The sequence below is a fragment of the Streptomyces sp. NPDC048473 genome (genome assembly GCF_043200155.1).
In the GTDB taxonomy this organism is placed as follows: Bacteria; Actinomycetota; Actinomycetes; order Streptomycetales; family Streptomycetaceae; genus Streptomyces.
In genome coordinates, this window is the sequence record NZ_JBICXE010000041.1 from 1 (window position 1) to 56,718 (window position 56,718).

General features: G+C 68.3%; 54 protein-coding genes and 4 pseudogenes. 39 read left to right on the forward strand and 19 right to left on the reverse strand.

Annotation, left to right across the window (positions count from 1 at the left end; all coding sequences use genetic code 11):
• The first annotated feature begins 107 nt into the window (after positions 1–107).
• The 4 genes from ACGFU7_RS38445 (at position 108) to ACGFU7_RS38460 (ending at position 3,496) form a co-directional block, all read left to right on the forward strand.
• Positions 108–458, forward strand: coding sequence for a hypothetical protein (locus tag ACGFU7_RS38445; protein ID WP_393702402.1), 351 nt, complete (start codon positions 108–110; stop codon positions 456–458).
• Positions 459–460: 2 nt separating this feature from the next.
• Entirely contained in the window at positions 461–793 is a 333-nt protein-coding gene (locus ACGFU7_RS38450; protein ID WP_393702404.1) for a DUF6233 domain-containing protein, read from the forward strand.
• 55 nt (positions 794–848) lie between these two features.
• On the forward strand, positions 849–1,727 hold the full coding sequence (locus tag ACGFU7_RS38455; protein ID WP_393702406.1) for a DNA ligase: 879 nt from the start codon (positions 849–851) through the stop codon (positions 1,725–1,727).
• 365 nt (positions 1,728–2,092) lie between these two features.
• Complete coding sequence (locus tag ACGFU7_RS38460) at positions 2,093–3,496, forward strand: hypothetical protein (protein WP_393702408.1); 1,404 nt, start codon at positions 2,093–2,095, stop codon at positions 3,494–3,496.
• Positions 3,497–4,072: 576 nt separating this feature from the next.
• Here the strand turns inward: ACGFU7_RS38460 and ACGFU7_RS38465 are convergent.
• Complete coding sequence (locus ACGFU7_RS38465; protein WP_393702410.1) at positions 4,073–4,501, reverse strand: hypothetical protein; 429 nt, start codon at positions 4,499–4,501, stop codon at positions 4,073–4,075.
• Positions 4,502–4,848: 347 nt separating this feature from the next.
• On the opposite strand from ACGFU7_RS38465, the gene ACGFU7_RS38470 reads away from it, so the two are divergent.
• Genes ACGFU7_RS38470 through ACGFU7_RS38485 form a run of 4 tightly spaced genes read left to right on the forward strand, consistent with a single transcriptional unit; the run spans position 4,849 to position 7,497 of the window.
• Positions 4,849–5,952 (forward strand): hypothetical protein, encoded by a 1,104-nt coding sequence (locus ACGFU7_RS38470; protein WP_393702412.1) that lies wholly within the window; start codon positions 4,849–4,851, stop codon positions 5,950–5,952.
• Between the two features lie 3 nt (positions 5,953–5,955).
• Complete coding sequence (locus ACGFU7_RS38475; protein ID WP_393702414.1) at positions 5,956–6,819, forward strand: DUF3592 domain-containing protein; 864 nt, start codon at positions 5,956–5,958, stop codon at positions 6,817–6,819.
• Positions 6,816–7,166: a hypothetical protein gene (locus ACGFU7_RS38480; protein ID WP_133243286.1), complete on the forward strand. Its 351-nt coding sequence runs from the start codon at positions 6,816–6,818 to the stop codon at positions 7,164–7,166. Before ACGFU7_RS38475 ends, ACGFU7_RS38480 begins: the two co-directional genes overlap by 4 nt.
• Before the next feature lies 1 nt (position 7,167).
• Positions 7,168–7,497 (forward strand): hypothetical protein, encoded by a 330-nt coding sequence (locus ACGFU7_RS38485; protein ID WP_393702416.1) that lies wholly within the window; start codon positions 7,168–7,170, stop codon positions 7,495–7,497.
• Positions 7,498–7,723: 226 nt separating this feature from the next.
• On the opposite strand, the gene ACGFU7_RS38490 is transcribed toward ACGFU7_RS38485, so the two are convergent.
• On the reverse strand, positions 7,724–9,127 hold the full coding sequence (locus ACGFU7_RS38490) for a hypothetical protein (RefSeq protein WP_393702418.1): 1,404 nt from the start codon (positions 9,125–9,127) through the stop codon (positions 7,724–7,726).
• A 309-nt stretch (positions 9,128–9,436) separates the two neighbouring features.
• Between ACGFU7_RS38490 and ACGFU7_RS38495 the strand changes: the two genes are divergently transcribed.
• On the forward strand, positions 9,437–10,033 hold the full coding sequence (locus ACGFU7_RS38495) for a hypothetical protein (RefSeq protein ID WP_393702420.1): 597 nt from the start codon (positions 9,437–9,439) through the stop codon (positions 10,031–10,033).
• On the forward strand, positions 10,030–10,491 hold the full coding sequence (locus tag ACGFU7_RS38500) for a hypothetical protein (protein WP_393702422.1): 462 nt from the start codon (positions 10,030–10,032) through the stop codon (positions 10,489–10,491). Before ACGFU7_RS38495 ends, ACGFU7_RS38500 begins: the two co-directional genes overlap by 4 nt.
• Positions 10,492–10,528: 37 nt before the next feature.
• Here the strand turns inward: ACGFU7_RS38500 and ACGFU7_RS38505 are convergent, their stop codons facing one another.
• Positions 10,529–11,050 carry an NUDIX hydrolase gene (locus ACGFU7_RS38505; RefSeq protein WP_393702424.1) on the reverse strand — a complete coding sequence of 174 codons (522 nt, stop codon included), beginning with the start codon at positions 11,048–11,050 and terminating at the stop codon, positions 10,529–10,531.
• 231 nt (positions 11,051–11,281) lie between these two features.
• Here ACGFU7_RS38505 and ACGFU7_RS38510 point away from each other — a divergent pair, with 231 nt between their 5' ends.
• From ACGFU7_RS38510 to ACGFU7_RS38535, 6 genes and pseudogenes are all read left to right on the forward strand, one after another.
• A complete protein-coding gene (locus ACGFU7_RS38510; protein ID WP_393702426.1) occupies positions 11,282–11,404 on the forward strand; it encodes a hypothetical protein in 123 nt (40 codons plus the stop codon).
• 246 nt (positions 11,405–11,650) lie between these two features.
• The gene (locus tag ACGFU7_RS38515) at positions 11,651–13,453 is read left to right on the forward strand and encodes a tyrosine-type recombinase/integrase (RefSeq protein WP_393702428.1); all 1,803 of its coding nucleotides are present in this window, start codon (positions 11,651–11,653) and stop codon (positions 13,451–13,453) included.
• A gap of 128 nt (positions 13,454–13,581) precedes the next feature.
• The gene (locus tag ACGFU7_RS38520; RefSeq protein ID WP_393702430.1) at positions 13,582–14,004 is read left to right on the forward strand and encodes a hypothetical protein; all 423 of its coding nucleotides are present in this window, start codon (positions 13,582–13,584) and stop codon (positions 14,002–14,004) included.
• Positions 14,001–14,612: a DUF6262 family protein gene (locus ACGFU7_RS38525; RefSeq protein ID WP_393702432.1), complete on the forward strand. Its 612-nt coding sequence runs from the start codon at positions 14,001–14,003 to the stop codon at positions 14,610–14,612. Before ACGFU7_RS38520 ends, ACGFU7_RS38525 begins: the two co-directional genes overlap by 4 nt.
• A gap of 124 nt (positions 14,613–14,736) precedes the next feature.
• Positions 14,737–15,267 (forward strand): annotated as a pseudogene (locus ACGFU7_RS38530) (aminoglycoside phosphotransferase family protein); the annotation flags it as partial.
• 131 nt (positions 15,268–15,398) lie between these two features.
• Positions 15,399–18,608, forward strand: coding sequence for a Tn3 family transposase (locus ACGFU7_RS38535; protein ID WP_393702434.1), 3,210 nt, complete (start codon positions 15,399–15,401; stop codon positions 18,606–18,608).
• Between the two features lie 142 nt (positions 18,609–18,750).
• Here the strand turns inward: ACGFU7_RS38535 and ACGFU7_RS38540 are convergent, their stop codons facing one another.
• Entirely contained in the window at positions 18,751–19,947 is a 1,197-nt protein-coding gene (locus ACGFU7_RS38540; protein ID WP_393702435.1) for an MFS transporter, read from the reverse strand.
• Between the two features lie 124 nt (positions 19,948–20,071).
• Here ACGFU7_RS38540 and ACGFU7_RS38545 point away from each other — a divergent pair, with 124 nt between their 5' ends.
• Positions 20,072–20,404, forward strand: coding sequence for an ArsR/SmtB family transcription factor (locus tag ACGFU7_RS38545; protein WP_393702437.1), 333 nt, complete (start codon positions 20,072–20,074; stop codon positions 20,402–20,404).
• A 510-nt stretch (positions 20,405–20,914) separates the two neighbouring features.
• On the opposite strand, the gene ACGFU7_RS38550 is transcribed toward ACGFU7_RS38545, so the two are convergent.
• Complete coding sequence (locus tag ACGFU7_RS38550) at positions 20,915–21,802, reverse strand: recombinase family protein (RefSeq protein WP_393702439.1); 888 nt, start codon at positions 21,800–21,802, stop codon at positions 20,915–20,917.
• 139 nt (positions 21,803–21,941) lie between these two features.
• Between ACGFU7_RS38550 and ACGFU7_RS38555 the strand changes: the two genes are divergently transcribed.
• Together ACGFU7_RS38555 and ACGFU7_RS38560 are read left to right on the forward strand one after the other, a co-directional pair.
• Complete coding sequence (locus tag ACGFU7_RS38555) at positions 21,942–23,204, forward strand: transposase (RefSeq protein ID WP_393702441.1); 1,263 nt, start codon at positions 21,942–21,944, stop codon at positions 23,202–23,204.
• 205 nt (positions 23,205–23,409) lie between these two features.
• Positions 23,410–24,291 (forward strand): tyrosine-type recombinase/integrase, encoded by an 882-nt coding sequence (locus ACGFU7_RS38560; protein ID WP_393702443.1) that lies wholly within the window; start codon positions 23,410–23,412, stop codon positions 24,289–24,291.
• Between the two features lie 11 nt (positions 24,292–24,302).
• On the opposite strand, the gene ACGFU7_RS38565 is transcribed toward ACGFU7_RS38560, so the two are convergent.
• Complete coding sequence (locus ACGFU7_RS38565; RefSeq protein ID WP_393702520.1) at positions 24,303–25,058, reverse strand: polyphosphate polymerase domain-containing protein; 756 nt, start codon at positions 25,056–25,058, stop codon at positions 24,303–24,305.
• Positions 25,059–26,030: 972 nt separating this feature from the next.
• Between ACGFU7_RS38565 and ACGFU7_RS38570 the strand changes: the two genes are divergently transcribed.
• The 7 genes from ACGFU7_RS38570 to ACGFU7_RS38600 all read left to right on the forward strand — a co-directional run bounded on the left by ACGFU7_RS38570 (position 26,031) and on the right by ACGFU7_RS38600 (position 31,025).
• Complete coding sequence (locus ACGFU7_RS38570) at positions 26,031–26,954, forward strand: NADP-dependent oxidoreductase (protein WP_393702444.1); 924 nt, start codon at positions 26,031–26,033, stop codon at positions 26,952–26,954.
• Positions 26,955–26,987: 33 nt separating this feature from the next.
• Positions 26,988–27,926 (forward strand): AraC family transcriptional regulator, encoded by a 939-nt coding sequence (locus ACGFU7_RS38575; RefSeq protein WP_393702446.1) that lies wholly within the window; start codon positions 26,988–26,990, stop codon positions 27,924–27,926.
• A gap of 501 nt (positions 27,927–28,427) precedes the next feature.
• On the forward strand, positions 28,428–28,634 hold the full coding sequence (locus tag ACGFU7_RS38580) for a hypothetical protein (RefSeq protein ID WP_393702448.1): 207 nt from the start codon (positions 28,428–28,430) through the stop codon (positions 28,632–28,634).
• A 10-nt stretch (positions 28,635–28,644) separates the two neighbouring features.
• Positions 28,645–29,262 (forward strand): TetR family transcriptional regulator, encoded by a 618-nt coding sequence (locus ACGFU7_RS38585; RefSeq protein WP_393702450.1) that lies wholly within the window; start codon positions 28,645–28,647, stop codon positions 29,260–29,262.
• Positions 29,263–29,350: 88 nt separating this feature from the next.
• The gene (locus ACGFU7_RS38590; RefSeq protein WP_393702452.1) at positions 29,351–30,145 is read left to right on the forward strand and encodes an SDR family NAD(P)-dependent oxidoreductase; all 795 of its coding nucleotides are present in this window, start codon (positions 29,351–29,353) and stop codon (positions 30,143–30,145) included.
• Positions 30,146–30,163: 18 nt separating this feature from the next.
• Entirely contained in the window at positions 30,164–30,805 is a 642-nt protein-coding gene (locus ACGFU7_RS38595; RefSeq protein ID WP_393702454.1) for an IS3 family transposase, read from the forward strand.
• Positions 30,792–31,025, forward strand: a complete 234-nt coding sequence (locus ACGFU7_RS38600; RefSeq protein WP_393702455.1) for an integrase core domain-containing protein — start codon at positions 30,792–30,794, stop codon at positions 31,023–31,025. The genes ACGFU7_RS38595 and ACGFU7_RS38600 overlap by 14 nt, the downstream gene beginning before the upstream one ends.
• Before the next feature lie 27 nt (positions 31,026–31,052).
• On the opposite strand, the gene ACGFU7_RS38605 is transcribed toward ACGFU7_RS38600, so the two are convergent.
• Positions 31,053–31,721, reverse strand: coding sequence for a FadR/GntR family transcriptional regulator (locus ACGFU7_RS38605; protein WP_393702457.1), 669 nt, complete (start codon positions 31,719–31,721; stop codon positions 31,053–31,055).
• Positions 31,722–31,813: 92 nt separating this feature from the next.
• Between ACGFU7_RS38605 and ACGFU7_RS38610 the strand changes: the two genes are divergently transcribed.
• A complete protein-coding gene (locus tag ACGFU7_RS38610; protein ID WP_393702458.1) occupies positions 31,814–32,251 on the forward strand; it encodes a RidA family protein in 438 nt (145 codons plus the stop codon).
• 145 nt (positions 32,252–32,396) lie between these two features.
• Positions 32,397–32,921: a cupin domain-containing protein gene (locus ACGFU7_RS38615; protein ID WP_393702459.1), complete on the forward strand. Its 525-nt coding sequence runs from the start codon at positions 32,397–32,399 to the stop codon at positions 32,919–32,921.
• A gap of 340 nt (positions 32,922–33,261) precedes the next feature.
• Here the strand turns inward: ACGFU7_RS38615 and ACGFU7_RS38620 are convergent, their stop codons facing one another.
• Positions 33,262–34,599: a PLP-dependent aminotransferase family protein gene (locus ACGFU7_RS38620; protein WP_389609657.1), complete on the reverse strand. Its 1,338-nt coding sequence runs from the start codon at positions 34,597–34,599 to the stop codon at positions 33,262–33,264.
• A gap of 200 nt (positions 34,600–34,799) precedes the next feature.
• On the opposite strand from ACGFU7_RS38620, the gene ACGFU7_RS38625 reads away from it, so the two are divergent.
• Positions 34,800–35,405, forward strand: a complete 606-nt coding sequence (locus ACGFU7_RS38625) for a DinB family protein (protein ID WP_393702461.1) — start codon at positions 34,800–34,802, stop codon at positions 35,403–35,405.
• 9 nt (positions 35,406–35,414) lie between these two features.
• Positions 35,415–36,062 carry a LysE family translocator gene (locus tag ACGFU7_RS38630; RefSeq protein WP_393702463.1) on the forward strand — a complete coding sequence of 216 codons (648 nt, stop codon included), beginning with the start codon at positions 35,415–35,417 and terminating at the stop codon, positions 36,060–36,062.
• Between the two features lie 156 nt (positions 36,063–36,218).
• Here the strand turns inward: ACGFU7_RS38630 and ACGFU7_RS38635 are convergent, their stop codons facing one another.
• Positions 36,219–36,350, reverse strand: a complete 132-nt coding sequence (locus ACGFU7_RS38635) for a hypothetical protein (protein ID WP_393702464.1) — start codon at positions 36,348–36,350, stop codon at positions 36,219–36,221.
• Positions 36,351–36,601: 251 nt separating this feature from the next.
• Between ACGFU7_RS38635 and ACGFU7_RS38640 the strand changes: the two are divergent.
• The 4 genes and pseudogenes from ACGFU7_RS38640 to ACGFU7_RS38655 all read left to right on the forward strand — a co-directional run.
• Positions 36,602–37,066 (forward strand): annotated as a pseudogene (locus tag ACGFU7_RS38640) (transposase); the annotation flags it as partial.
• 28 nt (positions 37,067–37,094) lie between these two features.
• A complete protein-coding gene (locus ACGFU7_RS38645) occupies positions 37,095–37,280 on the forward strand; it encodes a hypothetical protein (protein WP_393702466.1) in 186 nt (61 codons plus the stop codon).
• A gap of 198 nt (positions 37,281–37,478) precedes the next feature.
• Positions 37,479–38,324: a sugar phosphate nucleotidyltransferase gene (locus ACGFU7_RS38650; RefSeq protein ID WP_393702468.1), complete on the forward strand. Its 846-nt coding sequence runs from the start codon at positions 37,479–37,481 to the stop codon at positions 38,322–38,324.
• On the forward strand, positions 38,321–38,836 hold the full coding sequence (locus ACGFU7_RS38655; protein WP_393702470.1) for an NUDIX domain-containing protein: 516 nt from the start codon (positions 38,321–38,323) through the stop codon (positions 38,834–38,836). Before ACGFU7_RS38650 ends, ACGFU7_RS38655 begins: the two co-directional genes overlap by 4 nt.
• A 193-nt stretch (positions 38,837–39,029) precedes the next feature.
• Here ACGFU7_RS38655 and ACGFU7_RS38660 read toward each other — a convergent pair.
• The 8 genes and pseudogenes from ACGFU7_RS38660 to ACGFU7_RS38695 all read right to left on the reverse strand — a co-directional run.
• Positions 39,030–39,704: pseudogene (locus ACGFU7_RS38660) on the reverse strand (DUF5655 domain-containing protein); the annotation flags it as partial.
• A 192-nt stretch (positions 39,705–39,896) separates the two neighbouring features.
• Positions 39,897–40,922 (reverse strand): aldo/keto reductase, encoded by a 1,026-nt coding sequence (locus ACGFU7_RS38665; protein WP_393702472.1) that lies wholly within the window; start codon positions 40,920–40,922, stop codon positions 39,897–39,899.
• A gap of 8 nt (positions 40,923–40,930) precedes the next feature.
• Positions 40,931–41,395, reverse strand: a complete 465-nt coding sequence (locus tag ACGFU7_RS38670) for a MerR family transcriptional regulator (RefSeq protein ID WP_393702474.1) — start codon at positions 41,393–41,395, stop codon at positions 40,931–40,933.
• Positions 41,396–41,491: 96 nt separating this feature from the next.
• Positions 41,492–42,076, reverse strand: coding sequence for a DUF6262 family protein (locus ACGFU7_RS38675; RefSeq protein ID WP_393702476.1), 585 nt, complete (start codon positions 42,074–42,076; stop codon positions 41,492–41,494).
• The gene (locus ACGFU7_RS38680) at positions 41,997–42,722 is read right to left on the reverse strand and encodes a hypothetical protein (protein ID WP_393702478.1); all 726 of its coding nucleotides are present in this window, start codon (positions 42,720–42,722) and stop codon (positions 41,997–41,999) included. The genes ACGFU7_RS38675 and ACGFU7_RS38680 overlap by 80 nt, the downstream gene beginning before the upstream one ends.
• 2 nt (positions 42,723–42,724) lie before the next feature.
• Positions 42,725–43,516: a carbon-nitrogen hydrolase family protein gene (locus ACGFU7_RS38685; protein WP_393702480.1), complete on the reverse strand. Its 792-nt coding sequence runs from the start codon at positions 43,514–43,516 to the stop codon at positions 42,725–42,727.
• Between the two features lie 788 nt (positions 43,517–44,304).
• Positions 44,305–45,474, reverse strand: a complete 1,170-nt coding sequence (locus ACGFU7_RS38690) for a caspase family protein (RefSeq protein WP_393702481.1) — start codon at positions 45,472–45,474, stop codon at positions 44,305–44,307.
• On the reverse strand, positions 45,471–46,706 hold the full coding sequence (locus ACGFU7_RS38695; protein WP_393702483.1) for a hypothetical protein: 1,236 nt from the start codon (positions 46,704–46,706) through the stop codon (positions 45,471–45,473). Before ACGFU7_RS38695 ends, ACGFU7_RS38690 begins: the two co-directional genes overlap by 4 nt.
• 211 nt (positions 46,707–46,917) lie before the next feature.
• On the opposite strand from ACGFU7_RS38695, the pseudogene ACGFU7_RS38700 reads away from it, so the two are divergent.
• Positions 46,918–47,292, forward strand: a pseudogene (locus ACGFU7_RS38700) (transposase); the annotation flags it as partial.
• A 160-nt stretch (positions 47,293–47,452) separates the two neighbouring features.
• Here ACGFU7_RS38700 and ACGFU7_RS38705 read toward each other — a convergent pair.
• Together ACGFU7_RS38705 and ACGFU7_RS38710 are read right to left on the reverse strand one after the other, a co-directional pair.
• Complete coding sequence (locus tag ACGFU7_RS38705) at positions 47,453–49,606, reverse strand: alpha-galactosidase (protein ID WP_393702485.1); 2,154 nt, start codon at positions 49,604–49,606, stop codon at positions 47,453–47,455.
• A 34-nt stretch (positions 49,607–49,640) separates the two neighbouring features.
• Positions 49,641–50,861 (reverse strand): ROK family protein, encoded by a 1,221-nt coding sequence (locus ACGFU7_RS38710; protein ID WP_329833518.1) that lies wholly within the window; start codon positions 50,859–50,861, stop codon positions 49,641–49,643.
• Positions 50,862–50,974: 113 nt separating this feature from the next.
• Between ACGFU7_RS38710 and ACGFU7_RS38715 the strand changes: the two genes are divergently transcribed.
• From ACGFU7_RS38715 to ACGFU7_RS38730, 4 genes are all read left to right on the forward strand, one after another.
• Positions 50,975–52,258, forward strand: a complete 1,284-nt coding sequence (locus ACGFU7_RS38715) for an ABC transporter substrate-binding protein (RefSeq protein ID WP_393702487.1) — start codon at positions 50,975–50,977, stop codon at positions 52,256–52,258.
• Between the two features lie 185 nt (positions 52,259–52,443).
• The gene (locus ACGFU7_RS38720) at positions 52,444–53,253 is read left to right on the forward strand and encodes a carbohydrate ABC transporter permease (RefSeq protein ID WP_393702522.1); all 810 of its coding nucleotides are present in this window, start codon (positions 52,444–52,446) and stop codon (positions 53,251–53,253) included.
• Positions 53,250–54,077, forward strand: coding sequence for a carbohydrate ABC transporter permease (locus tag ACGFU7_RS38725; RefSeq protein ID WP_123465598.1), 828 nt, complete (start codon positions 53,250–53,252; stop codon positions 54,075–54,077). The genes ACGFU7_RS38720 and ACGFU7_RS38725 overlap by 4 nt, the downstream gene beginning before the upstream one ends.
• 55 nt (positions 54,078–54,132) lie before the next feature.
• Entirely contained in the window at positions 54,133–56,592 is a 2,460-nt protein-coding gene (locus tag ACGFU7_RS38730; protein ID WP_393702488.1) for an Ig domain-containing protein, read from the forward strand.
• The last annotated feature ends 126 nt before the right edge of the window (positions 56,593–56,718 follow it).

A 56,718-nucleotide genomic window follows, 5' to 3' on the forward strand; every position in this document is an offset into this window, starting at 1 on the left:
TTCTGGTGATCAAGATGGCAAGAGCCGTGTAACGGGAGACTGTTACGCACGGTTCTGTGGGAGCCCGGGGGTGAAATTCCCCCGGGCGACCCAACTAGCATTGACGCGTGCCTAAGACCCCCGCCTTCAATTTCCCTCAGGACCTGCTCGACGCTCAGGCCGCTCTCCATGAGACCCGCGCCGCGTACGAGGAGTACGCCAGGACCCTGCCGTGGTCGGCCGAGCCCATGCCCGGCTGGAAGAGCGACAAGCAGCTCCACTCCGACTACCGGTCCGCGAAGGACGACAGCCCCGGCTACACCGAGGACCAGCACGCCGAGGTCGCCCGCTTCCGGGCGCGGCTGCTGGAGCTCAGCACCACCGTGTCCACGCACCCCTTCTGGGACTCCGTGGACCACGGCAACCGTGTCGAAGCCCGCATGGCGCTCAAGCACGCCCACGAGCCGACCGAGGCGTAGCCATGCCCGGCGGCGACATATCCGACCTGGACAAGAACCGGGCCTTGGTCGACTGGCTGCGCTACCAGCTGCGGCAGGCCGAGAACCGGGTCCGTGAACTCGAGGTCCAGGAGGAGCAGGAGCGGCGGCGCAAGGAGCGGGCGCGGGCGGAGCAGGCGTGGAAGATCCAGCCGAAGCGGTCAGGTGAGACGGCGATGCTGCACCGCGGGGGCTGCACCCTGTTCAAGAACGAGCTCGGGTTCATCAACCGCGAGGAAGCGCTGATCGCGTTGGCGGAGCCGGACATTGAGGCGTGCAAGATCTGTGCCCCTGAGACGGGACTGGTGGACGGGTAGGCCGTACGGACCGTCCGGCGCGCTGCTGGGGTGCGGGACTCGCAGGATCGGTTCTGTGGAGTTCCCGATCAAGGTGGCGCTGGCCCAGGCGGTCCCGACCCTGCCCGACGGGCCCGGCTGGTGGTACGAGCCGAAGTTCGACGGGCATCGGACTGTGCTGCGCCGCACTGACGACACTGTGATCCTGTACGCCCGGTCCGGGCGGATCGTCACCCAGCACTGGATGGACCTTGCGGTCGCCGGCATGGAACTGCGGCCGGGCACGGTACTTGATGGGGAAGCGGTGATCTGGCGGGACGGCCGGCTGGACTTCGCGGCCGCGCAGTCACGGGCCGCGTCGTCCGTGACCCGGGCCCGTGTCCTGGCGGCCCGGTATCCGGCGTCCTACGTCTGCTGGGATGTTCTGCAGCACCCTGACCCGACGATCGGAGACCTCCGCGGCCGCCCGTACATGGAGCGCCGCGCCTACCTGTTGGAACTGCTCGCCGACTTGGGACCGCCGATCCAGCCCGTACAGGCCACGGACGACCGAGAGGTGGCCTTGCACTGGTACGAGGCGCTCCAGGCGCAGGGGATTGAGGGGATCGTCGCGAAGCGGGCCGGGGCCGGCTACCGGGCGGGGCGCCGCGGGTGGGTCAAGGTCAGGCACTCGGACACGGCCGACGCCCTGGTGGTCGGGTTCACGGGGCCGCGGCTGCGTCCGCACCACCTGGCCCTCGCGGTGGGGGACGAGGGCGGTCCGGTCCGGTTGTCTGCCCGGCTGGAGCCCGTTCTCGCGGCACGTATCGGCTCTGCCCTGACCAGTTCGACCGTGGTGGGAGACCGCCGGGCACAGGGGGAGACGTACACGCGGGTGGAGACCGACATGGTCGTCGAGGTGTTGGCCGGGAGCGGCCGGCACGGCACCCTCACCGTGACTCGCATGCGGCGCTGACCCGGCTCCGGCCGGGCTTGGGACAGTCCGGGACCGTCCGGCCCTGTCCGGGCCTGTCGATGTCCCGGCCACAAAGCGTCCCAGGGTCCCCCGGCCCCGGCGCGTCCCACCCATGGGACTGGTCCTGACCAGGCCGGACAGATCCGGACTGTCCCGGCCGCCCTCATGCATTGCCCGGCAGAGCGATGCCACGCAACGCTTCTCTCACCGCACCGCGCCGACCCGGCAATTCCCTGCGCATGCATCACCTCGCGTCCGCCGGTACCAGTTCGCTGTCCCCGGCGGTGCGAACGAACACAGTTGCCCGCCGCGGCTTTCCGGCCGCATCCACACCCCCTGACGACCAGACCATGAGGAGAAGATTCGTGAACACCGCGCCACACACAACCTCCATCAGCCAGAGAGCACCCGCCGCCTGGCCCATGGCCTTACGGATGGCCCTGGTGGCCTTCGTAGCGGCGGTCGGGTTCGTCCTGGCCGGCCCGGCAGCCGATGCTTCGGCGGCCCCGCCCCCGCCCGACCCGGCAGCCGGCTCCCCCGCGAACGAGCCCGGCCGGTGGGACAAGCTGTCGTGGAGCATGTACGGCTGGGCCCACCACTCGCTGGACCCCAATGACCCGTACTACCAGGTGAAGCTGCCCGTGCAGCACGTCATCAAGTGGCAGTTCAAGCGGGCAACGACCGGCGGCACGACCTTCTCGCCACGGACTGACGGGCCGGACATCGCAGAGACCCTCGTCAACTATTTCCGTGAGTCGCGCCAGACCGTGAAGGGCCTCACGAAGCAGGTCACCAAGGCCGAGAAGAAGGTCCGGCAGGGCGAGAAGCGGGTCGCCGCGGCCAAGACCCCGGCCGAACGCGAACAGGCGCAGCAGAAGCTGCGGAAGTCGGTCAGGCAGTACAAGTACGTGTCGGGCAAGCTCCGCGACGTGAAGAAGGCGCAGCCGGAAACCACTGGTACGCAGGTCAAGCGCCTCGACAAGCAGGTCCGCAAAAAGGCGGTCGAGGAAGAGGCGCTGCGCAAGGCCATCATCGATGACTACCACCAGATCGAGGATGACACTCCGCTCGACTCCCTCGGTCGTGGCTTCGACACGTCCAAGGGGTTCACCCAGGGCGCCACGCGGGACATCGGGCCCAAGCTGATCGAGCATCAGGAGATGCTCGATACCACGAAGGCCGTAGCGGACAGGTCCAACGCCGACCCGCTCTACCAGCAGGCACGTATCGAGTGCGGCGGGTACGACACCTGCGTCACCGAGCGCACCGCCAAGCTGCGCAAGCAGAACGCGAAGGCCATCGCGGACTCGACGAAGAAGGCGAAGAAGTCCAACACGGACCCGCTCTACCAGCAGGCACGCACCGAGTGCGGCGGGTACGACACCTGCGTCACCGAGCGCACCGCCAAGCTCCGGGCCCAGGAGAAGGCAACCACCACCAAGAGCACGACGCGTACCACGGACGTCCACAAGACCACGACCGCCAAGACCAGTCAGACGAACCAGCACAAAACCCAGAACGCGAAGGCGATCACGGAGTCGACGAAGAAGGCGGCCAGGTCCAACGCGGACCCGTTGTACCAGCAGGCCCGCACCGAGTGCGGCGGATACGACACCTGCGTCACCGAGCGCACCGCCAAGCTCCGGGCCCAGGAGAAGGCAACCACCACCAAGAGCACGACGCGTACCGGGCAGCACAACCAGTCTCAGAAGAAGACGAAGACCCCGGACTACCGGGGCAAGGGGGGCGTCAGGGCCTCGGCCGCCTGAGCCTGCGGATCGACGCTGAGCGCGGACATCCAGGTCCCGGGGCCGGGTTCGTTGCCGGTGACCAAGCGATGGCGGGCTGGGCAGGCCCCAAAGTCCCAGCCCGGACACCAGCCGCGAAGCAGGGCTCTCGTGGTCACGCGCTCGCATCCTGCGGCTGACTTCAGGTACCACCAGGTCGGCGGGTACTACGGAGCGGACAAGGCGATCAACGAGACGCGCAGCCACGAGGTCCGGATCCCCTGCGCCCGGGACTGGGCACCACGTGGATGGCGGCGGGTCGACCCGGCTACCCGCCGCCAGCGTCGCCGTCCACGGCAGCCGGGTCGCGCAGCGGCCGCAGGCGGCCCCCGGGCCGGGAAGGGGTGAAGGCGTGGGCCGCGATCCCCGAACTCGAGGCGGCGACCGCATCGTCCTGGGCAACGGCGTTCGCTGGGAAGCGATGAGCGATCCGGAGCAGCACCCCGGCGGTCAGCGGCCAACGCGCGCCAGCCTCAGCGACTCAACCACACCACCCCGGGGGCTGCCTCCCTCCCTTCGGCGCAACCGTCTATGCGCGGCCGTCGCCAGCTGCGTGGGTCAGCCGTTGGAAGGCTGTACGCCTTCCCCGAACGCCGGCGCGTCGGCCACGGTGACGTCCAGACGCAGCCGTACGAAGCGCAGCGGGTGACGCCACGCCCTGCGGTCGATGGCGGTGTCGGCGCTGACTTCCGCTACCAGCTCGGGCACGACGAGGGTCAGGTCGAGGGCCTCACGGCTGCCCCAGGTGGCGGTGAACCGTACGCCGGTCCATGGGTGGTCGGGGCCGGCCTCGGTGAGGTGGTCGGCAAGCCGGCGGGCGGCATCCGGTTTCAGAGGCGTGGTCCGGCCGACCGCGCGCAGCCGGCCGTCTGTGTCGTAACGGCCGAGGACAAGCAGCTGCGGACGGCGCAGAGTTCCGGTGAGTCCGCCGATGATCGCTTCGGTGGTCTCGCGGCGGCACTGGCGAAGAGAAGGTATTCGATCCATGCACTATTCGCGACGATCTGCAGCAGATGGTTCCCACAGCCCGCTGGCTGTGTAGGTGACTGTGGGAGTCGCCTTCTGACCGAGTTCGCGATGTCAGTTTGTTTTGACGTCACGTGAGGGCTTGTGGTGGGAGCGTGAGGTGTGCTTCTGCCGCTGCGAGCCGGGGGTTGAGGAACAGCGGACGCGTTCGCCACCGGTCCGTATCGACCGCGAGTGCTCCGGCTGACACTGGCCACTCCGACACCGGGCGAACTCAGCGCCGTGCAGCACCAGCTCAGCGTCGGTACCTGCCGGAAGATCAGGCTGAGGTCTACCGGACGTCACCTGAGCCCTGCACAATCGCCCGTATGACGATCACCACGAGCGCCGCGCCGCCGCCCGCGCACAACAGGCCCGTCGCGCTCGCCCGGGGGTTCCTCACGGGTGGCGTGACGGGGGCGTCCCTGGCGGCCGTCGTCGTCGGGATCGCCATTTCGAACGAGCCGCTGATCGTCGGGGGCGCGTGCCTGCTCGCGGTCTACGTCCTGATCCGCTACCTCGCCGGCCTGCCGAGGCGCGCCCGGGAAGCGGAGATCCCGCCGCACCTGGCCCTCGCGATGATCGAGAGCCTGGAGGCCGTCGGGGGTGAAACGAGCGACATTCCGGTGAAGTTCGACCTCACCGTCGCACCGGACGACGCACCGGCGTACCGCGTCGAGTTCACGCAGGACATCAACCTCGCCGACCTGCCCGACTACAGGCCGCGCGGCATCCTGGTCGTCCAGTACCCGCCGGACCGGCCGCTGAAGGTGAGGATCGTCAAACGACCGACACCGGACTGGGAGGAACGGGCCGCCTCGGCCCGCCTCGACTCGGCACCCGGACCGGCCCGGGCGAGCGACCCTGTGGAAGGCTGCGGTGCCACCCTGGTCGGGTTCCTCGGTTTGCTGCTCGGCGCGGCCCTGGTCGTCCTGTTGTTCCGCGCGAACCTGTTCGACCAGGACGACTCCGACACCGCGCGGCCCTCGGTCTCCTCCTCCAGCACCTCCTCGTCGTCCACGACCACCGTGTCGTCGGCGTCCGGCACGGTGGCCCTCGGCCCCGGTCAATCCTTCCTGGACGAGGGCAGGTTGGGCCGTTCCGTCGCCGCGCTCGCCAAGGGCGAGGACAAGCAGCGGGCGCTCACCGTCGTCGTACAGGAACGCCTGCTGACGGTCGTCTTCGCCCCCACTGGCACCCAGGCGGCCCCCCGACTCGACCTGGATTCCCTGCCGTACGACCGTGTTCCGGCCCTGGTGAAGGAGGCCACGACCACGCTCGGCGTCGGCTCCCCGCGCACCTGGCAGCTCACCGTCGACCGCCTCACCGGCAGGGTGGCCCTCAGGGTCTCCGTGACCGGCTCCGAAGGCACCGCCTATCTGGAGGCGGACGGGCAGGGCAAGGTCGTACGGCGCGTCTCGGCAGGAGGTTGATCCATGGACTGGCATGTGTATCTGGTGCTGTGGTGCGGGGTGTTCGGCGCGTGGGCGCTGGTCGGATACGGGAGGTCGCTGGCCGGGATGACCCGGGCGCAGCGGACGGTCCGGGCGACGGGACGGATCGAGCGGGTGGACGAGCCCCGGCATGGAAGCTCCCCGAGCGACGGGATAGCCGTGGTCGTCTCCTTCCAGGACCCGTCCACCGGGCAGGAGTTCACCGTCACCAACGAGGGTGAGCGCGGCGAGAGGATCAGCGTGGCCTGGAAGGGCCGGGAGATCGGGGTCCACTATCCGCGCGGCAGACCCCACGCCTTCCGGTTCGCCAACCACCTCTCCGAAGGCGGGCGCGGCCTCGGCTGGGCGAACTTCGCGCTCTTCCTCGTCTACGCCGGTCTGGTCGCCGTCGCCGCGATCGACTGGGGCTGGCCGTGGGCGCTGCTCGGCTTCTGCGGGCCCTGGGCCCTCTCTGGCCTGTACCACCTGCCCGGGAACATCCGCGACAGGAACCGCCGTATCGACCAACTGGCCGCCATGGCCGCCGTATCCGGCCGTGTCGTCGCCGTCCTCAAGAGCGTCACCGTCGACTCCAACGACGGCCACACCCTGACCAACCTGATGCCGGTCGTCACCTTCACCACCCTCGACGGCAGGGAGGTCACGGCCCACTGCGAGTCCGGAATCCCGGACCCCGCCGGATCACGGGGCCTGAACCTCACGATCCACTACGCCCCCGACGACCCGGCCCTCTTCGTCCTGGACGTCGAGGCCGAACGCCGCTCCTGGAAGCGGGACATGGTCGTCAACGTGGTGGGTGTGCTGGTCGTGGCGGCGGCGGCCGTGGTGGGGGTGGTCGCGCTGTGACCAGGGAGCCGGGCTATCTTCCCGCCATGGAGCCGCTGACGTTCGACTACGAGAACCTGCATCTGCGCGTGGACCGAGGGGTGTTCGAACTGTTCACCATGGGCAGATCCGAGCTCCGGGTGCCGCTGCGGTGGCTCGGGGCACTGGTGCACTACAAGAAGCCCGCCCGGCCCGGCCAGTTGTTCATCGGCACCGTACGCGATCCGAGCGCCGTGCTCTACGGCACCGACCAGGCCGCCTTCTGGTACAGCACCTCGCCCGCGTTCCGGGTACCGCCCGGCGACGAGCCGTTGTTCCGCGCGTACTTCACCGAGGTGGCCGCGCTCGCCGACCGGAGGGTGGTCTGAGATGGAAGCGGCGGAGCCGAAGGTCTTCCAGCACGACCGTCTGTACATCCAGGTCGACCGGGGGATCGTCGAGGTCTTCCGGCGCACCAACGACATCGGGCCGTACCGCTACCCGCTGGCCTGGGTGACGGTGTACGCCGAGACACGTCGAGGGGGCCGGACCCGGCTGTGCTTCGGTACCGCCGAGGACCTGGGCGAACCGGTCTACGGGAGCGTGCCGGGCGCCGGACCGGTGTTCTTCCGGCACGAGATCCCGACCGCCGACGAGCCCCTCTACCGCGCCTTCTTCACCGAGCTCGCCCATCTGGCCGACCGCCCGATCGCCTCGTAGAGTCGAAGCCGGGCAGTCGACGGCTATGGCCCCGACTCCGGCTGCCCCAAGCACCGGCTCCCCCGTCCCGGCCCGCACAGCAACGCCGCCCCGGTGGCACCGGGAACACGACGGCTCAGCTCGACGTAGGCAGAGCCCCAGTTGGCGGACGACCGGCAGGTCCGCCAGCTGCGGCGCGTACGCGAACCCCGCCAGGGTGAGAAGGCCGCCCTGTAGCTCGGCCCGGTCACGTCAGCAACGACACGTATTCGGACCAGTTCTCGCCGACGAGCGTGGCCCAGCGTTCGGCTGTCTTGGGGTGGATGCCGAGCAGGTCAGCGATGACCATGGGCGGCAGGTCGGCCAGGGAGTCCATCATGGCGGTGTTCCGAGCTGCGCGGGCGGGCAGACCGTGGTGTCTCAGCGTGTCGGCGAGGCCGAGGGGGTTACGCGGGCGTCCAGGGCTTTGCCCGGGCAAGAGGTACCTTCGACCAGCCGTGGTGCTATGCCGGGGCGTGCTGTGGCGGAGCTGATCGTCGATCAGACGAGCGAGCTTCGGCGGGAGCACGAAGGGGTGCTGATTGACCGCCAAGTAGGTGTGCTCCTCGTCGCCACTGATGTGGTCCTCGGTGAGCTCGACGATGCGGGTCAGGGGAAGCGCGTAGAGACGGACGAGAGCAGCCGCGACGCGGACGTCCAAGGGCAACGCGGTGTCATTCAAGCAGCGCAACAACTCTTCGCGGGCCACGTCCTCGGCTTGGAAGTGACCGGGGAGTTGCGAGGCTGGGCGATCGATGACCAGACCGGGCGGGCAGAGGCGCCGTGCAGTGCTCCAGCGGAGGAAAGGGATGGAACGGGAGCGCAGAGTTGGCCTGTCGGTCGCCCAGGTGTCCAGATGCAGCTGCTGGAGTCGACGGAGGCACAGGTGCTGTGAGTCGAGCCAGTTCAGGAAGTCGATGGCGGCAGCCACGTTGCCGCAGTCGCCTTTGTGCGCGGCGTAGGTGTAGCGGCCTCGGGCTGAACGTCGGCGGGCGTCGCGGATGATGTGCCACTCGGCGAAGGGACGGATGAGATTGGCGTGCCGCGCCGGGAGTTCGGACACGGTCCGCGCAACCCAGTTGGTAAGCAGGGCGAGGTTCCCGTCGCGTGGCGGCAGGATGCCAGCGGTGACGAGTAGCCCGCGCACGTAGGCGGTGGCAGCCCGTTGTGGCAGCGTGTCGAGGGATTCATGGTTCAGGGCTCCAGGATCGCGAGCCAGGCATCCCAAGAGGTGGGCGGCGGGGCTTCGGCGCAGCCACTGCAGGACGCGGTAGGGGTTTTCCGCACCGGCCAGAACGTCGGCGAGGGGTTGGAGTGGCTGGGCCACGCTTGCGCCGTCTACGGAAAGCAGATCAGTTACGCGGGCGGCCAGGGTGCAGCGGGGACAGCGGTCGCCGGAGTAGAGGTCCGCCGGCTCACCGCAGGCCGAACACCGCTCGACCGGTTCGTCGGGGAACGAGCACGCCTTGCACAGGAGGGTTCCCTCGGCCGTCTGACCGATCAGAATGCGAGGTCGGCTGCACGAGGCGCACGGTGTGGGGGTCGATAGAGCTGCTCGGTAGCAGGAGTTGCACACCGGCCCTCGCGGCCAGAAGACCTTGACCTTCGCCATCTGGCCGCACAGGGCACATGCGCACTCTTCGCGAGGGCGGCACGTGTCGCAGTGGAATGGGCCCAGGCCGCCGTCGATGTGGTGGCCCGGGCGGACCCGTTCACAGCTGACGCAGGTCTTCTCGTGTCGCTTGTAGCACGGGTCGCAGGTGTCCGGTCTGGTGCCGTCGGCCCGAGCGACAATTGGAACGACCTGTCCGCAGACGCCACACAGGCGGGGAGGGCTGGAGTAGCAGCTGCCGCAGACCGGCAAATGGCCTACCGGCCCGGCGGCGTCCTGGCCACCAAGATCCACATGAAACATATCGCTGTGGCAACAACGGAGGGCTATGCCTCGCGCCCCGGAGGGGCCCAGGCCGAGCTGTTGGCCGAGGTCAACAAGCACGAGAGCGAGCGCAATCTCCAGCTGGTACTGGAGGAGTTCCGAAACTACCAGGAAGGCGTTCTGCCCGCCGGTCCCGGCGCCCGCAGCCTCACCGAGTTCTTCGCTGGCATCGACGCCCAACTCAATGCCGCCTCGGCCACGGCCCCGAAAACCCAGCGCAACGACCGCGACGTCCTCAACCTCCTGCCCAAACGCGCCAACGTCCTGCACCTCGGACCGGCGAACTACTGCTGGTTCACCGACCCTTCCCGGGCGCTCTGCCTCAAACTCGCGGGCACCCCCACCGCGGACCGTCCGCTGATCGGGATGTGTGACTCCGCCCGCTGCCCGCAGGCCACCCACCACCCCGGTCGCCGCCCCGTCTGGGCCGAGCACGCCGACAGAACAAAGATCTTCATCGGCCAACTCGGCACCACCCGCAACACCGAACGCACCCGGCTCCAGGCCGACTACGACCGAGCCCTCCGAGTCGTCGCCGAGATCGACGCCGCCAGTGCCACCACGGACGAGGAGTCCGCATGAGAATCTCCGCAACCCAGCGCACCGAGAACGAGAACCGCATCCGTGCGGCCATGGATCGCCTCCTGCGCGGCGAGATCCCGCCCGGCGGAAAATGCGACATCAAGACCCTCGCCAACGAGGCCGCCGTCGACCGCACCGCGTTCTACGGCACTCGCCCCTACTCTCACCTCCGCGTCGAGTTCGAACGACGCCTGCGGGCCCTCCAAGATGCCGGCGAAATCCCCGACCCCCGCGAAGCCCAGATCGCCCGACTCAAGGCAGAGAACGCCAAGCTCAAAGCCCGGATTGCCCAGTCTGGGGAGACGATCGACGAGCTCACCGACTTTCGCTCCCAGTCCCTGGCTCGCCTCGCCGCGCAACACGAAGAGATCGTCCGGCTCCGCGAAGCCTCCGCCGGAACCACCCACGTCAGGCGGCTTCCAGCACCACGAACCACGGTGATCGGGTCCTGCAGCTGACATGCCCGCCCTGGACCGAGGCCACCCGCATCGCCGATCACCCAGCTGCCAGTTCGCCCGCACCGCTGCCGGATCCGGACTCCAGGTATCGACGCAGAGCTTCCCGCCCTCCCGGAACGAAGCACCATTGATCAATCACGTCGCGCAGTTCGTCCAACGTCAGCCAGTCCCGCCAGCCGATCTCACCCGGGTCCGGGACCAGGGGTTCCGCCACGACAGCCTCATGCACCCCAAACCACACGGGGCTAATCCCCTGCCGGCAAAGGAACTTGAACATGAAGCGCACGGGGACACGAACGCCCAGCTCTTCGGACAGTTCCCGGGCCGCGGCTCCCTCATACGACTCGCCCACGTTCACGGCGCCACCGACCATCACGTCGTAGTAGCCCGGGAACCGGGACATCGTCTCAGACCGCCGCAGCACCAAGATCCGCCCGGCCCGATCACGGCAGATCGTCGTTGCAATGCGATGCAGCCAGTTCTCGCGCACCGCCTCGTCTCGCTCGACTATCCCCAACACGCGGTCATGCTCATCGACATGCTCAACCAGTTCGCTCACGGAGGCACGATCTCAGCCCCCACTGACAACACGGCCCCACGAGCACCAGCAGCACGTGATCCGCATCACAGGAAACCCCACGGAAAGCAACACGACCGACGATCCGCGTCGCGAATGAGGCATCGACACCTGGCCTGCTCAATCGCGACACGAGGTCATCCGCACACGGCCTCTGCGGACACAAGGCATGCGTTCGCGACCGCCGTCCTGGACGCCTCGAACGGCAACCTCGTGGTCGCCAGGGATGCCGGCGGCTGGGCCTCGGTCGAGACCGTCGACGAGATCTACGCCCACGTCGACATCCACGACCCCGTCTTCGACGCGGCCCTGCGCACGGTCTGGGGTGAGGCATGAGTGCGCCCGTCCTGCTCCCTCGTCCAGTCGCCCGACCGGCGCCAGTCCCGAGACCGGCTGGAGATTCTCACCACGCTGCTTGCCGGTCCCACGGTCGCCCCGTTCTACTCCGAAGACCTTGTGAAGTTCCCAGAAGACCACTCGGTCTACGGGTGGAAGTGCCGTGTGGTCGGCTGCCAGGGCCCTGCGGTGGGCGGGGGTCGGAAGGACATGTGCTGCGCACATCTCGCGGAGTTCCGGCGGCGAGTGAAGACCGAACCGGACCTGACCCGCTACCACTTCCAGCAGACCGCGCCTGCGCGCACTCCGATGGGCAACGTGGATCCGCCGGACTGCCGGATCTGCCTGAAGCGTCCCTCCTACATGTCGACCATCGACCTCTGCAGTCGGCATTACCGGCGGTGGCTGCGGGCTCGGGACAGCATCGGCGAGGCCGCGGACTTCGATCTGTGGTGCTCGCGGGAGAAGCCGTTGCGACCCTTCGGCCACTGCCTCGTCTCTGTCTGCCACCTGCGGGCGACCACGCCGCTGGGCCTCTGCGAGACCCACGAAAGGCGCTATCGAACCGTCGGCCGACCAGGCCGGGCCCGAGTGACCATCACGAAGTGGATGCCGCTCTTCGACCTGTACGGCGGGACGGTCCCTATCACCTATGACGACGAGCCCGCATTTAAGGCCTGGTGCTCGACCGAGATCGTGCGCTACCGCCCGGGGCAGGTCAGCCTGCGTGGCCTTCCACCACTGCTGAGGGCCGAAATTCAGTGGGGTCTGTTCGCCCGCAGTCAGCGCCGCGATCACACCTACTGGTCGCTCCAGTGGGTACAGACTTTGGTCAACCAGTGCCGCCGGCGCGAGTGGACGACGCTGTTCGACATCGGCAAGGACGACTGCAACCACACCTCCCGAATGATCGTCCGGGAGTTCTGCAACGACCTCCGGCTGGTCTACTACTCTCCGCAGGACACCCGGGACGCCGGGTTCATCGAGACCGACCCCTTCGGGGTCCGATTCTCCCAGAACCGGCTGAGCCACTTCGACCTCCGCCAGGTCCCCCAGCGATGGTTGCGGGATCTCCTCTGGGACAACCTCACCCATCGTCTCCGGTCGCCGCAGGGCGCGCGCAGTGCAAATCCCTTCGACTCGTCCCGCAGGGCCATCGTCGAGCTGGGCGCCTTCCTCGCAATCGCCGCTCCCGAGGCCGGCCACAACCCGCGGCTGCTCACTCAGGGGCACATGGACGCCTGGGTTGTCGACCAGAAGCGCCGGGCTCGCGATCGCCTGCCGACCCTGGGCATCCACCGCCAGCACACCAAGGAGCCGGCGACCAGTTCGGAGTGCTCGCGCCGCAACAACTTCAACTACGCCCGCGTCGTGCTCCGGGAGGCGATGGAGAGCGGGGTCGCCGATGAGATCGGACTTGCCCTACAGTTCATCTGTGCCCTGCCTACCGGCGGGAGCCCCACCGAACGTTCCCGCAGCCCCTTCACCGATGAAATCGCTCGTGCTCTGGCCGACGAGGACAATCTGAAGCGGCTGGCCGCGGACTACGACCCCAACGACCGCGGCATCCGCGATATGTGGGAGACCCTCGTCTTCACTGGCCGCCGCGCCAGCGAAGTCGTCCGGCTCCGGCTGGACTGTGTCGGCCGCTACGGCGGGCTCCCGCTGCTCTGGCACGACCAGACCAAGGTCGGCAACCTGGACGAGGCCATTCGCATCCCCGAGAGAGTCTTCGAACTCATCCGCCGACGGCAGAAGATCACGCTGGGACTCTTCATGGACCGTCACGGCCGCCCGCCCACCCCGGCGGAGCGCAAGGGCCTGGCTCTCTTCGCCTCAGGCAACCGCAACCCGCACCTGCGCCGGTCCCTCTCCTACGGATGGTTCCAGAGCAGCTTCCGATCGTGGGTCCAGCAACTCGACCTTGGCTCGGCTGTTCCGCACCAGGCCAGGCACACACTGGCCACCAGGCTGCTGCGAAGCGGCGCGAGCATGCACCAGATCAAGAAGTACATGGGACAGATCTCGACCCGCATGGCCGAGCACTAGATATCGCAGGCTCCGAGCTGGATGACCTCCTGCCGCGCGTCTGGGTCGGCGGGCCGGGCTCCGCCACCCCAGGCGAGCCGCTCTTCAACACCGCCACGAACCCGCTCAGCCGGGAGACCGCGCTGGCCATGGCAGTGGACGTGGGACGCCGCTGCACACCAACCTTGGGTGGCCTGTGCACGGCCCAAGTCGTCGTGGACGGCGGGAAATGCCCCCGGAACCTGGACTGCGACAACTGCGACAAGCTCGTCATGACCGGTGCGGACCTTCTCTACTGGCGGCGCAGGCGTGAGCACTGGTACTCCGTCGCCGAACGAGCGCCGGACGACGCCACTGCCGAGTACCTCCACAAGATCTTCGAGCCGACCGCGCAGGCGATCGACGACCTGGAGAGGGCCCTGGCTGGACTCGGACTGCTCGACCAGGCACTCGCCATGGACCTGCGACGCCCGCAGGACTACTTCAGCCACATGTGGAACACCGGCTTCCCCGTCGCGGGCCTCGCCGCAGATTCCGACGACTTCGACGACGAGGAGGACGAGGTCGCATGAGCGGCAGCACATCGGATCAGACCGCACACGCTATCCAGGCCCGCCGACAGCACACCGAGAAGCTCCTCACCCGGGTCCGCAGCGCGCTCGCAGCGATGCGCAAGGAACGGGCCCATGTGACCGTGCGGGCCGTCGAACGACGCGCCGGTGTCTCGCGCGCCTTCCTCTACCAGAACGCCACCGCCCGCCAGCTCGTCGCCGAGGCCGTCACGCAGGCCGAGGGTCGGCAGGCCTGTGGTCGGCAGGAGGCCGCCGAGGCGGTGGAGGCGTCCTGGCGGGAGCGTGCGCTGAACGCTGAGGATGCACTGCGACAGGCGGTGGCGGAGATCCAGACACAGCGAAGGCACATCGGTGACCTCATGGGCCACATTCGGGACTTGGAACTCGACCTGCCCGCTGATGCCGTCCAGCGGCTGACTACCGAGAACACCACTCTCAAGCAGCAACTCCGCACACTGACCGCCGATCACCACACACTGACGAACCGACTCGCCGCCGCTCGGGACAACAACCGCGCCCAGGACCGGAAGATCGCCGAACTTCAGGCACTCCTCGTCGAACAGCACCCACTGGGATCCGTCCGCCACCTCCGCCCTCTTCAGGAGTGATCCCCCGCTGAAGGCTGGGCTCAGGTGAACGGGTCCGATTCACTCGTCGGCGAGCGGTGGAAAAGCGGTGGACAAAGATCGCACGAGCGGCAGACTGACCCATGTGAAACGACCTCTGGTGGATGTGGAGAGCGTCACTACGCGGTTGGTACGTCGATTCGGTCCCCAGGTTGCCGAATGGTGCGCTGACACGCCGGATCTCATCGCGCGGCTGACGTCCCAGTGGGGCCTCTCGCTCGGTGAGTTGCTCCCGGACGGTGCTTCGTCGGTCACGTTGCGGTGCCGTTGGCCCGACGGCACGCCTGCGGTGCTGAAAGTCAGTCCGGAGCGGGCCCTTCTGGCCGAGCAGGTCGGAATGCTGGGGTGGTTCGCTGCCTCGGGCCGGGTGCCCTCTGTGCTGGCCGTCGACGAGGGAGCGGGCGCAATGGTGTTGGAGGAGATCGTGCCCGGAACGCTGGCGGAGGACATGCCTGCTGCTTCGCTTCCGGGACAGTGGTCGGATCTGCTCGCCGCCTTGCACGGGGTCGCTCCGCCTCCGCTGCCGACGCGTGTGCTGCGTGGGCGGTGCGAGGAGGCCTTCGCCCGGGTCGGCAGGCGGCTGTCCGAGCCTGCGATCAGTGCACGGATGGACGTCACCGCGTGGGACAGAGCCATCCAGGGGTATCGCCGAGGTGAGCCCAGAAGCCGCCAGTAGTTGATCTTGGGGTTCGGCGATCGTCGGCCGTCACCCATTCAGCTCAGTGTCGTTGGTGGTGATGTTGACCGTCGTCTGAGCCGGGGTGGGTTGTGACCTCGATCGAACGGACCGCGTATCCGCGGTTCAAGCGGCTGATCACCGCGCATGAGCTGCATCTGTTCTTCGCGCCGACCCGGGAGGAGGCGGCGTGGGCGGCTGAGCGGATGGATTCCGACGGCCATCAGTTCGCGCTGCTGCTGGCGTTGAAGTCCTATCAGCGGATGGGTCGGTTCCCGAAGCCGGACGAGTACCCGGAGATGGTGGTCGACTTCGTCCGCCGCGCGGTGGAGCTGCCGGAGGGGACCGTGCCGTTGTGGGCGACGGGCCGGACGGCGGAGCGGCAGCGTATGGAGGTGCGCCGCCGGGTGGGGGCGACGTACGACCAGGCCGAGGCCCGCCAGATCGCCGAGGCGTCGATCCGCAAGGAGGCCGCGGCGAAGAACCGCCCGGCCGACCTGATCAACATCGCGCTGGAGAGAGTCGTCGGGGCCGGGCTGGAGCTGCCGGCGTTCTCCACCCTCGACGCGATGGCTTCAACGGTCCGCAAAGAGGTGAACGCGTCGATCTGCGCGGGTATCCACGACCGGATGAGCGCGGTCGAGCGGGCGGGCCTGCTGAGGCTGCTGGAGGAACGCGAAACCGACGGCACCACGCGGTACAACCGGCTGAAGAAGTCCGCGCAGAGCCCGACCTGGTCGCACTTCAAGCGGCTGATCACGCATCTGGACTGGGTGGACGCCTTGGGCGACACCGGGGTGTGGATGGACGGTGTCGCCTCGCGGAAGGTCACGGACTTCGCCGGGGAGGCGGACGCGGCGGACGCCTCCGAGCTCAAGGCGTACGTGCCGGTCAAGCGGGTCGCGCTGATGGCGTGTCTGGCGCACAAGGCCCGGATGCGGGTGCGTGACGAGCTGGCGCTGATGTTCTGCAAGCGCATGGGCACGAAGGTCAAGAGGGCGAAGGAGGAGCTGGAGGAGATCCGGCTCGCCGAGCGGGAGATGACCGAGGCGCTGATCGGCAACTACCGCAGTGTGCTCAAGGACATCGACGACGGCGGCCCTGCCCAGGCCGCGCTGGCGAAGGCCGCCGAGATGACCGCCGGGGCCGTGGACGCCCTTCAGGGGCTGGACGAACAGGCGTCGGTCGAGGAGGTGGCCCGGCGCCTGGACGGCGAGGTCTCCCCGGCCGTCCTCGCCCTGATGAAGGCCATGCTGGTGCAGGCTGGCGGGCTCTCCACGGTCACGAAGACCGTGGAGAGCTTCGGCGGGTTCGCGAAGCAGTACGAGCAGATCGAGAAGGTCTCCGCCCACCACGGCAACTTCTGGGAGGTGCTGCTGTACGGGCAGATCGGCCGGGACCGGGCGCTGATGTTCGACCTGGCCGAGAAACTTAAGTTCACCGCCACCTCACAGGACGGGCGGGTGCTGGACGCGCACGCGCAGCGCAACGAGGCCGCCCGCGGCGAGTACATCAGCGCGATCGGCGAGGACGGCAGGCGCATCGACATCTCCTTCGCCACGCAGAACTGGCAGAAGGCCGTGCTCGACAAGAGCAGGCCGGGGCAGTTCGTCCGCCGGCACTTCGAGGCGATGGTCTTCACCTGCCTCGCCGAGGAACTGCGCACCGGCGACGTGGCCGTGGTCGGCTCGGAGGAGTACGCCGACTGGTCGGGGCAGCTGCTGGCGTGGGAGATCGTCGAGGAGAAGCTGCCCGCCTACCTGGTGGAGGTCGGGCTCGCCGAGGAGGGCGAGGCCGACGGGTTCGACGCCGAGTCCTTCCGCCGCCAGCTGGAGGACCGGCTGCGGGCCGCCGCCGCGGCGGCGGACGCCGGGTACCCGGACAACGAGAGCCTGGTCATCGACCCGTCCACCGGCATCCCCTCGCTCAAGCAGCATCGCTCGGAGGGGCAACGCCCGTCGGCGAAGCGGCTGGAGCAGGAGATCAAGGCCCGCATGCCGGAGCGCACGCTGATCGGGATCTGCGCGCGGACCGCGTACTGGGTGGAGTGGTGGCGCCGCTTCGGCCCGCCCTCGGGCAACGACCCGAAACTCACCGACCCGTTCGGCCGGTACGTGCTCACCACCTTCGTCAAGGGCACCAACATGGGCCCGTACGAGGCGGCCCGCCACATCCCCGGGGTGAGCGGGCACGAGCTGGCGTACACGGCGAACCGGCACTTCTCCCTCGTGCTGCTGAACGAGGCCATCGCCGACCTGGTCAACGCCCACGCCCGCCTGGACATCTCGCAGGCGTGGGGTGACGGGACCGCCGTGGCCGCCGACGGCACGCACATGGACACCTACCTCGACAACCTGCTCGCCGAGACCAGCGTGCGGTACGGGAAGCCGGGAGGCATCGCCTACCACCACATCTCGGACACCTACATCGCGCTGTTCACGCACTTCATCCCGTGCGGGGTGTGGGAGGCCGTCTACATCATCGAGGGCCTGCTCAAGAACTCCTCCGAGGTCAAGCCCACCACCGTGCACGCGGACACTCAGGGCCAGTCGCTGCCTGTCTTCAGCCTCGCCCACCTGCTGGGCTTCGACCTGATGCCCAGGATCAGGAACTGGAAGGGCCTGACCTTCTACCGGCCCAGCAAGCAGAGCGAGTACGTGCACATCGACGCTCTGTTCGGCGAGGCTGGGAAAAACGTCATCGACTTCGACCTGATCGAGTCCCAGTTCCGGCACCTGATGCGGGTGGCCGTCTCCGTGCGCGAGGGCGCTATCTCCTCGGCGACGCTGCTCAAGCGGCTGCGGTCCGGGTCGCACAAGAACGCCACGTACGTAGCCTTCCGCGAGGTCGGCCGCGTCATCCGCACCGTCCAACTCCTGCGGTACCTGACGGACGCGCCGCTTCGCCGACGGGTGACGGCCGCGACGAACAAGGTCGAGTCGTTCAACCGGTTCTCCCAGTGGGTTGGGTTCGGCAACCAGGGCGTCATCGCCGACAACGACCCCGTCGAGCAGGAGAAGGCGATGAAGTTCAACTCTCTGCTCACGAACGCAGTGATCTTCCACAACGCCCTGGACATCGCCGAGATCATCCGCCAGCTGATGGAAGAAGGATGGGAGATCGACCCCGAGGACCTGGCCCACATCTCGCCGTACCTGACCGAGCACATCAAACGGTTCGGCGAGTACAGCACGCACGAACTCGGCATCCAGCCGGAGGCGTACGACCCGAAGCTCGATGTCGACTTCACCTCGCTGCGCGATCAGGACCTGACCACCGCTGGCCTCGGCCAGGCCGCCTGAGTACCGAAGGACTCCCACCAGCCCGCCCCGTACGCACGGGTCGGCGCCTCTACAGCGCCTCCTAACTGTTGAGGCTGCCCGTGCAGAACGGTGTGCCCCCGGAGCGGGTACCGATCCCGGGGACACCATGAGGAGGGACCAGTCACGCCTTGGACTTCTCCGGGCCGGCCGAGGTCGGCGCTGGCGTCACGGAGGCGGGCGCGACGGGGCGACGCGTGGTCCCCAGGTGCCATAGGAGGGTGAGGACGGTGACGCTGGCAGCCACCAGCCCAAGTTCGGCCGGGGCAAGCCCGAACCACTCCTGTGCCAGCCCGCCGAAACCGCCGCCGAGGGCGACGCCGATGTAGAGCGCGGAGGAATTGAGACCAAGCAGGACCGGCGCGGCGGCGGGGCTGAGGGCGATGAGCCGGTGCTGCTGCGGGACGACGATGACGCCGACACTCACGCCCCAGACCGCCGCCCAGACCAGGGTGGGCGCGAGAGCGCGTGTCGCCAGCGGGGTCAGTGCCAGGGCGAGAGCCGCGAGGGCGAGGGAGCCGGTGAGGACGCGGGCGGAGTCGTGACGGTCGACCAGGCGTCCGGCGGTGATGTTCCCGGCCAGGGTGCCGACGCCCCAGGCCAGCAGGATCAGGGTCAGTAGCGACTCGTTGCCGCCGGTGGCGTCCCGCAGGGCCGGGGCGATGTAGGTGTAGAGGGTGTAGGCACCGAGGAAAGCGAGGGAGGTGACCGCCAGCAGTGCCAGTACGCGGCCTTGCTTGAGCGGACGCAGGCGGTCGGGCAGCGAGGCGGCGGGGAGCGTCACGCTGGGGAGGCCGACGATGATGCCGATGATCGCCAGCAGGCCGATCCCGGCGACGGCCCACAGGGTGATGTGCCAGTCGGTGCGGCCGATCAGCGTGCCGAGCGGCAGTCCCAGCGCGGTCGCCAAGGTCAGGCCGCCCAACACGAAGGCCAGGGCCCTGCCACGGCGTTCCGGCGGAGCGATGGCCGCCGCGGTGCTGGAGGCAGCGGAGGTGATGATGCCCGCTCCCACGGCGGTAACGATCCGGGCGGCCATCACCACCTCGTAACTGGTGCCTAAGGCGGTGACAACGTTGCCGATCACGAACACACCCAATGCGATCAGCAATGCCGATCGCCGATCCAAGCCGCTGGTGAGCGCTCCCATCACCGGCGCCGACAACGCCAGTGTCAAGGCGAAGACCGTCACTAGCTGACCGGCCGCCGGGGTGGACACTGCAAGGTCGGCAGCGATGGAGGGGAGTAAACCCGCGATGACGTAGCCGTCGGTGCCGACGGCGAACGTCGCCAGGGCCAGTGGAAGGAGTCGTTTCAACAAGGATCGTTCCGCCTTTCCGGAGTGCCGCGTAGGTAGGTGATCGGCACTGTAAGCAATACATGGATACTTGTCCATGAATCAATGAGTGGATAAGCTTCGGTCCTGGCGCGGACGGAGGGAAGCGATGCGCGAGGTGTCCCAGCCGGCGACCGAGGCGATCCGGATGGTGGAGGTGCTGCGCGCGCTGGCCGATCCGGTGCGACTGGAGATCATCCAACGGCTTGCCGCGACCGGTGAGGAGAGCTGCAACGCCATCGGCGGCGACCTGGACGTTCACCAGACGACGCTGTCCCACCACTACCGGGTGCTGCGCGAGGCGGGAGTCACCTGGACAACCGTCAAGGGCCGATCCCGGCTGGTGCGGCTTCGCCGTGACGACCTGAACGCGTTGTTCCCCGGCCTGCTCGACTCCGTACTGAACGGAGCTCGCCGCACGCACTCAGCCGTAGAAGGCTGACACCCGCCCCGACGTCGCGCTCGCGGCGGCCTGGGCGAACTCTTCCACTCAACCCGCGAGGGGAAAGGGAGGGCGGTGCCATCAGGCAGCCGGATCGGCCCTGTTGCTCGTCATAAGCCGTCGCCCCCGACAAGTAGCTGTCGGTAATCACCGCTTCAATCTGTGACGTCCACCCTTCCGGAGGGCCATCGCAGTAATTACCGGATTTACTGCGGCAGGGCCTCTACCGTGATCATCGCGACCTGTGGCGGGCCGATCCGGCCGGCGGGGTGAGGTGTACGCATTTACTGCGGCAGGACCGGAAGGGCGGGACGGGCGTGGCGATCGAACCGGTGACCGAACTCGGGAGCGGGGGCGCACTCCGGCTGCCGCGCGCCCGGGTGGTGCCTCTGTCCGCCCCGCCCTCGTCGTACACCGCGGCGGTCGAGCGGTACCTGGGGTGCCGTTAACGAGCGGCGAACCAGGTGACAAGTAACCCGCCAGTAGCTTTCGGATTCGAAGGCGCCCTGCTCACTCGTCGGTGTCGTCGGACGCTTCGGCTTCGGCGAGGAGGCGGTAGACGGTGGCGACTGAGGGGTGCTCGCCCTTGTTCTTGCCCGAGGGGATGACGAGCTTGCGGGCGATCTGCGGGACAGTGGCGCCCTGGGTGCGCAGGGCACGGGCGTAGTCGGCCATATCGTCGTCGACGACCTTGGGGCGCCCTCCGTGACGGCCGCGCTCGCGGGCGGACGCCTGGCCTTCCAGGGACTTTTCCCGGATGTACTCGCGCTCGGACTCGGCCATGCCGGCGAAGAACGCGAACAGGGCGGCGCCGTGCCCAGACGGGTCGTAGACCCCCTGGAGGGGGCCGGTGAGGAGTTCGAGCTCGATGTCGTGGTGACGCAGGTCCTCCGCGATGGCCAGGAGCTCGGCGGCGCCGCGGCCCAGCCGCTTCATCTCATGCACCGTGAAAATCACCCGCTGATGAGGGACGGCCTTCTTGATGGTGCGGGCGAAGTCCATCGCCTTGACGAACTCCGGCCGGACCTTGATCCGGGTGCTGATCTTCTCCGAGAAGACCGGATCGCACCCGGCGTCGGCGAGGGCGTCGAGCTGGCTCTGGAGCTCTTGCTGGGCAGTACTGCACCTCGCGTACCCCACTCTCGTGGGCTTCGTCGCGGCCTCCGGCACTGCGGCATCGACGGCCAGGCCCCTCTCCCACGCGCGGCCGGGGCCGCGGTCGGAGGGGGTCTTCACCTCCAGCTCGGCGCGGAGCTGGGGCACCAGCATGAAGCGCGGGGTGTGGTACTTCGGGGCGACCTTGCCGCCGCGGGTGCGGCAGGTGCTTCCGGCGGGCACTTCACAGGTGGGGCAGTCGAACTGTTCGACGATGGCGGCCGGTTCGGCCAGCTCTGGCATGTCGCAGAACCTATCGCGAAGGGCTTTGTGCGAAAGCTGTTTTGCGAGAGGTTATGAGAACGAAGATCGGGGGCAAACCGGACATGGTTCGCCGGGGTCCGCGATCTCTCAGAACTACTCATTTCTGCGAACACGAAGCGTGACGGTCGCCCTGATCGACATCCTGAAAGAGGCCGCCCTGCGCACCGGGATGCTCAAGGCCCTCGCCCCGGTCGGCACCCGGGAGGCGATCGACGAGGCGAAGCTCCTGGAACGCCTGCTCCTGATCGCGTACGCCTACGGCACCAACTCAGGGATCAGCTCCGTCGCGTCCGGCGAGCACAAGCACACCGAGGAAGAGCTGCGCTACACGGCCCGCCGCTATCTGACCGCCGTCGGGCTGAAGGCCGCCGGCGTCGAGATAGCGAATGCCACCTTCGCGGCCCGCTCCGAAGCGATCTGGGGCCAGGGCACCACCACCGTGGCTTCGGACTCCACGCACTTCAAAGCCTGGGACCGCAACATCTTCACCGAGTGGCACTCCCGGTACGGAGGCCGCGGCGTGCTCGTGTACTGGCACATCGAAAAGGGTTCGATGGCCATTCACAGCCAGCTTCTGAACTGCACCGCCTCGGAGGTCGCCGCCGCGATCGAGGGCATGATGCGGCACGCCACCACCATGCAGGCCGAGGGCAACTACGTCGATTCGCACGGCCAGTCGGAAATCGGGTTCGGACTCACCCGGCTCCTGGGCTACGACCTGCTGCCGCGCATCAAGCAGATCAACAAGGTCAAGCTGTACCGGCCCGGCCGCGAGGACGAGGACAACTACGAGCGCCTGGCCGACGCGATGACCCGCCCGATCCGCTGGGACGTCATCGAGAACAACTACGACCAGCTCATCAAGTACGCCACCGCGATCCGAGTCGGCACCGCCTCCACCGAGGCGATCCTGCGGCGTTTCACCCGCACGGCCTCGCACCCCGTCTACCAGGCGATGCTCGAAGTCGGCCGCGCCCAGAAGACCATCTTCGTCGCCCGCTATCTGCGCGACCGCGACCTTCAGCGCGAGATCCAAGAAGGGCTCAACGTCGTCGAGGGCTGGAACGGCGCCAACGACATCATCTTCTTCGGCAAGAGCGGGGAGCTGAGCAGCAACCGCCGTGACCAGCAAGAACTCTCTGTTCTCGCACTCCACCTCTTGCAAACGGCGCTGGTCTTCGTTAACACCTTGATGATCCAAGACATGCTCGCCGATCCGGAGTGGGCAGACCTCCTGACCGACGAGGACAAACGCGCCCTGACCCCGCTGTTCTGGATGCACATCCAGCCCTACGGTGAGGTACGGCTAAATATGGGCCGCCGTCTTCAGCTCGCCCAGCCCGTCCCGCAGGAGCCAGACCCCGAGCCGGCCGCCGCATAGCCCGACCCCAGAACCTCATAGGACCCCGGCCACGGCCGGGGTCCTATGACATGCGCGCATACGGGGCGCCTTCGATCCGAAAGCTACTGGCAGGTTACTTGTCACCTCGTTCGCCGCTCGTTAACGGCACCTCTACCTCACCGGCGCGGGCATCGCGAAGTCTTCCGCACGGATCTACCGGATCTCGCTGACGACGTGGGGGTGGATGCTCTCCGGCGAACCGGCTCCGACCGGGCCCGCCCGCCGCGGCGCGAAGCCGCCCGTCTTCCCCGTCGCCGCGATCGACGACCCGGCGCTGCCGGAGGTCCTGGCCGAGTTGGCGGCAGCGCGGGCGGACGAGATGGACGCCGACACCGTCAACCGGGAACTGTCCATCGCACGCAAGGCGATCGGCTGGTGGCAGCGCCAGAGCTGGATCGTCGGCGACCCGACGATCGGCATCGAGCGGCGGCCGGCACCGCCGGACCGCACCAAGGCCCTGGCCGAGAACCAGATCGCCGCCCTGTGGCGCCTGGACGTCGCCCTGCGGGAGAAGACGTTCTGGAAGATGCTCTACGAGTCCGCCGCACGGGCCGACGAGGTGCTGTGCCTGAACGTGGAAGACCTGTACCCGCAGGACAAGCGCGGGAAGATCACCGCGAAGGGCGGGGCGACGGAGTGGATTCACTGGCAGTCCGGCACCGCCCAACTGCTGCCCCGCCTCATCGCCCGCCGCACCCGCGGCCCGTTGTTCCTTACCGACCGCAAGGCTCCGGCCGGGACGCCGACGCTCGACGTGTGCCCGGAGACCGGTCGCGCCCGGCTCTCCTACCGGCGGGCTGAGGAGATCTTCGAGGAGAACACACGGCTGCTGGCCAACCCCCTCGCCTCCCCTGACGACATCGAGGACCTGGACGGCTGGACACTCCACCGGCTACGCCACAGCGCCCTGACACACGACGCCGAGGACGGCACCTCCACCCCGATGCTGCTGGCCCGCTCCCGCCACGCCTCCGTCCGCTCCCTGGAACGCTACGCCCGCCCCGGCGTCGACGCAGTCGCCCGGCACGTCGCCGAACGCGACCCCGCCGCCCGCCGGAAGCGCTGACGCCTCCAAGATCAACTACTGGCGGCTTCTGGGCTCACCTCGGCGATACCCCCGAATGCCTCGATGGACTGCACGTACTTGGAGATCCGCACGAGGCTGAGATTCCGGCGAGCGGCGAGATCGGTGATCCAGTACGGGGTGCGCTCGTTGACCTTGATCTCCATCACCGACATGTGCGGCGGGATGGTGAACCGGTTCTCCGGGGTGGGGATGCCGAAGTGGAAGTCCCGGTCACGGCCGCGGATCCGCCGGTCGAACGTCACCCGCAGGCCGGTGTCCGCGTCCCGGCCGACCAGCGCCTCACGCTGGTAGCCGGTGATCGCGGTCGGCTGCAGATTCAGCCGTACGACCAGTTCGAGCACCTCCTGGATGAAGGGGCTCTCCTTCGGCGAGTGCTCCACCATCTGCCGCTCGTCGCACAGCCTCCGGGCCGTGCCGTAGGGAAGGGTGATGCGCCGCTTCTGTGTGACCCGGTTGACGCGCTGCTTGATCTCCACGCACACCGGTGACTCGTCGGTGACGCCGTCGAGGTTGCCGTAGTGGCGGATGCGCAGTTTGCGCCGGAACTTCAGGCCCTCGATCTTCTCCCAGTAGAAACGCAGCTGCGGAGTGTCGTAGTACAGGCTCCACACTCCGTAGCCGCCCACGGGGCTGTTGAGGTCCTGGTCCATCCGCTCGGCGAGCTCGTCCCGGATCTCGGCGGCCTGCTCGACCGGGACGAGATACTTCAGCTCGAACCGGTTGAACGCGTGCAGCCTGCTGGCCACATGTAGTGGCTGCTCGCCCTCCTGAGCCGAATCCCCTTGGACCGGTTGGACCGGGGCCTTCCGCAATGCGGCCACCTCGGGTCGCGACACCATGCGCCTCCTTCGTCGTACGAGCCGGACCGGCCGGCATCGATACGCAACCAACGGCGCATGAGTAACGCATGAGAATGCCAGGTTAATTGAAGGAGGATGTGAAGTGACCACGAAATGAACACTGACAACACCGACTTCTTGTCGACCGGTCCTCGGGGGGCATCATCGCGGCCCTGCGCGACCAAGCGAACCCACGCTCGCGGTCTCCCTCGCCCAAGCGACGCGCGAAGGGCTGCTTCCGTCCTGTGCTGGCACTGCTGATGTTCGTGGCCGCTGTCGCGACCGGAGCGCCTGCTGTCGTCCACGCAGGCCCGGTTCTGGGGCGCGGTATTCCTCAAGCCAGTCATCGAGGGTAGTCACGGGCTCCATCTCCAGATGATGGAAGGCAACGAGCCGCAGTCCCTGTACTTCACGGCCGCACCAGATGCGGCGCGGCCTCGCGGGGCAGTTCTTCCGAGGATCGGTGCCTTGTCGGGGACTCTGACCGAAAAAGTCGGCAGACTCACCGGGCTCGGCGTCAATCTGCTGGGATGAAACCGTCCTGTACGTGCGGGTCTGAACCCGCTGCGGGCACGTGTACCCGACGCTGAGGTCCTGGCCTTACAGCTGACCCAGAGTCCTGGCTGTGCGGACTGGCAAGGCCGACGCGCCGCTCGGCCCTGCTGGCGGACGCCACGGCCTGATCATCTGCTTCGTGACCGTCAAGGGTGTCATCGGTGTCTGAGGCATTTATGGCCGGGAGCACCCGCCGACAAGACGTTGGGACATGTAGCCGAGACGGAAGGCTATTCTGCGGCTCATTCGATCTCTCTAGGGTTGAGGGCATCAAGCAGGACGCCGAGCCAGAAATCAACCGGCCGAAACCCAGGGAGAGTTACCGTGCGCACAGTGTTCCAGAAGTCTTTCGGTGGCCCCGAGGTCCTTGAGGTCGTGGAGACCGAGCGGCCGAAGCCGCTGCCCGGCGAGGTTCTTGTCAAGGTCCACGCCAGTGCGGTCAACCCTGTGGACGTGTTCGTCAGGTCCGGCGCTTTCCCACTGCTCGGTGAGCCGCCGTTCGGCGTGGGCTGGGACATTTCCGGGGTGGTCGAAGAGGCCGGCCCCGGCGCCAGGTTCGAGGTGGGTGACGAGGTATACGGGATGCCGTTCTTCCCCCGCGCCGCCACCGGGTACGCCGAGTACGTCGCCGCACCGTCCCGCCAGGTGGCTCGCAAGCCCGCCTCGCTCGACCATGTGCACGCCGCCGCCATCCCCCTCGCGGCGCTCACGGCCTGGCAGGGCCTGGTACAGGCGGCAGGCGTCAAGGAGAGCGACCGGGTACTGATCCACCGGGCAGCCGGTGGTGTCGGCCACTTCGCGGTACAGATCGCGAAGGCACACGGCGCCCATGTGATCGCCATGGCCAGTCCGGCCCGGCACGATTTCGTCCGCGGCCTCGGCGCCAACGAGGTAATCGACTACCGGACCACCGACTTCACCGAGGCCGTCAAGGACGCCGACGTGGTTTTCGACTCCACGGCCCAAGGCGATCTCTCGCTCAGTGTGCTGCGCCCCGGCGGCGTACTCATCAGCATCGTGGAACACGCCGACCCAAAGCTCGCCGTACGCGTCGAGGCCGCCGGGCGGCGCTTCACCGGCATCTCGGTCGAGCCGGACTACGCCGCGCTCGAAGCGATCGCCGACCTGGTCGACGCGGGCCTGATCCGCCCGCACGTCGAGGAGACGTTCCCGCTGGAGGAGGCCGCTAAGGCACATGAGCTGGTCGCCTCGGGACACGTACAGGGCAAGATTGTCCTGACGGTCTGACCGCGACGGGCCGAACCAGGGAGAGCAAGGCGGATGGATATCCTCACCGAGGCGCTGGCCTCGATGCGCACCGGGTACCCGGCATCCGTACGGACCAACGGCCGCGCCCCCTGGGGCGTGCGGCTGCCGCCAGTCGCAGGCGCCGGGTTCCATGTGGTGCTGTACGGGACCTGCTGGCTGGTCCCCCTCAATGACACACCACCGCATCTGAAGCCGATCCCGCTGAGCCCCGGTGATGTGATCTTCCTGCGCAGCGGGCGGGGCCATATCCTCGCCGATCATCCCTCCACCCCGGCCGTGGAGGCCACGGCGGAGCAGTTCCAACGGGGTTCACCGATCGGCTCGCTCACGCTCGGTGGCAAAGGCCCCGAGACCAGCCTCCTGTGCGGCGACTACCAGCTGGACCAAAGCCGCCCGCACCCACTGGTGCGCCACCTGCCCGAGGTGATCCATCTGCCGACGCGGCACGGCCGCAATCCGGAGTTGAGCGCCGCCGTCCAACTGCTCGGCTCCGAGCTGGAAAACCCACGCATCGGCTCGGACGGCATCGTGCCCAGCCTGATCGACTCGCTGCTCCTCTACATCCTGCGGGCCTGGCTGGACGATCAGCCCCCGACCGCCGCCCAGGGGTGGGCTGCGGCCCTGGGCGACTCGGCGGTGGCGCCTGCCCTGTCGGCCATTCACGACGACCCCTCGGTCCAGTGGACGGTCGAATCGCTGGCCGAGCGGGCAGGGCTGTCCCGCGCCGCCTTCGCCCGACGGTTCGCCTCGCTGGTGGGCGAACCGCCGATGGCCTATCTGACCCGCTGGCGCATGACGACCGCCGCCCGTCTGCTGCGCGAGTCCAACGCCTCACTGACGACGGTCGCCGCCCGCACCGGATACGGCTCGGAGTTCTCCTTCGCCAAAGCATTCAAGCGGGAGTACGGCCTGGCCCCGGGCGGCTACCGGCGCCAGACCAGGGCTGCCTAGTGTCCTGCGCCAGTAGTTGAGCGTTGGTTGTCGTGTGACTTCTGCTACCAGACGGGGTGTTCCACTGATCGTGCGACCGCAGGGTCTGCGCACCGTCCGCCGGAGTCGGCCCTGGACTGCACCACCAGCCGCCGCGCACCGACCTGGCGCGCCGGAGCTCGGCCAGAGGAGGCAGCTTCCCTCGACGCGTAGGCACGGGATCCGCACCTGCTCCGGCACTCTTGCCGCTACGAGCAGGACGTTGAAGGCGGCCTTGTCCTCGATCCGGGCGGAGGTTGCTGTCGATCGCGGCGATCGCCGGTGGCGCGGGCAGCGTGGACAGCGGTTCGGCAGCCTCCCCACGACACTGGTCCAGCCGTGCCGTTTTCGGCCCCTCGGACACGGTCCTGGGCGGCCAGGACCGCGTGGGGGAAACCGGCCTGTTCCCAGCCGGGACAGCAGCCGATCGCTAGCGCCGGCCGCGTCAGGGTCCGCGGCCTGGGCCCGGCGTACAGGGAGCGCATGGACGGGCAGAACCGCTTGGCTGAGACCAGCGGGCTGCGCCAGGGCCTCGTCGAGGGCGGTCTGGGCCGCCTCCACGATTCCCGGATCGGGCACCTGCATCCGGCCGGTCATGCCGAACACACCAGTTCGCCGCTCGCCGCGGCCGGGGCCCTCCGGGTGACGCGGCTCTTGATCAACTTGAAAAACCGACTCGAAGGTATTTAGTATCGGGGGCATGGGAAGGCCAGTGGATCAACTGACACCGAAGGGCGCGGCGACGCGCCGGGAGATTCTGCGCGCCGCCGCCCGTGTCTTCGATGCCAAGGGGTATGCCCTGGCGCGGATGGACGACGTGGTGAGCGAGACCGGCCTCACCAAGGGTGCCGTGTACTTCCACTTCAAGAGCAAGGCCGCCCTGGCCCATGCGGTCGTCGACGATCAGAAGCAGGGGATGCTTGCGCATGTGCGCAGGCAGCTCGAGGGGCTCGGAGGGCCGGCCGCGCAGGTACGCGGACTCGTCCCCGTCCTCGTGGACCTCGTCATCGCCGAACCCGCGGGATGGTCCGTCGTGCGGCTCGACCGCGAGCTCGCCACCGAGTCACCGCAGGAACGCGCTCGGGTGTCCGTTCTCGCGGAGTGGGTCGGCCTGGTCGAAGAACTCCTCCTGGCCGGCGCCCGCGCGGGCGACCTGCACCTTCCGGCCGACGCCCACGCGCTGGCGACCGTATTCGTGGGCGCGTTCGACGGGCTGAAGGGCGTCCTCGAGGCCACGGGGCGCGCCAATCCCGAAGAGCTGCGCCGTACAGCGGGCGTTCTCGCCGAAGTCATTGAGGTGACCATCGAAGCTCGCTGACAGCGGGCAGGGCGGACATCACGCACGTCGGCCACCTCGGCCTTTTCATCGCCAAGAAAAAAACCTTTGAGTCGGTATGGAGACAGACATGAACTACTCTGACACTCTCACCTCCCAGCTGGCCGTCGTCACCGGCGCTTCGTCAGGGATCGGCGCCGAGTTCGCTCGACAGTTGGCCGCCCGCGGTGTGGATCTGGTCCTCGTCGCCCGTTCGAAAGACAAGCTGGAGGAGCTCGCCTCGACCCTGCGGACCAAGCACGGCGTGACCGTCAGACCCATCCCCCTCGACCTCTCCCGGCCCGACTCCTCCGAGATCCTCGCGCGCATGCTCGACGAGCAGGGCGTCGCCGTGGACATCCTCATCAACAACGCCGGCTTCGCTTCCCACGGCGACCTCGCCGAGGCTGACCCCGGCCACATGGCCTCCCAGGTGCAGCTCAACGTCGGCACGCTCGTCGGCAACACCACCCGGCTCCTGCCCGGCATGGTCGAGCGTGGGCGCGGCACCGTCATCAACGTCGCCAGCACGGCCGGATTCCAGGCGGTACCGCACATGGCGGTGTACTCCGCGACGAAGGCATTCGTCCTGTCCTTCACGCGTTCCCTCTGGGGCGAGACCCGCGGCACCGGTGTGACCGTCCTCGGGATCTGCCCGGGCGCCACCGACACCCCGTTCTTCGACGTGGCCGGTGACAACGCGTCGGTCGGCAACCGGCGCACACCGCAGCAGGTCGTCGCCACAGCACTCGCGGCGCTCGGCGGACGCAAGGCGACCGTCGTCGACGGCGCCGGCAATGCCCTGGTGTCACGCGTCGTCAGCCGCCTGGTACCGGAGCGCCCCCTGATCCGCATCGCCGAACGCAGCGTACGCCCCAGCGCGTGAAGGGCCCGCCGGCGAGCCGTGAACGCACCCCACCTCGCCGCGCTCGTACGCACCCGCCGTCGGCGGCCCAAGTCCGCCCGGCGCCTGCGCGGTGAACGGACCATTGGGCACATACATCGCATCCATGCGGCCTCGGGCGAGACCTACGGAGCCCGGCGGACCCACCGCCAGTTGCGGCGCAAGGGCCTTGCCGCGGCCCGGCGCGCCATCGAGCGGCTGATGCGCGAGGACGGCCTGGAAGGTGCGGTCCGCGGACAGCGGCGCCGCACCACCATTCCTGAGCCGTCCGACCCCAGACCGCCGGGCCCGGTCCACCGACGCTTCACCGCCTACCGTCCCAATCAGCTGTGGGTCGCCGACCTCACCTATATCCGCACCTGGTCGGGCTGGGTCTACATCGCCTTCGTCCCGGACGTGTACTCACGGATGATCGTCGGGTGGCAGCTCGCCACCCACATGCGCACCGATCTCCCCCTGGACGCCCTGGAGATGGCGTTTTGGCGGCGTGGAGTCAAGAAGGGCTTGGGTCTGATTCATCACAGCGACCGCGGCTCACAACCCGGACTCAATCCGCTACGGCGATCGGTTGCCGAAGGCCGGCGCGACCGCGTCCGTCGGCTCCGTCACGGACAGCTACGAAAGCAACTTGACGAACTATAGGAGCGTCAATGCCATGGCCGAGGCCCTCAACGGCTCGTTCAAGGCTGAGCTGATCGAGCACCAAGGACCCTGGCGGGGAGCTGACCAGGTAGAACGTGCCGTCGTCCCGTGGGTCGGCTGGTACAACACCGAGCGCCTGCACGCAGCACTCGACCACCTCCCGCCCGAGGAATTCGAGGCCCGGCACTACCGATCCCAGGCAACCACGAACACTGCCTGAAACCACAAAAGCCGGACGCTACGAAACTCAGAACTGCTCAGTGAGCGCATTGAGGCTCGGGCGGATCGCGGCCGCAGCCGCGGCGGCGGCAGCGGCTTCGTCTCCGGCCTCGATCGCCGCCAACAGTGCGTCGTGGGGTTCGGCGCCGCTCTCCTGGATCACGTCCTGGCTACGCAGCGCGTGCAGGCTGTCATGGAGTCGGCCGACGAAGAAGCGGTAGCACTCCAGCAGCACGCTGTTCCCCGCCGCTTCCACCACGGCCAGGTGGAAGTCTGCGTCGGCACGGGCGAACTCCTCCGGCGCAGTGGCGTGATTTCGGGCAGCGAGCAAGCTGCGCAGCCGCCGCAGGTCGACATCGGTGCGGCGCATGGCGGCGAGCTGGGCCGCCTGAACGTCGAAGCCGAGCTGGACCTCGAACACTTCGCGTACGTCGGCAGTCCCGAACCGTCGCAGCATGGGGGCTGGGTCGGTGGTGGAGACCACGTAGGTACCGGCCCCCTGTCGGGTCTCCAGTACACCCAAGTGCACCAGGGCCCGTACCGCCTCTCGGACCACGGTACGGCTCACTCCCAGCTCCTCGGTGAGCCGCTGCTCGGTCGGCAGCCGGTCCCCGATCGCCCAAGTGCCTTGCATCAGAGCTTCGTTGAGCTGGCCTACGACCTCGTCGACCGAGGACCTGCGGCCGATCATGCGCATGGGGGCTCCTTCGCCGGTTGCAATCTTCCGGCCCCACAGTATCCTGATCACCTGCCATCATTCATCAGTCATCATACAAATTTGGAGCTACGGTGAAGCAATTCATCACACCCGATTCTTTGGCCTGGGCCGCACAGCTGCGCGAAGACACCGGGGCAGACGCCATGCCGTTCGCCCCGGCGGTCGTCACACGCGGCGACACTGTGTGGCTCTCGGGTGCCACCGCCTACCCGCTCGTACATCAGCACCCCCATGACGAGGCCGAGCTCACAGTGCCCGGGGGAATCGCGGAGCAGACCCGGGCCTGCCTGGAGAACCTGCTCATCGCGTTGAAGGCGGCCGGCGGCGACCTCCAGGACATCGTCAAGGTCACCATTTTCAACACCGACATGGACGCCCAGAACGAGGTCAACCAGGTCTACGCGGAGTTCTTCGGCGAACACAGGCCGGCACGCAGCCATATCGGCGTCAACCGTCTGGTCGGCCCCGAGCTGAAGATCGAGATCGAGGCCGTAGCGGTCCTCGGCTGATGGCGTGCTCCCCGATCAGGGCGCGCCATTCGCCCTGCCGACGCCTGTGCAGGCAGCGGGCAAGCGACCTTCGCGGCCCCGGCTGACCACTGCCTGCCCAGTAGTTCCTGCCTTTCAGCGGGAAAAAATATCGCAGGAGCAAGAAATGTCTCTCTTCATTCCCGATTTCGACGGAACCGTCGTTGTGCGCTCTGCTGACGCCGAATTGATAGGCGAGGGCGGCCCGGTAACCAACCAGTTGCTCGTCGACAGCTCCGCCACGGGCGGGGCGCTCTCCAGCATGCGTGTCACCCTCGGCAAGGGTGCCAATGGCGCCCGTCCTCACCACCACGGCAAGTCCGCCGAGATGTTCTACGTCCTCGACGGCACCGCCCAGCTCCTGTCCGGCGATCAAGTGGTCACCGCGGAGCGCGGGGATGTTGTCGTCGTACCACCCGGTACACAGCATGCCTTCGCCGCCGCACCCGGCGAGATTGCGGACATGCTGGTCATCATCACGCCCGGGGTGGAGCGCTTCGAGTACTTCCGCCACCTTGAGCGCATCCGCTACGGCAAGGTACCGCCGGAGAGCCTCCTCGACGTTCAGGAACTCTACGACTCCTATTTCGGAACGAGTCCTGTCTGGAACGCCGCACGCGAACAGCAATGCTCAGCGCAACAATGCCCGTGACGTGCGGATGTCCGGGCCTTCGAGTGTGACCAAGAGTTTGCGCGGGCTCGTCTCACCCTGCATTTTTCCACGCTCGGATAAGGCGTCGCACACCCCGGGACGGTGAGACGGAGAAGCTCGGTGGTCATCCGGGGAGAACGCTTGATCCACAGGTGTTGACGACCTTGATACTGCACCGGCGACTGGTCCGCGACTACGAGGGCCGCCCGGCCCCCTCGGAGTCGCGATGAAGCTCTTGTCCTGCGGGTTCCGCTCTACGATCTCGATGCCGATCCCGTGTCTGTGGCCGTGGGCTCCGCCTCGGTCTTCGCCGGGACGGTCGCCGACGCGCGGGCAGGCGTCAGTCGGTGACGAGGTCGTCCGGGGCGGACCGGGCGAGTTCGGCCAGTGTGGCCAGCGCCTGAGAGAGAACGTCGGTCTGCGGGGAGGCAAGCCCCAGCCGGATCGCGTTGGGGGCGTGGTTATTGCCGACGGTGAACGCGGCGGCCGGCACCACTCCGATGCCGTGCCGGGCGGCGGCAGCGACGAAGGTGTCCGCGCGCCACGGGCGGGGCAGTTGCCACCAGCAGTGGTACGAGCGCGGGTCGCTCCGCACAGCGAAGCCGCCGAGGTGCCGGGCCGCGATCTCCTGCCGTACGGCGGCTTCCCGCTGCTTGGCCTGTACGAGCGCCTTCACGGTGCCGTCCTGCTGCCAGTGGTAGGCCGCCTCCAGTGCGAAGCGCATGGGGGTCCAACCCCCCGAGCGCAGCGACGTGGCGATCTCGCCCACCAGGAAGCCGGGCGCCACCACGAACCCGAGGGTCAGGCCAGGGGCGATGCGCTTGGACAGGCTGTCGACGAGGACGGTCTGCTCGGGGGCCAGAGAGGCGAGCGGCGGCACTTCGTCGTGGAGGAAGGCCCAGATGGCGTCCTCGATCGCGGGGATCCCCGACCGCAACAGGACATCGGACAGATGCTCCACCCGTTCCCGGGGCATCGTAATCGACAGCGGGTTGTGCAGAGTCGGCTGTACGTAGACGGCGTGCAGCGGGCCGCTGCGGTGGGCTTCCTCGACGGCCTCCGGGATCAGCCCTGCTGCATCCATGGCCAGGGGCACGAGGGTGATGCCGAGCCGCGTGGCGATGGCCTTGATCACGGGGTAGGTCAGTTCCTCGACGCCGAGCCGAGCGCCCGGTGGCACCAGGGCGGTGACGACGGCCGAGATGGCCTGCCGCCCGTTCCCCGCGAAGAGCACCTGCGCCGGGTCGGGGCGCCAGCCGCCACGCGCAAGCAGATCGGCGGCGGACTCGCGGACGGCCGGAACGCCGGCCGCGCCGACGGGCCGCAGCGCGTAACCGAGGACATCGGGACGCAACAGCCCGCCGAGCCCGTTGGCCAGCAGCGTGGCCTGCTCGGACACCACCGGATAGTTGAGCTCCAGGTCGATCCGGCTGCCTGCGGGTTCGGTGAGCGCGGGCGCGGATGCACGGGGGACCGCGCGAACGAAGGTGCCGCGGCCCACTTCGCCGAGAGTGAGGCCCCGTCGGGCGAGTTCCTGGTAGACGCGGGTGGCGGTGGAGTTGGCGATGCCGTGCTGCTGGGCGAACTTGCGCTGCGGGGGAAGCCTGTCGCCCGGCCGGAGGATGCCGGCCCTGATCTCCTCGGCCACCGTGTCGGCGACGCTCTGATAGTCCTTCACGGCGCTCTCCTCTCGTTCACGTGCCCCCGCCATCCAACCACACAATTGCACCGAGTGCAATAATGCATATTGCATCGAGGTCTCGCAGGCAATATGCTCGCGGCATTGCTTCGAGCCTCGCCCGTGCACCGGGCTGGGGAACCCCTGTTTGGATGCGTCACGAGAGGGCGCGCGACCGCCGGAAAGGAGTCCTGCCAGCAGTGAACACGACCGCATGGTCTCGGTCTCCGCTCGGCCGGACTCCCCTGCCGCTGCCCGACTGTGACCGGTGCGGATTCACCTCCTGCCTGGTAAGGCACGGTACGGTCGTCGGCCTGCTGCGGAAGTACGCGGCGGAGTGGCAGCGGGTCCTGACGGGGCCAGGGCTCGACGGCCGGCGCGTGGGCGTGCCTCACTGGTCACCGCTGGAACACGGCTGCCACGTCCGTGACATGTGCCTCCTGTTCCACAAGAGGCTCGACGCAATTTTCGGAACCACAACGATTGCACCGGACCACCGCACCGCGCCGGATGTCGGGCCGGCCGCGGAACGCCCGGACGTCGTCCGGCGCTACCGCGACGAGGAACCGCGACAGGTGGCGGAGGAACTGGGGTGGGCCGCCGAGGCCCTGGCCCGCCGCCTGGCCACGCTCACCGCCGACGACTGGGACCGCGACGGCACGGGCCTGGCCGACTCGCGACTCACCGTCGATTTCTTCACCCGTCATCTCCTCCACGACATCGCTCACGACCTCGCCGAGGTACGGCGCGGTGACCGCTCCGACAGGGCGCGTCCGGAGACGGCGGCGGGGCATAACAGCGAATGAGGGGTTTTCATGGTTGAACTGAGCGGAGTCCTCGGCGTGTTGATGGTGGCCCTAGGGATGGTGCTCACCCCGGGCCCGAACATGGTCTATCTCGTCTCACGCAGCATCACCCAGGGCAGGCGCGCCGGGATCATCTCCCTCGGCGGTGTGGCCCTGGGCTTCGTGGTGTATCTACTGGCCGCAAACCTCGGCCTGTCGGTCGTCTTCATCGCCGTGCCCGAGCTGTACTTCGCCGTGAAGCTGGCCGGCGCGGCATACCTCGCCTACCTCGCCTGGAACGCGCTGAAGCCGGGCGGCGTCTCCGTCTTCACCCCGCAGGACGTCCCGCACGACTCGCCGCGCAAGCTATTCATGATGGGACTGATGACGAACCTGCTCAACCCGAAGATCGCCGTCATGTACCTCTCGCTCATCCCGCAGTTCATCGACCTGGAGAAAAGCCACGTCCTCCTCCAGGGCATCACGCTCGGCTCGATCCAGATCGTGGTCAGCGTCGCGGTCAACCTCACCATCGTCCTGGCGGCCGGAACCATCGCCGTCTTCCTCTCGCGCCGCCCCTCCTGGCTCAAGGTGCAGCGCTACGCGATGGGCACGGCGCTCGGCGCGCTCGCCATCTCGCTGGCCCTCGACACCTCAGGTCCGGCCAAGTCGAGCTGACAGCACGGCACATGGAGAGCGGTCCGGTGCCGACCTGGGCTTTACCGCCCCAGGGACAGGAATTCCGTGTGTTCCTGAGAGGGGTGTTTCGCGGGTTGATGTCCGGTTCGTGATGTGGCTTGGGTGAGGTTGTGTGGTCAGGCGCTTCGGGTCACGTTACGGCCGGGCCTGGGCGAACAGGCCGGGTTCGGTCTCGGCCAGGATGCTTTTGAGTTTCGAGCGCATGCCCTCGATGCTCTTCGGTGCGAAGCCGAGATCGAGGGTCTCGCACAGGTCGCGGGCCCGCAAGGGCCACACCACCTCGGCGAAGACGGCGAGCTCACTACGACCTGCTCGCGCTCGCCCCCGATTACCGCATCGAGCGCTTCGGCACGAAATTCGGCGACCTGCGCGTCACCGTCGCCGACCGCTTCGAAGACGGGGAATTCGACAGCGAGTTCGCCGACCGGGCCACTGCCCTTACCTTGCCGAAATCGTCTCCGAGTACACCTCCGTAGCCTGCGGAAGGCCCCCGCGTCTCACTGCGCGGCGACGGGCGGCGTGATGGCGCGGTCGCGAACCGGCCCGTCTCCGTCGCTCTCGCCGTCACCACCGAAGGCCGACGGGGCATCCTCGGGCTGTGGGCCGGCGACGGTGGCGAGGGCGCTGCCCTGGAACGCTTCGCGGAGTTCGCCGACGCATGGGGCAAGAAGTACCCGGCGATCGTCCGGCTCTGGGAGAACGCGTGGGAGGAGTTCACTCTCTTCCTCCGCTTCGACACCGAGATCCGCCGCATCGTCCGCACAACCAACGTGATCGAGTCCGTGAACGCGCGGATCCGCCGGGCGGTCAAGGCCCGCGGCCGCTTCCCCAACGAGCAGTCCGCATGCAAGTGCGTCTACATGGCGATCACGTCCCTGGACCCCACCGGCAAGGGCCAGGCCCGCTGGACCATGCGCTGGAAGACCGCCCTGAACGCCTTCGACATCACCTTCGACGGCCGCCTCTCAGCAGCCCGCCAGTAGCCGCAACAACCCCAGATGCACCGTTTGTTTGGTAGACCCGGTCGGCACGCCCCGCGACTACGACACCATGCTCGCCGCCGTCCACCAGCAGGCAGTGCGCCACGGGCTCGACCCCAGCGACCGGGCCACCCCGATCTGGGACCGGATCCGCGAGGCCAGCTCACTGACCGCCGCCGCGGCCCCCAAGCCCCTCTCCGTTTCGATCACACCCTGACCCGCTGATCCCGAAGACGCACACCGCCAAGCCGCCGCGCTCAACAGCGCTGGCGGCTCGGCCAGTTGAGCGCCCCCGCCGCGGGCTGCGGGTTCATGGAAACCGTGCGCGGTATGCGTAGACTGTCGCGCCTATCCCGCCTCGCCGGGCCCTGCCGGAGGACCACAGGCAGAGCCCGCACCCACCCGAAGGGCCCGCGTGAGTCGCGCCGTCATCGCCGTAGCCGGCATGGGAACCCGCTTCTTCCCCATCGCCAAATCGGTCAACAAGTGCATGCTGCCGGTACTCGACCAACCCGTCCTCGCCTACGCGGTCGCCGACTGCCTCGCCGCAGGCGTGCGCGAAATCGCGATCGTCACCTCGCAGGGCGAGGGCGGACGGCAGGTCCGCCACTACTTCACCGAAGACCACGGCATGCGGGACTACTTCGCCGCCCGCGGCTGGCAGAAGAAGTACGAGCCGATCGCACACCTCCACGACCAGGCAGACTTCCACTTCATCGAACAGCCCCGCGACGGCGACCGGTACGGAACCGCCCTGCCCGCGATCCTCGCCGCCGACTTCATCGGCGACCACGACTTCTTCCTCATCGCCGGCGATGACCTGCTCCTGCGGACCGACGGCGGATCCGACCTCGCCGCCCTCGCCGCCGCCCGCGACGCCGCCGGCACCGCGGGTGCCGTCGCCGCCGCCACCGTCCCCGGCAGCGACGCTCACCGGTACGGAATCCTGAAGCCCCGAGCCACGGAGGACGGCCAGCAGGTACTGGACGATCTGTTGGAAAAGCCGACCGCCTACAGCGCACCGACGGCCTACATCAACATCAGCCGCGCCCTACTTCCCACCGAGGCCACCGCCTACTTCGAGAAGCTCACCCCGGCCGCGAACGGCGAGTACCAGGCCACCGACGCCATCACCGCCTTCGCCCGCGACCACGACGTGCTCATCCACCCCGTCGCCGGACAGTACTTCGACTGCGGCAACCCAGCGGGCTGGCTGGCCGCCAACAACGCCGTCGCCCTCCGCTCGGGGACGGTTTCATGACCACGACCGGCGCCGTTCCGGCCATCGCGATCCGCACCTGCGCAGCCATCATCGAAAGCGACGAGATCTGCCTGATCCGCCGGGCCCGGCCCGATGGAGACCAGTACTCACTGCCGGGCGGGCTCCTCCACCCGGAAGAGGAAGTACCTGTCGCCCTCGCCCGCGAACTCAAGGAAGAGCTCGACCTCGATGTCACCGCCCTCCCCGACCGTCCCCGGTTGCGCTGGGCACAGGACCAGATCACGACGCGGCCCGGCAGGACCGGCACGTTCCGCCGTCTCCACCTCATCCATCTTCTGGCCATCCCCCGCTACGTCCGCGCTGTCCTCCCGGCAACCGAGCAAGACGCCGAAGACATCACCAGCGTGGTCTGGGTTCCCCTCGCGCAGGCCGCCGAACGCCACCTCTACCCTGCCGTTGGCAACGCACTCAGCCAGCTGACCGAGCCCGCCGACGCGCCCAGCAACGTACTGCTCCCCCCGATCACCGACCAGACGTACACCTGGCGCTGATCCAACGGCCCAGGGTGCCTACTCATCGGCCAGCAAGGTGGCGCAACATAGCGCGGGATCTCCGGTCAACCAGACCGGCGATCCCGCGCATCATTGAACTTCCACCGCCACGCCCTGCCCGTACGTCGAAAGGCACTACACGACGACCTCAGATCAAGCGCAAATCGCTCACGGCCAGAATGCCGTCGAGCCATCACGCTGCTGCGTAGCTCGCGCGGAACAGATCCTGCGCTCGCCCCACGTCCCTCGGCGTGCGGAGCTGAACCTCCAGATCGCCCGTCCCGTGGTGGCCGAGCCCGGTCACGTCTCGGGTGAACCCGGGAAGGAGGTCGACGTGCCTCGGGTCGGCCTTCAGGTAGACCAGGAGCTTGCTCCGCTGGGGCGGGCAGACACAGGCGAAGTTTCGCAGCTTCTGGAATGCCGTGTACTGCTTGCGCTCGACGCGTTTGATGCTGCCTCCGAGCCCGAGCAGCGCCTCCTCGGCCGCGTTCACCACCTCCACCATCGACGCGCCCTGGACGTCGTCTGCCGCCCGTGCCTCTCCCTGTCGGCGCACCCGACGAGCTATCTGTATGCCGCCGCTGACGGACGCCACGGTCTCAAGCCCGAGCAGGTCGCTGCCGAAGAGTCGGTAGCGGACCAGGTCGATCGACCTCCGGTGCTCGCGTACGGCGTGTACGTCGTAGCGCGTGAAGTCGCCGGCGATACAGATCAGACGCGGTCCGCTCCACAGCACCTGGGATGCGGCCGTAGCCCCGAGCCGGTCACGAACCAGGTGCTCGAACTCGGACCGGTGATCCATCAGCCACGAGAGATAGAACAGGCCCTGGTTGATGACGCCGGCATCAACGCCCCGCTTGTACTCGACATTACCGACCGCAGGAGCTCGGACACCGGCTCTGAACTGCGACGATTCATAGACTACATGTCCGTGACGGGGAGTTGGGGTCGTTGCTGTAGCTCGTCCGGGTGGTCTCGTGAGACGGCCCGTCCACCGGGGCGGTGGGCGGGCCGTGATGTCGTCAGCGGGACAGGACCACGTTGCGGATTCCGGGTTGACCTAGGCTTCCCGGGCTGCCGAGGTGAGGGACATGTCCGCGTAGCGGTCGCCCGCCACCTGGCCGGCGATCGGCTCGAGGAGCGCCAGCTCCTCGGCGGTCAGCGTGATCCGGGTGGCTGCGGCGTTCTCGAGGAGGCGGCTGCGCTTGCGCGTTCCGGGGATCGGCACGACGGTCAGGCCGTGCGCCTGCGCCCGCTGCTGCAACCAGGCCAGGGCGATCTGCGCCGTGGTGGCGCCACGATCGGCCGCGATCTTGTGCAAGGGTTCCAGGAGCGCGGCGTTCGCCTTGGCGTTGTCGCCGCTGAAGCGCGGCATCTGCTGCCGGAAGTCGCTGCTGGAGAGGTCTTTGCTCGCGTCGGTGAAGGCACCGGTCAGAAAGCCCCGGCCGAGCGGCGAGTACGGCACGAAGGCGACCCCGAGCGCGGCGGCCGCGCCCACCGCGCTGCGCTCGACGTCCCGGCTGAAGACCGACCACTCCGTCTGTAGGGCGCTGATCGGGTGCACGGCGTGCGCCTCGCGCAGCTCGGCACCGGTGACCTCACTCAGCCCGAGGTGCTTGACCTTGCCTTCCCGTACCAGTTCGGCCATGGCGCCGACAGACTCGACGAGCGGGACGGCGGGGTCGCGGCGGTGCATGTAGTAGAGGTCGATGACCTCGACGTTCAGGCGGCGCAGACTCGCCTCGACGGCCTTCTTGATGTAGGCGGGATCGTTTCGGATAGCCCGGTAGCTCGGGTCGTCGGCACGGTACTCGATGCCGAACTTGGTAGCCAGAGTGATCTCGTCGCGGTGCGCGGCGACGAACGACGCGAGGAACTTTTCGTTGGCACCAACGCCGTACATGTCGGCGGTATCGATGAGGGTGACGCCCGCCTCGACGGTGGCCTCCAGCGTGTCGCGGGCCGCCGCGTCGTCCGTCTGTCCGTAGGCGACACTGATGCCCATGGCACCGAAGCCCTGGACGCCGACGAGGGGGCCGCCGTTGCCCAGCTCGACCTTGCGGATCTGTTCGATGGCATTGCTCATGAAGGCGCTCAGTCCCTTTCCGACGCCCGGCGGGCGCCCGCAAAAAAGTCGATCTTGGAGTCGAGTACGGCGACGGTGTCCTGCAGCTCCGCGATGCGCGCCACGACCTCGCGCCGGGTCCGTTCCAGAATTTCCCGCCGTTCGTCGAAGGTGACCTCGCCCCGGCGGACCAGCTCCGCGAAGCGGACCATGTCGGCGATCGGCATCCCGGTCAGCCGCAGCTTGCCCACGAAGGAGAGCCAGTCCAGGTCCCTGTTGTCGAAGCGGCGCTGGCCGCTGTGCGACCGCTCCACCTCCGGCATCAGACCGATCTGCTCGTACCAGCGCAGGGTAGGCGCGTTGAGCCCGGTGTACGCCGCGACCTCGCTGATCGTGTAGCGGTCCTGGCCGTCGGGTCGCGGATGGGCCGGCCCCACGGGCACGCAAGCGTCCATGGGCGGGGACTTCACGGGAGTGCTGTCGGTCACCGTCATGCCGACCACGCTAGAACCTTCAAGTGCACTTGAAGCAAGTGCACTCCGCGCAGACGCCTCCTGGGCCGGGCGCCGCTACGGAGGGGCTGCGGGATTTTAATCAGGCGATGATCCCGGGGCGATGAGGGCTTCGAGGTCGGCGATGCGCCGGTCCTGGAAGCGGAGGTTGGAGCGGGCGGCCTTGAGCCGTTCGTCGAGGGTGCGGTTGTCGGCCGTAAGCTGGCGGATGCGCTGTTTGAGGGTGGTGTTCTCGGTGGTGGTCCGCTGGATGGCTTCCTCGGTCCATTCGGCCTGCAAGTCGCGCATTTGGCCGAGGAGTTCGCCAATGCGGGTGCGTTGGGTGAGGATCTCGGCGTGGGCGGCCTTGAGGGCTTCCTCGGCGTTCAGGGCGCGTTCGCGCCAGGTCGCCTCGTGTTCGTCGTCGTTGGCGAGCATTCGGATCCGGCGTTCGCCGGCCTCGGTCATCGCTGCGACGACCGCGGCCCTGGCCTCGGGGTTGTCGTAAAGGAAGGTGCGCGAGACGTCCGCGCGGCGGGCGACGGCGGCGACGCTGACCTGGGCCTTCTCGCGTCGGAGCCGGGCGATGGCCTCGTGGACGCGCTCAAGGGCGGTCTCGGTCTTGCGACGGCGGGCGGCCAGGGCCGCCACGGTGCGGGGCTCGAGAACGGTAGCGGTGTTCATGCAACTTCCTGTTCAGGGTCGTCACCGTCGGCTGTGCACGTATCGCTGTACTCGTCCTGCTCTTGTTGCCCGCGTGGGCGAGGTCGGCGGCGCGGAAGGCGGTGGACCACACGCGGTGGAAGTAGTCCTGGGGTTTGCGCAGGTCCAGGGCGAGGGCGTCGTCGAGGAGGCCGAGGCCGGCCAGGGCCTTCTCCAGGCCGTCGATGGCGCGGGCGGTGGGCTCGAAGTGGCGGTGGAGGTAGTCGGCGGTGGCGTCGTCGGGAGCGCGCTCGGCCAGGAGCCGCCATTGCTCGCGCTTGCGTCGCCAGTAGAGGAGATCGGCGCCGGACAGGACGAACTTGTCGCAGTTGTGGCAGTCGAGGCTCCAGGGGCAGGCACCGCCGTCGACAACGGGCTGGAAGGTGCAGAACCCGCCTTCGGCGGGGGTACTGCGGCGGGACAGGTCGATGGCCAGGGCCTGGGCCTGTTCGCGGGTGAGCGGGGTGGTGTTGCTGGTGAGGAGTTCGCCGGGGTTGGTGGTGCCGGGGCCGGCGACCCACACGTGCTGAAGGACGTTCTCCAGGTCCGACTGGGTCAGGTGTAATGGTGGAGTCGGGTATTGGAACTCTCGGAATGCCTGGCCGTAGGGGCCCTCCAGTCGTCCCATTGCTATACGTTTGTTCGATCTTGATAGCTCGTCTTGAGTAGGTCCCGTCGGCGCTGGCCGAGGTACCAATTGGCGGACTCGTCAAGGTCGATCGTGGTTGTGGTTATGGTGGACTCGCCAAAGTTCGCCTCGGCGAGGACCTCTCCTCTCGGTGAGATGACCATGCTGGGGCAGTGCTGGTGAGGATCTGCCACGTTGGCTGCCAGGACGAACCGTTGGTTCTCCGCTGCGCGGCTGATGAGGTGGCTCCGCCAGACCCCTGCGGGCTCGGAGGGGTTGGCTGCATGGGTGAGGTAGATGAAAGCCTGTGCTCCGCGGTCGGCTAGATGCTGCCATTGCTCGGGGAAACGGATCTCCCGGCAAATCTGGACGCCGAGCGTGATGGGTCCGCTCGCCAGGTGGATCGTGAGCGTCGAGAGCTCAGAGCCTGCATCGAGTTGACCTCGCTCATTCATCGCCAGGTTTATCTTCCGGTAGGTCCAGCGGGTGCCGTCCGGAGAGAAGTAGAGGGCGGCATTGCTCCAAGCACCACGTTCGAATAGCAAAGTGCCGCAGAACAGGTGGATGGCTCTGCGCTGAGCTAGCTCTGCGACGCGGTCCATGGCATGCGCGAGGGCCGAGGGCGGTAGGCGTTCGAGGGCTGAGAGGTCGGCGCCGTAGCCGGACAGCGCACCTTCGGGGAGTACGACGATCTCGTCTGGCTGGACGTCTGCCAGGAGCGAGGTGATGGCCGCGAGATTTTGCTCGATGTCCCAGGTGATGGGAAATTGCGCGATCGCTATGGAGGCTTTCATCAGTCCTTCTTTCGACGGCTGATCTCGTCTGCGTAAGCGGCCCAGTCGCCGCCGGATGCCTTCTGCCACTGGACCGCGACTTGGATGTGGACTCCGAGCATCCGGGCGAGGAGGGCGGCGGGGAGCTCGGCGGCGAGAGTGAACAGGACGGTAGATCGGTCCTGTTGGGGCCGAACGCCGATCTTGTGCAGCCTCAGACCGACCTGGCTGTCGCTGAGCGGACGGCCGGGCTACCCTCCGGGGAAGAGCCAGGGGGTGTCGTCCGGCGTGCCGATCTTGGCCTTGCCGCGTCGGGTTGCGACGAGCTCGCGGACCAGAGTGCCCAGCGGCATCGGAAGGACGACGGGCGACGGCAAGCGGCCGCTCGGGCGCGCCCGTCGGGATGACCGCCGGTCCCTCCCCGTCCGCGTCCGGCAGGGCCGAGGGTGGCAACGGCACCCATCCGTCGAGACCGCCCCGAGGCCCCTGCCACAAACTCAGCCACCCAGTTGTGCTGTGGCGCCCCCGGTCCGTGAGCCGTGTCTCTGCAGTTGCGTCCGTGGCGAGGCGTGCCGTCGGGTCCCCACCGGTGACCAGCGTGCGGCGCAGCGGCACATACGGTGACCAGCCTCGCAGCAGGAACCGCTCGCCGGCGCGCAACTGCACCGTGTGCGGTTGCTCTGTGCACAGCGGAAAACGGTCCAGGACACGGTTGTGGTGGTCCAAGATCTCCGCCGCGCCGACGACTGTGCCCGCTCTGGCGGCCGGAACGGTTGGGGCATGCACGACGGCCTGTTCCGTGCGGGAGTTCACAACTCCCCCAAGGCGAGGGTGTTTTGGTGGCTCGGCGGAGACAGCCACACATCGCAGCCGGTGGCGGTGAAGCGGCCGTTGACAAAGTCGGCATCGAGCCGGGCTGGGCCGCTGGGGCCTTCGCCCTGCCACGGCTCAGGTGCGGGGCCGCGCCGCTGGATGAGGTGCCCGCTGGTGCGCTCGGACAACATCCACGTTGCGGACGAGAGCGCGTCACCGGGGTTCGTATCGAAGTGAAACGGTACCGGTGGGCACTCGTCGAACGTGAACACGGTGCCGCCCTTGGTGGAACTGACAGAGGTGTCACACACCTGGCGCGGTTCGTCCTGCTCCTGCAGTCCCGGCCACCCCGTGAGCTGGCGGACGTAGGGCCCGATGGTGTCCGTGGTGACCTCCCACCTCGAGCCTTGTCGCGGCTCGCGCGGCATGCTCAGCGCATTCAGCACCGCCCTGGTGAACAGCGACGGCGACTTGCGGCGGGCGTACGCGTCGGCGGCGACGTCGGTGGATCGCAGCACCAGACGGTCTCGGCTCCTGGGATCGCGCGGCGGGGTCTTCAGCGCAGTGGCGTCGAGACTGGCCAACGCCTCTAGTGACGAGGGCATGCTGCGGCACGCGTCGACAAAGTAGAGCTGCTTCTCTGCGGCGTTCTCTTCCATGCCCAGCACGGTGGTATCCAGGTCGATGGCGTTCGTGAAATACGAGTGCATGTTCTCGCCGGTGTCCTGCAGCAACAGGCCGTGCGGTCCTCGGCCGATCTGGACGCCGTGGCCACAGAAGTGGAATAGCGCGACGTTGTCCGTGTGCCTGTCGCAGCGCTCGTACCACCGCTCGAACGCCGTTATCACCTCGCTCATCACGGCCGGCGCGATCTCCGTCGAACCGTCGTCGCCTGCCAGGCGCACCGGTGCCTCCGCGGAGATCAGCACCTCCAGACTGCCCAGCGGCAGCTCCGGGCGCTCCCCCAGCGGACCGAGCAGGGCCTCGCACATCGCCGTCGCGGACACTGGCGGGGCGGTCAACTGGGCAAAGCTGCGGCAGTGGTCGGCACTCTGGGCCTTGGTTCGCTGAAGCGGGCCGCCCTTGAACCAGTCGTACTGCCCCACACCGATCACGAACGCGTGCAGCGCCGGGCCGTGGATGGGGTGATCCCTGAGCGTGGTCACGAGTGGGTCCCCTCGGCGATGCGGCGGGCGAGGCGGCGGTGGAAGTCCGGAGAGGTCAGATAGGCGCCGTGCGGCAACAGGGCCCCGCTGTCGAAAACGAGATCCTCCGCGTCGGCGAACACGGGCCCGGCCACGAACGCCAACGGATCCCGTACATCCACAACGTTGGTTCGCCGCGTCACGTTCGGCAGCATCGGTACCCTCGCAACGTGCGGGGACGGCACGGCCGGGTCGCTCGCTGCGAACAGTTTCAACTCCTCGAAGAGGCCGACTTGCGTGCCCACGGTGACCAGCAGGTCGACGTGCGCATCGGGCCGGTACAACGAGAGGACGTCGTGGACGATGTTGCCGCCCATGCTGTGCGCCACGACGATCAGCGGATCACCGTTCTCCCGTGCCGCGTCGGCCGCGCAATGCAGCGCATTGCCCACCAATTCCATGACAGGACCGGGCCGTTCGACACTGCCACGTCCAGCGAGATACCCCGCGACATCCGCGAACAGCAGTGCGCCCTTCGGCGTGAAGCGCCGGCTCACTGCCATTACACCGCCAGCAATGGTCTTCGCGAAGGCAGCGTTCATGCGCCGCACGGCCGCCCGCGCGGACCGGGGCACGAGCATGCCACCGAACGCTTCCCACTCGTCCAGTGCATCACGCGGCCCACTGCCGTCGTCCAACTTTCCCTGCCAGAGGTTCAGTTCCTCGGCCAGGCGATCCAGAAAATCGATGTCGCCCTCGATCTCGCCGATCCACGCGAAGAACTCTACGCCGTCGCCGTGCCGACCCTCGCCGGTCTTCCACACCCAATAGGCCACGGCTCGCGCGCAAAACACCACCAGCGTGTCCCGCTCCTCTGCCGACCGCGCGTCCACCGACGCCGCCAGCAACTCCAAGGCCGCCAACAACGACTTCCGCGCGGCCGTCACCAGCACGCGCCCCTCCGCAACATCCGGCTCCGCCGCCACGACCCCGACGACCATCTCCGCGACCGAGTCGTCGATCGCTGACCTTTCATCGCCCAGAGACTCCACGCCGTCAACGCAAAGGCTCGCCCAGTTCCATGCCGGCGGCGACAACAGCGCGCCCCAGTGCGGATTGAGAATCGGGGCCTCGGGCGACCGACAGCCCGCCGCTGGCAACAACGCGAGCCGAAACCAACTGTCCCGCAAGGCTGCCCGCTCCTCGTCCTCCGCCTCGCGATTGCCGATTCCGTGCATGTGGACCAGCGCCATCGTTCCCCCTCAAGCCCGGACCGTCCATTCTGCAACACTGGACCATCCTCGCAATGTCGGGTGAACTACTCAGGCAGATCACGGCCTTCGAGGAGACCGTGTAGGTAGCAGCCATCTGCACCGTTCAGCACCTCCACACGCAGCCGCCACCCGGCCCACCAAGCCCGGCGGGTCCCACCGCCGTCGCCATCGAGGCAGACTTGCGCTCACCGCGGCAAGACGCTTCTTCCGCCGCCTGATAAAGAAGACCCGTACGGTGCCGAGGGTGGTCGTCACCGACAAGCTCCGCTCCTACAGCGCGGCGCACCGCGAGGTCATGCCCTCGGTGGGACACCGCTCCCACAAGGGCCTGAACAACCGGGCGGAGAACTCCCACCAGCCCACGCGGCAGCGTGAACGCGCAATGAAAGGATTCCGTTCCGTAGGCGGGGCCCAGCGGTTCCTGTCCGCGTTCAGCGGCATCTCGCCCCACTTCCGCCCTCACCGCCACCTGATGACAGCCTCCGACCACCGAGCCGAGATGACCGTCCGCTTCGCGATCTGGGACCAGATCACCCAAGCTGCCAGCCGGCCCACCACAGCCTGACCACAGGCCCGGACCGCAAGCCCACCATGCCCCAACACGCCGTCAGGCACCGACATACTCAACAACTTGACAGCGCCCATCGGCGACGTCAAGCGCTTCACCTTCGAGTCCGACTTCGACGAACTCGCGCTCAAGCTGCGTGACGAGGCCATCCGCCGGATCAGACGGCGCGCAGGTGGACCAGCGCCGCGCTCTGAGGTGCCCGCGCAGGACCTGGCAGCCCCAGTGCTCCCAGCGCCGCACCGGAGGCCTGGACACCCGTGACCTCCCAGGTGACCGACGGGTCGGCCGGCGTGATGAGCGAGGCGCGGTAGGTCCGGTCCGGGTCGAGTCCAGGGATGCGGAGCCGAGGCGGCACGGGCACGATCTCATCGAGCTGGGCATAGGAGAAGAGCGCCTCCGACCGGTCCCGGGCGACCACTCCATGCGCGAGCAGACCGTCGGGCAGTGCGACACGCGTCAACCGCCCCGTGTGCAGGAGCGCGCGGTGCCGCTTGTAAAGGCCGATCCAGGACGCGAGACGGTCCAGCTCGTGGGCCGGCACCTTCGTGAGGTCCCACTGGATGCCGAACTGGCCGAAGAAGGCCGTGGCCGCGCGGAGGTCCAGGACGCTGGTCCGGCCGGTCTGGTGGGAGACCGGTGCGGTGACGTGAGCGCCGAGGTACTCCAGCGGGGCGAGCTGGGCGCTCCAGTGCTGGATCGGCTGGCGGGACAGCGGATCGGTGACGTCGGAGGCCCAGGTGCTCTGGACCCGCTCGAGCACGTCCAGGTCGATCCTGCCGCCTCCCGAGGCGCAGCTCTCCCACGAGATGCCGGGATGGCGGCGGGCCAGCTCAGCGAGGAGCTCGCGGAAGGCGAGGGTCTGCCGCCGTGAAGCGGGCCGGCCGGTGCCGCGCGAGTCACCGCCGTCGACCTGGTCGCGGTTGTGGTCCCACTTGACGAAGTCGATCCGGTGCGCCGCCACCAGACGGCCGAAGGCGTCGAGCAGGTGGGTCCGCACGTCCTCCCGGCCGAGATCGAGCAGGTAGCAGTTGCGTTCCAGCACGGGCGACCGGTCGCCCGTGCGCAGAATCCAATCGGGATGATCGCGGTGGACCGCGGAGTTCGGGTTGACGGCCTCCGGCTCCCACCAGAGCCCGAACTCCATCCCCTTCTCGTGCACCCGGTCCACCAGCGGTGCCAGCCCGTGCGGCCACACCGCCGGGTCCGGGGTCCAGTCGCCCAGGCCGTCGTCAAGGGAGGTGCGGCCTGCGAACCACCCGTCGTCGAGCACGAAACGCTCGGCACCCAGCTCGGCCGAGATGTCGACCAGCGCGGTCAGCGTGTCGAGGTCGTGGTCGAGGTAGACCGCCTCCCACGGGTTGAACATGACGGGTGCGGGCCGGGACGGATGGGCCGCGAGCGACCGGACGTACTGGTGGGTCGCGTCCGCCAGTCCGTCGAGGCCGCGCGCGGACGCGGCCACGTGCACCCAGGGCATCGCGTACGTCTCGCCCTCGGCGAGAACCATCTCGCCCGGGTGCAGCAACTCGCCGGCCCGGACGACGGCGGTGCCGGAGCTGAGCTGCTCGACTGCGTACCGGTGGTTGCCACTCCAGGCGAGGTGGACACCGAGCACCTCACCCTGGCCGTATCCGAAGCCGGGGTTACCGACCACGACCAGGCCGGTGCCGTCGAGGACGCGCATGCCGCGGCGGTGCTCCCTGACCCACTGCCCGTCCGCGAGGGCACGGCGCTGGGGTTGCCGCTCGCGGGCCCATCGCCCGGTGAAGTCGAGGATCTCGCCCGCGCCGGTCGGAACGGGGACGACCACGTCGAGCGCGTCGACCACGTAGGGGCCGGCGCCGACGTTGGTCAACAGGTGCCGGAGGCGGAGCCCTCCGCCCGGGACGGCTTCGGCCTCGAAGCACAGTTCGAGTCCCGCTGCCCTGTCGGTGGCCCGGACCGCGAGTGAGTCGTCGTCACACCGCACCGAGCCGGGGCCGAACGCGGTGGACCAGTCGCTCCCGGGGCCGTCGGGGCCGACCCGGTGGCCGAGCAGCGCGGGCCGTCCGAGATAGCCGCGCGCGTGCTCCGGGAGCACGCTGACCGGTGAGCCGGTCAGCCAGGAGTTCCAGGCCGTGGTCTCGACCGAGGCCGGGACCGTCAGGGACCGGACGTCCGCCGCCGCCAGGGAAGGGCCCACCCATCCGATGTCGGGCAGGCCGTCCGCCCTCGGCAGCAGGACCATCGTCGTGGTCTCGGTCCCGCCGAGTCCGGAGAGGGACACGGGGGCGGTGGGCGCGGGCACGGCAACGCGTCCGGGCTCGATCATTCGGTGACTCCTGGTGCGGTGAGAGGAAGGTGGATCAGGCCTGCACGGCGAGCAGCCGTTCCTTGAGGTCGTCGAGCGCCAGCCGGGCGGCGCCGAGGGCGACGGACTCGTCGCCGAGCAGGGACACGCGGAACTCCGGGCTGTTGAGGGAGGTCGCGGCCAAGTGCCGCCCGAAGGGGCCGGCGAGCACCTCCCCCGCGCGGGACAGGCCACCGCCGAGCACGACGAGATCGGGGTCGACTGCGTGGACCAGGACGGAGGCGCCCAGGGCGAGGGCCTCGGCGACGCGGTCGACGGTGCGCACCGCGGTGCGGTCGCCGTTCGCGGCCGCTTCGAAGAGCGCCCGGACGTTGCCGCTGGTGGACTCCTCGGCGGCCGAGCCCGCGAGCTTGCGGCTCTCGCGGTCGAGCTGCGCCATCGCCTCGGCCCACCCCAGGATCTTCATGGAACCGACGGACGCCGCCAGGCCGTGCCGCCCGTTGTGGATCTGCCCGTTGATGACGATCGCGGCCCCGAGGCGGCGGCCGGCGTGCATGTAGACGAGGTCGCGTGCCCCGGCGCCGCCCCGCCACTGCTCGGCCGCCGCAGCGAGGTGGATGTCGTTGGAGACCAGCACGTCGCGCCCGAAGCGCTCCGAGACCTCCGACACCACGTCGATCCTGTCGAAACCCGGGAGTGAGTAGACGTCCAGGTCCTGGCCCGCGGGCACGGTGCGGATGTCCATGACCTCCGAGCCGTTGGCGCCCACACCGGTGATGCCGCAGGCCACCGAACGGACGTGTTCCGCGCTTGTCCCGGTCTGCCGGAGGGTCGCCTCGGCCAGCCGCGCCGCCGCCCCGATGCGCCCGGCCGGCCCGACGCGGGAGTCGACGCTGCGTCTGCGTACCGCCAGGACGTCTCCGCGCAGGTCGCAGACGACCACGGCCACCTTGTGGGCGCCGATATCGACTCCGACGACAGCGAAGTCCTCGGCCACGACCTCGTAGCGCCGGGCAGGCCGTCCCGCCGACCGCTCGCCGTCCGGGCGGTCGAGCGCCTCACGGACGAAGCCCTCGTCCAGCAGCGTCGCCACCAGGTCCTCGGCGGTGGGGCGGGAGACCCCGACGATCGCACGCACGTCGCTGACCGTCAGCGACGCGGTGTCGAGGAAGGCCCGCACCGTGGCCGAGAGATTGAGCCTGCGCAGGAGGTGGGCATCGCCCGCACGGCCGGCGGGTGCCGTGCTGCCCCGGGTTGCACCGATGTCTTGACTCACGGCGGCACGCTATCTAAATTGACGCCGCAACAGCAATATTGACAAGAAACTTACTTATCTAAATTCTGGCCGAGCGACCTCCCCCGGTGGGTTCGACCAGCAAGGAGGGCCTCATGATCAAGCGGGCCAACTGGGGTGCAGTAGCAGTGTCGTTGGGCCTGGTCGCGCTGACCGGCTGCGCCGTCGGCGGCGGGAGCGAAGGCGGGGACGGTTCGGGCGATGACGTGACGTTGAGCCTGCTCACCTTCGAGACACCCAACCTCACCGCCTCCTACTGGGACGACATCATCGCCCGGACCAGCGCCAAGGTGCCGGGGGTGAAGATCAAGAAACTCGTCGCGCCGAGCGCCGAACAGCGCAACGAGTACACGCGCCAGCTGGACTCGACCGGCGCACTGCCCGACATCATGGTCGCGATCGACCCGGCCGGACTGGCGGAGGGCGGCAAACTCGCCCAGTTCGGCACGGACGAGCTGGCCGACTGGACCAGCCCGACCGCTAACAGCTTCGACGGCAAGATCTACCAGCTGCCCACCAACTCGCAGACCTGGCAGATCTACTACCGCAAGGCGGACTTCGAGAAGGCGGGCATCACCACCCCTCCGAAGAAGTGGGACGACCTGCTCGCCGCGGTCGACAAGCTGAAGGCGGCGCGGATCAAGCCGTTCGTCATCGGCGGCGGTGCACCGGACGGCCTCGGCCCGCGATGGACCTTCGCCCAGCTGGTGGCCGACGAGGTCTACGCCAAGGACCCGAAGTGGCTCGACAAGCTGACCGCGGGCAAGACCGACTTCAGCGACCCGCTGTTCGTCAACGCGGCGACCAAGATGAAGGCACTGGCGGGCAAGGAGAACGTCGACAACCTGTCGGCCACCTACGCACAGGCACAGGAAGCCTTCCTCAAGGGCAAGGGCGCCATGTACCCGATGGGTTCGTGGTTCCCGGCGTCCCCGGACAAGGCACAGCAGAAGGAGTTCGGCGCCTTCCCCATGCCCACGCAGGACGGCTCGCTCGTCCTGCCCGTGTACACCGGCGGCGGACTGTCGGTGAGCGCCAAGTCCCCTGACGTCGCGAAGGCCAAGCAGTGGGCCGTCGAGTTCTCGAAGCTGAACGCCGACGGCGGGGCGCGGTACGACGGCCTGTTCGTCGCGCTCAAGGGCTACAAGCCGCCGGCCGGACTGCCGCCGCTGTACAACACCACCCTCGATCTCTACGAGAAGGCCCAGGCCGGTGGAACCGTGACACCGAGCTTCGGAAACGAGAGCGGTGTCCCGGCCCTGCCGTCGGGCTTCATCCCCAAGGTCGACGCGGCACTGAACGATCTCCTCAACGGCCGTGCGGACGTGGGCGAGTTCGTCGCGACGCTGAACACGAAGTTCAAGGAGCTCTCGAAGTGACGCGCCCCTCGCCCGCCCGGACGAGGACCGACGCCGCCGGAGGAAAGTCGCGGCCCGACCGGCCGCCGGCCACTTCGGCCCCGTCCGGGCGCGCGGGTGGGCCGCACCGGCGCCGCACCTGGACGTGGTCGTCGGCGGGAACCGGCGCCGTCTTCGTCCTGCCGACCCTCACGATCTTCACCGCGATGGTCCTGGCGCCCATCCTGTGGACCCTCTACACCGGGATGACCGATGAGCGCGCCACGCGCCCGGACACCTCGTTCGTAGGCCTGGACAACTACGGATTCCTCCTCGGGAACGAGGAGTTCCGGCACTCCCTGTGGAACACCGTGGTGATCACGGTGATCGTGGTGCTGCTGACGAACCTGCTCGGTCTCGCGATCGCCCTGCTGCTGCGCCGGCCGGGCCGGCTCTACAGCCTGCTCCGCAGCGTCTACTTCACCCCGGTGATCCTCTCCGCTGTGGTGGTGTCGGTGATCGGACGCTCGATCCTGGCGGACGACGGCCTGCTGAACAGCGCGCTCGTCTCGCTGGGGGTCGAGCACCCGCCGGGCTGGCTCACGGATCCGTCGTACGCGATCTACTCCGTCTCCGGGATCATGGTCTGGCAGCTGCTCGGCTTCGCCGTCGTGGTCTACCTCGCCGGGCTCGCGGGGATCCCCGCCGAGCTCGACGAGGCGGCGAGCCTCGACGGCGCCGGCCCCTGGCAGCAGTTCCGCGCGATCACCTGGCCGCTGCTCGCGCCCGCGCTGACGATCAACACCGTGATGCTGATGATCAGCTCGTTCAAGGTCTACGACCAGATCGCCGTGCTCACCAACGGTGGCCCCGGCACCGACGGCACAGCCACCGTGGCCTTCGCGGTGATCCGCACCGCCTTCTCCGAGCAACGTCCGGGAGTGGCGTCCGCGATGGCCGGGATCATGCTCGTCGTCGTCTCGGTCGCGAGCGTGACCGTGCTCAGGCTCCTGCAACGACGAGAGGTGAATCTGTGAACTCCCGAATGCCGTGGATGCGGCCGCTGTTGGCCACCGGCGTGGCGGCCGTCTTCTGCATGCCGCTCTACGTGGCGCTGGTCAACGTATTCAAGCCCAGCTCCGAGGTCGTGACCTCGCCGTTGGCGCTCCCGCTTCCGCCGACCCTCGACAACCTCGAACACGTACTGAGCCGGCCGGACGGGCTGTTCTGGTACGGCCTCGTCAACTCCGTCACCCTGACCGCGGCGTCGATCCTCATCACCACCGTGCTGGCCGCGATGTCCGCGTACCATCTCGTGCGGTCGGGCCGCTGGTGGAGCCGTGCCGTCCTCGGCGTCATGCTGTCCGGCCTGATGATCCCGCCCGCGGTGATCATGCTTCCGATCACGCGGATCCTCGACGCCATCGGCCTGTTGCACTCGATGCCGGGCGCCGTGCTGGTCGACGTCGGGTACTACCTGCCGTTCGCCGTGTTCGTCTTCATGGGCTTCATCCGCTCGATCCCGCGCGAACTCGAAGAGGCCGCGGCGGTCGACGGCGCCGGCCGGTTCCGGATCTTCTGGCAGGTCGTCTTCCCGCTGCTGCGGCCCGCGTCGGCCAGCGTGCTGATCTTCCTCGGGGTATGGGTCTGGAACGACTTCCTGACTCCACTGCTCGTCCTGGGCCCGGGAGCCGGGAACACCGTGACGGTCGGGATCTTCCGCTCCATCGGCCCCTACCAGCAGGACTTCGGGGCGGTGTTCGCGTTCATGCTGTTGGCCACCCTGCCCGTCCTGGCCTTCTATCTCGCCTTCCAGAAGCAGTTCGTCCGTGGTCTGACCGGGGGTGCCACGAAGGGATGACCGGCACGAGCGGCCGGTGCAGCAGTTTTCGTCGAGAGGTGACAGGAGTAATATCGTGCGGTTCTCAGAACTCATAGTCGGATCCCAGCCTCCCCGGAGGAGGCCCGAACAGCGTCGGCGGACGGCCGGTGCCCTGGCGTTCGCGGTGCTGACCGCCGGCATTCTGCCCGCGGTCGGCGCACAGCCGGCGCAAGCACGACCTGGCGGAACGACTCCGTCGATCGAGATCCAAGCCGGCTATCTGGAGCTGGAGCTCGACAGAACAGGGACGGTCGTGGGTCTGGAGGACGTCAGGACCGGGGTCGACCACCTCGCGCCCGGTCATGCGGCGTCCCTGGTCAGCCTGGTCGTCGACGGCAAGCAGCAGAGGCCGACCACGGTTGACCGTTCCGGACCCGGTGGCCAGATGCTCACGTTCCGGAACAAGGCCGCGCACTGGAAGATCCAGGTGAAGCTGGTCAGCAGTCGCGGCGGCTACACCACGTTCGAAGCGGTCGCCGTTGACGTGCCGAAGGGCGTCGATGTGCAGACCCTGCTCTGGGGTCCACTGGCCACGTCGATCTCCAAGACGGTCGGTACATCGGTGGGCGTGGTCCGCGACGACGATTTCGCCATCGGGCTCCGGCCGCTGACCGACCGTACCGAGGGCGCCTGGCCGCAGGAGGACCAGGACATGGGCTGGGAGAGCGAGGTCAACCACGATCCGGACCACGTGAGTGTGGGTTCCCTGGAGGAGTGGAGCGCGGCAGGCGTGACCCCCTGGGGTTCCGTACTGCGTGCCTTCACCTTCGACTACACCAAGGAACGCCACCGCAAGGTACGCGGCTATCCGATCCCGGTCGGACCGCTGCCCGGCCGCGACGGCAGGATCGCCGGTTCCAAGATCGCACTCTTCGGAGCCTCGCCCGAGGCGACGCCGACGATCCTTTCCAACATCGCGAAGGGTGAGAAGCTGCCCTACCCGAAGCTGAACGGGCAGTGGCAGAAGGCCTCCCAGGCGAGCAGCCAGTCATGGCTGGTGCTCGGCGACCTGGAGACCGGCAACATTCCGGCGGCGGCCCGGTTCGCCAAGGCGGCCGGCATGAACCGCATCTACTCACTCACCAGCAGCTACGGCCCATGGAAGTCCAGCGGCCACTACCAGTTCGACTCCAGCCTGGGCGGCAGCGACGCCGGGGCCGCGGCGGCCGTGGACAGCGCCCGGGCGAACGGTGTACAGCTCGGCGTACACACTCTGTCGGACTTCATCAGCACCGGCGACGAGCCCTACAACTGGGCCTGGTTCCCGCGGGACGCCTACCTCAAGCCGCCCGCCGACGACCGGCTCGCGATGGGAGGCACCGCCTTGCTCACCCGTCCACTGACGGCGGACGACACCACCGTGTACCTGGACGACGGCGCGCTGCTCACCGCGGGACCCAGCTACAGCCTCCTGCGCATCGGGGACGAGTTCGTCAGCTACGGAGCGGCCGAGCAGGTGGGGAAGGAGTGGAAGCTGACCGGCGTGCAGCGCGCGCGATGGGGATCGGTCGCGGTCGCACACCCTGAGGGCGACCACACCGCCCGGGTAATGGCCAACAGCTACGGCGGCGCCATCGGCGGCCATGCCGTCCTCGACGAGATCAGCGACCGGCTGACCACCGCCTGGAACACCACCGGCATCACCGGTATGTCGTGGGACGGCCTGGAGTCGGCATCGGAGTCCGGCTGGGGCGCCTACGGCATGGCGCACCTGGTGAACAAGACGTTCCGGCCCATCGATGCCAAGGACGGATTCATCTCCGAGACCAGCCGGATGACCTCGAACACCTGGGACGCGCTGACCCGGGCCAGCTGGGGTGAGGTCGGCAGCACCTCGATGGAGCAGGTGTTCGCCAACAACAAGTACCTCCAGGCGAACTACCTCCCCGGCATGCTCGGCTGGATCAGCCTCAACGGCTCGGACAGTCTGCTCACCATGGAGTGGAAGCTGGCCCGAGGCGCAGGCCTGAACGCCGGGACGGGTTTCCAGAGCTCGGTCTCCCGCCTCGAATCGGGCGGCGAGAACACCACGCGGCTGCTCGACGCCATTCAGCAATGGGAGACGGCACGCAACCTGGGCGCGTTCACCGCGGAGCAGCAGGCGCGGTTCCGCGACCTGAAGACGAACTGGCACCTGAGCGCGGTCGAGCCGGGCAAGCGCTGGTCCCTGCAGGAGCTGGACGCCGACGGCAAGCCGGTCGGCGCCCCCCAGGCCGTCGTCGCCCCGACCCCGGAGCTCGACGCCGGACCGCTGCCCGCGGCAGCCAAGGGAGCCCTGTACGAGGCGACCGTGAAGACCAACACGCCGGCGACCACGCGCTACGCGGTGACCTCGGGGACCTTGCCCGCGGGCCTCGTGCTCAATGCGGACACCGGCGGAATCGTGGGGACACCGGTCAGGGCGGGAGCGGCGCCGTTCACGGTCACGGCGTACCAGAGCTCCGGTCAGCCGACAGCGCGGCGCGACTACATGATCGAGGTCGGCGGTCACTGAGCTCGTAGGCGTGGTGTCGTCAGGGTGAGTCCAGTGCCGGCAAGGCATCCGTCAATAAGGTCGGGCTGGTACTGGACCTGGCGCAGTCCCGGTGGGCGCCGTCGAGCAGGCGGATGTAGTCCATCT

What these genes read in the sequence shown, in the direction of transcription:
- ACGFU7_RS38630 (WP_393702463.1), top strand. Translation starts at nt 35,415, where the DNA reads ATGGTTGAACTGAGCGGAGTCCTCGGCGTGTTGATGGTGGCCCTAGGG.
- ACGFU7_RS38545 (WP_393702437.1), top strand. Translation starts at nt 20,072, where the DNA reads ATGCGCGAGGTGTCCCAGCCGGCGACCGAGGCGATCCGGATGGTGGAG.
- ACGFU7_RS38590 (WP_393702452.1), top strand. Translation starts at nt 29,351, where the DNA reads ATGAACTACTCTGACACTCTCACCTCCCAGCTGGCCGTCGTCACCGGC.
- ACGFU7_RS38720 (WP_393702522.1), top strand. Translation starts at nt 52,444, where the DNA reads ATGGTCCTGGCGCCCATCCTGTGGACCCTCTACACCGGGATGACCGAT.
- ACGFU7_RS38470 (WP_393702412.1), top strand. Translation starts at nt 4,849, where the DNA reads ATGACGATCACCACGAGCGCCGCGCCGCCGCCCGCGCACAACAGGCCC.
- ACGFU7_RS38520 (WP_393702430.1), top strand. Translation starts at nt 13,582, where the DNA reads ATGGCAGTGGACGTGGGACGCCGCTGCACACCAACCTTGGGTGGCCTG.
- ACGFU7_RS38500 (WP_393702422.1), top strand. Translation starts at nt 10,030, where the DNA reads ATGAGAATCTCCGCAACCCAGCGCACCGAGAACGAGAACCGCATCCGT.
- ACGFU7_RS38465 (WP_393702410.1), bottom strand. Translation starts at nt 4,501, where the DNA reads ATGGATCGAATACCTTCTCTTCGCCAGTGCCGCCGCGAGACCACCGAA.
- ACGFU7_RS38560 (WP_393702443.1), top strand. Translation starts at nt 23,410, where the DNA reads ATGCTCTCCGGCGAACCGGCTCCGACCGGGCCCGCCCGCCGCGGCGCG.
- ACGFU7_RS38675 (WP_393702476.1), bottom strand. Translation starts at nt 42,076, where the DNA reads ATGAACACCGCTACCGTTCTCGAGCCCCGCACCGTGGCGGCCCTGGCC.
- ACGFU7_RS38525 (WP_393702432.1), top strand. Translation starts at nt 14,001, where the DNA reads ATGAGCGGCAGCACATCGGATCAGACCGCACACGCTATCCAGGCCCGC.
- ACGFU7_RS38680 (WP_393702478.1), bottom strand. Translation starts at nt 42,722, where the DNA reads ATGGGACGACTGGAGGGCCCCTACGGCCAGGCATTCCGAGAGTTCCAA.
- ACGFU7_RS38550 (WP_393702439.1), bottom strand. Translation starts at nt 21,802, where the DNA reads ATGCCAGAGCTGGCCGAACCGGCCGCCATCGTCGAACAGTTCGACTGC.
- ACGFU7_RS38475 (WP_393702414.1), top strand. Translation starts at nt 5,956, where the DNA reads ATGGACTGGCATGTGTATCTGGTGCTGTGGTGCGGGGTGTTCGGCGCG.
- ACGFU7_RS38605 (WP_393702457.1), bottom strand. Translation starts at nt 31,721, where the DNA reads ATGCGCATGATCGGCCGCAGGTCCTCGGTCGACGAGGTCGTAGGCCAG.
- ACGFU7_RS38485 (WP_393702416.1), top strand. Translation starts at nt 7,168, where the DNA reads ATGGAAGCGGCGGAGCCGAAGGTCTTCCAGCACGACCGTCTGTACATC.
- ACGFU7_RS38580 (WP_393702448.1), top strand. Translation starts at nt 28,428, where the DNA reads ATGGACGGGCAGAACCGCTTGGCTGAGACCAGCGGGCTGCGCCAGGGC.
- ACGFU7_RS38655 (WP_393702470.1), top strand. Translation starts at nt 38,321, where the DNA reads ATGACCACGACCGGCGCCGTTCCGGCCATCGCGATCCGCACCTGCGCA.
- ACGFU7_RS38715 (WP_393702487.1), top strand. Translation starts at nt 50,975, where the DNA reads ATGATCAAGCGGGCCAACTGGGGTGCAGTAGCAGTGTCGTTGGGCCTG.
- ACGFU7_RS38615 (WP_393702459.1), top strand. Translation starts at nt 32,397, where the DNA reads ATGTCTCTCTTCATTCCCGATTTCGACGGAACCGTCGTTGTGCGCTCT.
- ACGFU7_RS38695 (WP_393702483.1), bottom strand. Translation starts at nt 46,706, where the DNA reads ATGGCGCTGGTCCACATGCACGGAATCGGCAATCGCGAGGCGGAGGAC.
- ACGFU7_RS38705 (WP_393702485.1), bottom strand. Translation starts at nt 49,606, where the DNA reads ATGATCGAGCCCGGACGCGTTGCCGTGCCCGCGCCCACCGCCCCCGTG.
- ACGFU7_RS38585 (WP_393702450.1), top strand. Translation starts at nt 28,645, where the DNA reads ATGGGAAGGCCAGTGGATCAACTGACACCGAAGGGCGCGGCGACGCGC.
- ACGFU7_RS38575 (WP_393702446.1), top strand. Translation starts at nt 26,988, where the DNA reads ATGGATATCCTCACCGAGGCGCTGGCCTCGATGCGCACCGGGTACCCG.
- ACGFU7_RS38670 (WP_393702474.1), bottom strand. Translation starts at nt 41,395, where the DNA reads ATGACGGTGACCGACAGCACTCCCGTGAAGTCCCCGCCCATGGACGCT.
- ACGFU7_RS38490 (WP_393702418.1), bottom strand. Translation starts at nt 9,127, where the DNA reads ATGGCGAAGGTCAAGGTCTTCTGGCCGCGAGGGCCGGTGTGCAACTCC.
- ACGFU7_RS38665 (WP_393702472.1), bottom strand. Translation starts at nt 40,922, where the DNA reads ATGAGCAATGCCATCGAACAGATCCGCAAGGTCGAGCTGGGCAACGGC.
- ACGFU7_RS38685 (WP_393702480.1), bottom strand. Translation starts at nt 43,516, where the DNA reads ATGAAAGCCTCCATAGCGATCGCGCAATTTCCCATCACCTGGGACATC.
- ACGFU7_RS38450 (WP_393702404.1), top strand. Translation starts at nt 461, where the DNA reads ATGCCCGGCGGCGACATATCCGACCTGGACAAGAACCGGGCCTTGGTC.